Genomic DNA, 56353 nt, shown 5'->3' on the forward strand with positions numbered 1-56353 from the left:
CGAGATCCTCACGTTCCTGCGCAACGTGTCCAAGCCGTACAGCATGCTCTACGACCTGCACGGCGTGGACGAGCGCCTGCGCACCCATCGCCGCGCCATCCCCGGCGCGGGCGACTTCACGGTGTTCTACCACCTGCTGTCGGTCGAGCGTAACAGCGACGTCATGCTCAAGGTGGCCTTGAACGAAGGCGAGCTGAACCTGCCGACCATCACCGGTATCTGGCCCAACGCCAACTGGTACGAGCGTGAAGTCTGGGACATGTTCGGCATCGACTTCGCCGGTCACCCTCACCTGTCGCGCATCATGATGCCGCCGACCTGGGAAGGTCACCCGCTGCGCAAGGACTACCCGGCGCGCGCGACCGAGTTCGACCCCTACAGCCTGACTCTGGCCAAGCAGCAGCTGGAAGAGGAAGCCGCGCGCTTCAAGCCCGAGGACTGGGGCATGAAACGCTCCGGGACCAACGAGGACTACATGTTCCTCAACCTGGGCCCCAACCACCCTTCCGCGCACGGTGCATTCCGCATCATCCTGCAGCTGGACGGCGAAGAGATCGTCGACTGCGTGCCCGACATCGGCTACCACCACCGTGGTGCCGAGAAGATGGCCGAGCGCCAGTCGTGGCACAGCTTCATCCCCTACACCGACCGCATCGACTACCTGGGCGGGGTGATGAACAACCTGCCCTACGTGCTGGCCGTCGAGAAGCTGGCCGGCATCAAGGTGCCGCAGAAGGTCGACACCATCCGCATCATGATGGCCGAGTTCTTCCGCATCACCAGCCACCTGCTGTTCCTGGGTACCTACATCCAGGACGTCGGCGCCATGACCCCGGTGTTCTTCACCTTCACCGACCGCCAGAAGGCCTACACGGTGATCGAAGCCATCACCGGTTTCCGCTTGCACCCGGCCTGGTATCGCATCGGTGGCGTGGCTCACGACCTGCCGCGCGGCTGGGAGAAGCTGGTCAAGGACTTCGTCGAATGGCTGCCCAAGCGCCTCGACGAATACACCAAGGCTGCGCTGCAGAACAGCATCCTCAAGGGCCGTACCATTGGCGTCGCCGCCTACAACACCAAGGAAGCCCTGGAGTGGGGCGTCACCGGTGCCGGGCTGCGCTCCACCGGTTGCGATTTCGACCTGCGCAAGGCGCGTCCGTATTCGGGCTACGAGAACTTCGAGTTCGAAGTGCCGCTCGCGCACAACGGCGATGCCTATGACCGCTGCATGGTTCGCGTCGAAGAGATGCGCCAGAGCATCCGCATCATCGACCAATGCATGCGCAACATGCCCGAAGGCCCGTACAAGGCGGATCACCCGCTGACCACGCCGCCGCCCAAGGAGCGCACGCTGCAGCACATCGAAACCTTGATCACGCATTTCCTACAGGTTTCGTGGGGTCCGGTGATGCCGGCCAACGAATCCTTCCAGATGATCGAAGCGACCAAGGGCATCAACAGCTATTACCTGACGAGCGACGGCGGCACCATGAGCTACCGTACCCGCATACGCACCCCGAGCTACCCGCACCTGCAACAGATCCCTTCGGTGATCAAGGGCAGCATGGTCGCGGATTTGATCGCGTACCTGGGTAGCATCGATTTCGTTATGGCCGACGTGGACCGTTAAGCATGAACAGCACGCTCATCCAGACAGACCGTTTCGCCCTGAGCGAAACCGAGCGCTCGGCCATCGAGCACGAGTTGCACCACTACGAGGACCCGCGCGCGGCGTCCATCGAAGCCCTCAAGATCGTCCAGAAGGAACGCGGCTGGGTGCCTGATGGCGCGCTGTACGCAATCGGCGAACTGCTCGGCATTCCGGCCAGCGACGTCGAAGGCGTGGCCACGTTCTACAGCCAGATTTTCCGCCAGCCGGTGGGCCGCCACATCATTCGCGTCTGCGACTCGATGGTCTGCTACATCGGTGGCCACGAATCGGTGGTCAGCGAAATCCAGAGCAAGCTGGGCATCGGCCTGGGCCAGACCACCGCCGACGGCCGCTTCACCCTGCTGCCGGTGTGCTGCCTGGGCAATTGCGACAAGGCCCCGGCGCTGATGATCGACGACGATACCTTTGGCGATGTCCAGCCCGCTGGCGTGGCCCAACTGCTGGAGGGCTACGTATGAAGCTCACCTCGTTCGGCCCGGCCAACACCATTGCCCGCGCCGCTGAAACCCATCCGCTGACCTGGCGCCTGCGTGACGACGGCGAGCCGATCTGGCTCGACGAGTACCAGGCCAAGGACGGCTACAGCGCCGCGCGCAAGGCATTTGCAGATATGTCGCAGGACGACATCGTGCAGACGGTAAAGGATTCCGGCCTCAAGGGCCGCGGCGGTGCGGGCTTCCCCACCGGTGTCAAATGGGGCCTGATGCCCAAAGACGAATCCATGGACATCCGCTACCTGCTGTGCAACGCGGATGAAATGGAGCCCAACACCTGGAAGGACCGCATGCTGATGGAGCAGCAGCCTCATCTGCTGATCGAAGGCATGCTGATTTCCGCGCGCGCGCTGAAGGCCTACCGTGGCTACATCTTCCTGCGCGGCGAATACACCACAGCCGCCAAGCACCTGAATCGTGCCGTACAGGAAGCGAAAGCCGCCGGCCTGCTGGGCAAGAACATCCTGGGCTCGGGCTTCGACTTCGAACTGTTCGTGCACACCGGTGCCGGCCGCTACATCTGCGGTGAAGAAACCGCGCTGATCAATTCGCTGGAAGGCCGCCGCGCCAACCCGCGGTCCAAGCCGCCCTTCCCCGCCGCCGTGGGCGTGTGGGGCAAGCCGACTTGCGTGAACAACGTCGAAACCCTGTGCAACGTGCCGGCCATCGTCGGCAACGGCATCGACTGGTACAAGGCGCTGGCCATGCCGGGCAGTGAAGACCACGGCACCAAGCTGATGGGCTTCTCCGGCAAGGTCAAGAACCCCGGTCTGTGGGAACTGCCGTTCGGCATCACCGCCCGCGAGTTGTTCGAAGACTATGCCGGCGGCATGCGCGACGGTTTCACGCTCAAGTGCTGGCAGCCAGGCGGCGCCGGTACCGGTTTCCTGCTGCCCGAGCACCTCGACGCGCAGATGTACGCCGGCGGTATCGGCAAGGTCGGCACCCGCATGGGTACGGGCCTGGCCATGGCCGTGGACGACAGCGTCAACATGGTGTCCCTGCTGCGCAACATGGAAGAGTTCTTTTCGCGCGAGTCCTGTGGCTTCTGTACGCCTTGCCGCGACGGCCTGCCGTGGAGCGTCAAGCTGCTGCGCGCCATCGAGACCGGCAACGGCCAGCCGGGGGATATCGAAACCCTGCTGGGCCTGGTCGGCTTTCTCGGCCCCGGCAAGACGTTCTGTGCGCACGCGCCCGGCGCCGTGGAGCCCTTGGGCAGCGCGATCAAATATTTCCGTGCCGAGTTCGAGGCGGGCATCAAGCCCGTCACGCCGGGCAGCCTGACCCAGGTGGCCACACCCACCATGGCCGGCGCCTGACCAACAGCACGCCCGGCGGCCCGTGCCGCCGGTATCGCCCGTTGACGCGCCCTTTCCGGCTGCGCCGGGCGAACGACAAGATTTCCATTAGCCACGCCCGCTGACAACGGGCCAACGAAGAACTTGAACCATGGCCACTATCCACGTAGACGGCAAAGCGCTCGAGGTCGATGGCGCAGACAACCTGTTGCAGGCCTGTCTGTCGCTGGGCCTCGACATCCCGTATTTCTGCTGGCACCCGGCGCTGGGCAGCGTCGGCGCCTGCCGCCAGTGCGCAGTCAAGCAGTACACCGACGAGAACGACACCCGTGGTCGTATCGTCATGTCGTGCATGACCCCTGCCACCGACAACACCTGGATCTCCATCGAAGACGACGAATCCAAGGCATTCCGTGCCAGCGTCGTCGAATGGCTGATGACCAACCACCCGCACGACTGCCCGGTCTGCGAGGAAGGCGGTCACTGCCATCTGCAAGACATGACCGTGATGACCGGTCACAACGAGCGTCGCTATCGTTTCAGCAAGCGCACCCACCAGAATCAGGAACTGGGCCCGTTCATCGCGCATGAGATGAACCGCTGCATCGCCTGCTATCGCTGCGTGCGTTTCTACAAGGACTACGCCGGCGGCACCGACCTGGGCGTGTTCGGCGCCCACGACAACGTCTACTTCGGACGGGTCGAGGACGGCACCCTGGAAAGCGAGTTTTCCGGCAACCTCACCGAGGTCTGCCCGACCGGTGTGTTCACCGACAAGACGCACTCCGAGCGCTATAACCGCAAGTGGGACATGCAGTTTGCCCCGAGCATCTGCCATGGCTGCTCGAGCGGTTGCAACATCAGCCCGGGCGAGCGCTACGGTGAGCTGCGCCGCATCGAGAACCGCTACAACGGTTCGGTGAACCACTATTTCCTGTGCGACCGTGGCCGCTTCGGCTACGGCTACGTCAACCGCACCGACCGCCCACGGCAACCGCTGCTGGCCGAAGGCAACCGCAAGCTGAGCCTCGACGAGGCGCTGGACAAGGCTGCCGAGCTGTTGCGCGGCCGCAACATCGTCGGCATCGGCTCGCCACGGGCCAGCCTGGAAAGCAACTACGCCCTGCTGGAACTGGTCGGTGCCAAGCACTTCTACAGCGGCATCGAAGCCGGCGAGCTGTCGCGCATCCGCCTGGCCTTGCAGGTGCTGCAAAACAGCCCGTTGCCGATCCCGAGCCTGCGCGAGGTCGAAGACCACGACGCGGTGTTCGTGTTGGGCGAAGACTTGACCCAGACCGCCGCGCGCATGGCGCTGGCACTGCGTCAATCGGTGAAGGGCAAGGCGGAGGCGATGGCCGAGGCCATGCGCGTTCAACCTTGGCTCGACGCTGCCGTGAAGAACATCGGTCAGCATGAGCTGCATCCGTTGTTCATCGCCAGCCTGACTGACACCAAGCTGGACGACGTCGCCGAAGAATGCGTGCACGCCGCGCCCGAAGACCTGGCGCGCATCGGCTTCGCCGTGGCCCATGCGATCGACCCGAGCGCACCCGCCGTCAGCGGCCTGGACACCGAAGCCCTCGAGCTGGCCCAGCGCATTGCCGATGCCCTAGTGGCCGCCAAGCGTCCGCTGGTCGTCAGCGGCACTTCGCTGGGCTGCAACGCCCTGATCGAAGCGGCAGGCAACATCGCCAAGGCCTTGAAGGGTCGCGACAAGGCCGGCTCGCTGAGCCTGATCGTGCCGGAAGCCAACAGCATGGGCCTGGCGATGCTCGGTGGCGAGTCGGTGGACGACGCGCTGCAAGCCGTGATCGACGGTCACGCCGACGCACTGGTGATCCTGGAAAACGATTTGTACACCCGTGTCGATGCCGCCAAGGTGGACGCCGCGCTGAACGCTGCCAAGGTGGTCATCGTTGCCGATCACCAGCACACCCGCACCGTCGAGCGCGCCCATCTGGTCTTGCCGGCGGCCAGCTTCGCCGAAGGCGATGGCACCCTGGTCAGCCAGGAAGGCCGTGCCCAGCGGTTCTTCCAGGTGTTCGATCCGGTCTACCTGGATTCCAGCATTCTGATCCACGAAGGCTGGCGCTGGCTGCATGCACTGCGCAGCACGCTGCTGAACCAGCCGGTGGACTGGACCCAGCTCGACCACGTAACCGCTGCCGTGGCCAACAGCGCTGCACCACTGGCGCGCATCGTCGATGCCGCGCCTTCGGCCTCGTTCCGCATCAAGGGCCTGAAGCTGGCCCGTGAGCCGTTGCGCTACAGCGGCCGCACGGCCATGCGCGCCAACATCAGCGTGCACGAGCCACGGACATCGCAGGATACCGATACCGCCTTTTCGTTCTCCATGGAAGGCTACTCGGGCTCGGCCGAGCCGCGTCAGCAGGTGCCATTCGCCTGGTCGCCAGGCTGGAACTCGCCACAGGCCTGGAACAAGTTCCAGGACGAAGTGGGCGGCCATCTGCGTGCCGGTGACCCCGGCACACGCCTGATCGAAAGCCAGGGCGACGGCCTGGGCTGGTTCGCCAGCGTGCCGGCGGCCTTCTCGCCCGCTCGCGGCACCTGGCAGGCAGTGCCGTTCTATCACCTGTTCGGCAGCGAAGAAAACTCTTCCCGCTCCGCACCGGTGCAGGAGCGGATTCCGGCTCCCTACGTCGCGTTGGCCAAATCCGAGGCCGATCGTCTGGGCGTCAACGACGGCGCGCTGCTGAGCCTCACCGTCGCCGGCCGGGCCTTGCGCCTGCCGCTGCGCATCAGTGAAGAACTGGGCGCAGGCCTGGTGGGTCTGCCCGCTGGCCTGGCGGGCATCCCGCCGGCGTTTGCCGGCGCATCCGTCGAAGGCCTGCAGGAGGCAGCACAATGACCTGGTTCACCCCTGAAGTGATCGACATCATCATCGGTGTGGTCAAGGCCCTGGTCATCATGCTGGCGGTGGTCGTCTGCGGCGCGCTGCTCAGCTTCGTCGAGCGTCGCCTGCTGGGCTGGTGGCAGGATCGCTACGGCCCGAACCGGGTCGGTCCGTTCGGCATGTTCCAGATTGCCGCCGACATGCTGAAGATGTTCTTCAAGGAAGACTGGAACCCGCCCTTCGTCGACAAGGTGATCTTCACCCTGGCGCCGGTGGTGGCCATGAGTGCCTTGCTGATCGCCTTCGCGATCATTCCGATCACCCCCACCTGGGGCGTGGCCGACTTGAACATCGGGCTGCTGTTCTTCTTCGCCATGGCCGGCCTGTCGGTGTATGCCGTGCTGTTCGCCGGCTGGGCCAGCAACAACAAGTACGCCCTGCTGGGCAGCTTGCGGGCCTCCGCGCAGACCGTGTCGTACGAAGTGTTCATGGGCCTGTCGCTGATGGGCATCGTGATCCAGGCCGGTTCCTTCAACATGCGCGACATCGTCGAGTACCAGTCGCAGAACCTGTGGTTCATCATTCCGCAGTTCTTCGGCTTCTGTACCTTCTTCGTCGCCGGCGTGGCGGTGACTCACCGTCATCCGTTCGACCAGCCGGAAGCGGAACAGGAACTGGCCGACGGCTACCACATCGAATACGCCGGCATGAAATGGGGCATGTTCTTCGTCGGTGAATACATCGGCATCATCCTGATCTCGGCCTTGCTGGTGACGCTGTTCTTCGGCGGCTGGCACGGTCCGTTCGGAATTCTGCCGCAACTGTCGTTCGTCTGGTTCGCACTGAAAACCGCGTTCTTCATCATGCTGTTCGTACTGCTGCGCGCATCCATCCCGCGCCCTCGCTACGACCAGGTAATGGATTTCAGCTGGAAGTTCTGCCTGCCACTGACCCTGATCAACATGCTGGTGACCGCCGCGATCGTGTTGTTGAACACGCCCGCCGGCACGGTTCAGTGAGGAATTGACCCATGTTCAAATATATCGGTGACATCGTAAAAGGAACGGGCACGCAGCTGCGCAGCCTGATCATGGTGTTCGGCCACGGTTTCCGTAAGCGCGACACCCTGCAATACCCCGAGGAGGCGGTGTACCTGCCGCCGCGCTATCGCGGCCGCATCGTATTGACCCGCGACCCCGACGGCGAGGAACGCTGCGTGGCCTGCAACCTGTGCGCCGTGGCCTGCCCGGTGGGTTGCATCTCGTTGCAGAAGGCAGAAACCGAGGACGGTCGCTGGTACCCGGACTTCTTCCGGATCAACTTCTCGCGCTGCATTTTCTGTGGCCTGTGCGAGGAAGCCTGCCCGACGACCGCGATCCAGCTCACACCGGACTTCGAGATGGCCGAGTTCAAGCGTCAGGATCTGGTCTACGAAAAGGAAGATCTGCTGATCTCCGGCCCCGGCAAGAACCCTGACTACAACTTCTACCGCGTAGCCGGCATGGCCGTAGCCGGCAAGCCCAAGGGCGCCGCGCAGAACGAAGCCCAGCCGATCAACGTGAAGAGCTTGCTCCCTTAAGGAAGAAAGATGGAATTCGCTTTCTATTTCGCGTCGGGTATCGCGGTGGTGTCCACCCTCAGGGTGATCACCAATACCAACCCCGTACACGCCCTGCTCTATCTGATCATCTCGTTGATCGCCGTGGCGATGACCTTCTTCGCCCTGGGTGCGCCGTTCGCCGGCGTGCTCGAAGTGATCGCCTACGCCGGCGCCATCATGGTGCTGTTCGTCTTCGTGGTGATGATGCTCAACCTGGGCCCGGCCTCGGTGCAGCAGGAACGCGTGTGGCTCAAGCCGGGTATCTGGGCTGGCCCGGTATTCCTCGGCGCCTTGTTGCTGCTCGAATTGCTGTACGTGCTGTTCGCCAACCCCAGCGCTGCCGGTATCGGCCAGACCACAGTCGATGCCAAGGCGGTCGGCATCAGTCTGTTCGGCCCCTACCTGCTGGTGGTTGAACTGGCGTCGATGCTGCTGCTGGCTGCAGCCGTGACGGCGTTCCATCTCGGCCGTACGGAAAAGGAGTAAACAGATGCCCGCTATCCCTCTCGAGCATGGCCTGGCTGTCGCCGGCATCCTGTTCACCCTTGGTCTGGTCGGCCTGATGGTCCGCCGTAACATTCTTTTCGTGTTGATGAGTCTGGAAATCATGATGAACGCCTCTGCCCTGGCGTTCATCGTGGCGGGCGCACGCTGGGGTCAGCCCGATGGACAGATCATGTTCATCCTGGTGATCACCCTGGCCGCGGCCGAGGCCTCCATTGGCCTGGCGATCCTGATGCAGCTGTATCGCCGCTTCCACACGCTCGACATCGACGCTGCCAGTGAGATGCGCGGATGAACCTGATCTTTCTGACCTTCGTATTCCCGCTGATCGGCTTCCTGCTGCTGTCGTTCTCGCGCGGGCGCTTCTCGGAAAACCTCTCGGCGCTGATCGGCGTCGGCTCCATCGGCCTGTCGGCGGTGGTTGCCGCCTACGTTATCTGGCAGTTCAACGTCGCGCCGCCCGAGGGTGGCGTGTACACCCAACTGCTGTGGCGCTGGATGGCGGTGGATGGGTTCGAACCCAACTTCACCCTGTACCTGGACGGCTTGTCGATCACCATGCTCGGCGTGGTGGTAGGCGTGGGTTTCCTGATCCACCTGTTCGCCTCCTGGTACATGCGCGGTGAAGAAGGCTACTCGCGCTTCTTCGCCTACACCAACCTGTTCATTGCCAGCATGCTGTTCCTGATCCTGGGCGACAACCTGCTGTTCATCTACTTCGGTTGGGAAGGCGTGGGCCTGTGCTCGTACCTGTTGATCGGTTTCTACTATGGCAACCGCAACAACGGCAACGCAGCGCTCAAGGCGTTCATCGTCACCCGCATCGGCGACGTGTTCATGGCCATCGGCCTGTTCATCCTGTTCCAGCAACTGGGTACCCTGAACATCCAGGAACTGCTGGTGCGGGCGCCGGAACATTTCAAGGTCGGTGACTTCTGGATCGTGCTGGCCACGCTGATGCTGCTTGGCGGCGCCGTGGGCAAGTCCGCGCAGCTGCCCCTGCAGACCTGGCTGGCAGACGCCATGGCCGGCCCTACCCCGGTGTCGGCACTGATCCACGCCGCCACCATGGTAACTGCCGGTGTCTACCTGATCGCCCGGACCCATGGGCTGTTCGCCCTGGCCCCGGACATCCTGCATCTGGTCGGTGTGGTCGGTGGGGTCACGCTGGTCCTGGCCGGCTTCGCTGCGCTGGTGCAGACCGACATCAAGCGTATCCTGGCCTATTCGACCATGAGCCAGATCGGCTACATGTTCCTGGCCCTGGGCGTCGGTGCCTGGGACGGCGCGATCTTCCACCTGATGACCCATGCCTTCTTCAAGGCGCTGCTGTTCCTCGCCTCGGGTGCGGTGATCGTCGCCTGCCATCACGAGCAGAACATCTTCAAGATGGGTGGGCTGTGGAAGAAGCTGCCGTTGGCCTACGCCAGCTTCATCGTCGGCGGCTCTGCCCTCGCGGCCCTCCCGCTGCTGACGGCCGGCTTCTATTCCAAGGACGAGATCCTCTGGGAAGCCTTCGCCAGCGGCAACAACGGCTTGCTGTACGCCGGCCTGGTCGGTGCGTTCATGACCTCGCTGTACACCTTCCGCCTGATCTTCATCACCTTCCATGGCGAAGCCAAGACCGAAGCGCACGCCGGCCACGGCGTTGCCCACTGGCTGCCGCTGGGCGTGCTGATCGTGCTGTCGACCTTTATCGGTGCCTGGATCCATCCGCCATTGGCGGGCGTGCTGCCGCAGAGCGTCGGTCATGCCGGAGGCGAGGCCAAGCACAGCCTGGAGATCGCCTCGGGCGCCATTGCCCTGGCCGGTATCCTGCTGGCAGCCATGCTGTTCCTCGGCAAGCGCCGCGTTGCCACGGCCGTGGCCAACAGCGGCATCGGCCGGATGCTGTCGGCCTGGTGGTTCGCCGCCTGGGGCTTCGACTGGATCTACGACAAGCTGTTCGTCAAACCCTACCTGCTGATCAGCCACCTGTTGCGCAAGGACCCAGTTGACCAGGTGATTGGCTTGATCCCGCGTACGGCCAAGGGCGGCAACAACGCCATGAGCCGTACCGAGACCGGTCAGTTGCGCTGGTATGCCGCTTCGATGGCCGCTGGCGCCGTGCTGGTGCTCGGCGCCGTCGTGCTGGCGGCGGTCTGATATGAATCCTGTGACTTTGCGAAAGGAAACGAGCCCGTCATGATTTTGCCCTGGCTGATCCTGATCCCCTTCATCGGCGGCCTTCTGTGCTGGGTAGCGGAGCGCAGCAGCGCTACCCTGCCCCGCTGGATCGCATTGCTGACCATGTCCCTGGAACTCGCGCTCGGCCTCTGGCTGTGGGCCAATGGCGACTACACCCTGGCGCCTGCACCCGGCGCGGAACCTGTCTGGGCCTATGAGTTCAAGCTCAACTGGATCCAGCGCTTCGGCATCAGCGTGCACCTGGCGCTGGACGGCCTGTCGCTGCTGATGATCCTGCTCACCGGCCTGCTGGGTATTCTCTCGGTCCTGTGCTCGTGGAAAGAGATCCAGCGCCACGTCGGCTTCTTCCACCTCAACCTGATGTGGATCCTGGGCGGTGTGGTCGGTGTGTTCCTGGCGCTGGACCTGTTCCTGTTCTTCTTCTTCTGGGAAATGATGCTGGTGCCGATGTATTTCCTCATCGCGCTCTGGGGTCACAGTTCCTCGGATGGCAAGAAGACCCGGATCTACGCCGCCACCAAGTTCTTCATCTTCACTCAGGCCAGCGGCCTGATCATGCTGGTGGCGATCCTGGGCCTGGTGCTGTTCAACTACAGCAACACCGGTGTGATGACGTTCAACTACAGCGATCTGCTCAAGGCGCAGTTGCCGGAACATGTCGAATACCTGCTGATGCTCGGCTTCTTCATCGCCTTCGCGGTGAAGCTGCCGGTGGTGCCGTTCCACTCCTGGCTGCCCGATGCTCACGCCCAGGCGCCTACCGCAGGTTCCGTGGACCTGGCCGGTATCCTGCTGAAAACCGCCGCCTACGGTATCCTGCGTTTCGCCCTGCCGCTGTTCCCCAATGCCTCGGCAGAGTTCGCACCGATCGCCATGACCCTCGGTCTGGTGGGTATTTTCTACGGCGCCTTCCTGGCGTTCGCGCAAAGCGACATCAAGCGCCTGATCGCCTTCTCCAGCGTCTCGCACATGGGCTTCGTGCTGATCGGTATCTACTCCGGCACCCAGCAGGCCCTGCAAGGCGCGGTGATCCAGATGCTCGCCCACGGGCTGTCGGCAGCGGCGCTGTTCATCCTCAGCGGCCAGTTGTACGAGCGCCTGCACACTCGCGACATGCGTGAAATGGGCGGGCTGTGGTCGCGCATTGCCTACCTGCCGGCCATCAGCCTGTTCTTCGCTGCTGCCTCGCTGGGCCTGCCGGGCACGGGCAACTTCGTCGGTGAGTTCCTGATCCTGCTGGGCAGCTTCACCGTCGCCCCGTGGATCACCGCCATCGCCACCTTCGGGCTGGTGTTTGGTTCGGTGTACTCGCTGATCATGATTCACCGAGCCTACTTCGGCCCCTCCAAGTCGGACGCGGTACTGGCCGGCATGGACAATCGCGAACTGATCATGGTGCTGGGTCTTGCGGGCCTGCTGATTCTGCTTGGCGTCTACCCGCAGCCTTTCCTCGATACCTCCGCCGCCACCATGACCGGTGTGCAGCAGTGGTTCGGCACCGCCTTCACTCAACTCGCTTCGGCCCGGTAAGAGCGCTATGGACCTGACGATTCAACACTTTATTGCGCTTGCGCCGCTGCTGATCACCACCGTCACCGTCGTTGCGGTGATGCTGGCGATCGCCTGGCGGCGCAACCATTCGCAAACCTTCCTGCTCTCGTGTGCGGGCTTGAACCTGGCGCTGCTGTCGATCCTGCCGGTGCTCAAGCTGACGCCCATGACCGTGACGCCGTTGCTGCAGGTGGACAACTTCGCTGCGCTGTACATGGCGCTGATCCTGGTGGCCACGCTGGCCTGCGTGACCCTGGCACACGCTTACCTGGGTGATGGCGCCACCGGCTATCCCGGCAACCGTGAAGAGCTTTACCTGCTGATCCTGATGGCCGCGCTGGGCGGCCTGGTACTGGTCTGCGCGCAGCACCTGGCCGGCTTGTTCATCGGCCTGGAACTGCTCTCGGTACCCACGTACGGACTGATCGCCTACGCCTTCTTCAACAAGCGCTCGCTGGAAGGCGGCATCAAGTACATGGTGCTGTCGGCCGCAGGCTCGGCGTTCCTGCTGTTCGGCATGGCGCTGCTGTACGCCGATGCCGGCAGCCTGAGCTTCTCGGGCATCGGCCTGGCCCTGGCCGCCACCGGCGTGCCGAGTGCGCTGGCGCAACTGGGCCTGGCGATGATGCTGGTGGGCCTGGCGTTCAAGCTGTCGCTGGTGCCCTTCCACTTGTGGACACCCGACGTGTACGAAGGCGCCCCGGCGCCTGTCGCTGCGTTCCTGGCCACTGCCAGCAAGGTCGCGGTGTTTGCCGTGGTGGTGCGCTTGTTCCAGCTGTCGCCGGCAGCCAGCAGCGGTGTGCTCAGCGATGTGCTGGCGGTGATTGCGGTGGCGTCGATCCTGATCGGCAACCTGCTGGCGGTGACCCAGAGCAACCTCAAGCGCCTGCTGGGTTATTCGTCCATCGCCCACTTCGGTTACCTGCTGATCGCGTTGGTAGCGAGCAAGGGCCTGGCCCTGGAAGCCATCGGCGTCTACCTGGTGACCTACGTGATCACCAGCCTGGGTGCGTTTGGCGTGATCACCCTGATGTCGTCGCCGTACAACGGCCGCGACGCCGATGCACTGTACGAGTACCGTGGCCTGTTCTGGCGCCGTCCGTACCTGACGGCGGTGCTGACCGTGATGATGCTGTCGCTGGCGGGCATTCCGCTGACCGCCGGTTTCATCGGCAAGTTCTACATCATCGCCACGGGCGTCGAATCGCAACTGTGGTGGCTGACCGGTGCGCTGGTGATCGGTAGCGCCATCGGCGTCTTCTACTACCTGCGCGTGATGGTGACCTTGTTCCTGATGGAAAAGAACCTGCGTCGCACCGATGCCCCGCTCAAGTGGGAACAGCGCACTGGTGGCGTGATGCTGCTGGCCATCGCCGCCCTCGCCTTCCTCCTGGGCGTGTACCCACAACCGCTGCTGGAGCTGGTGCAGCATGCCGGGTTCCAGTTGGGTTCGGTGGTTGTGAAAGGCTGAAGATCGGCTGCATGAAAAAACCCGCTTCGGCGGGTTTTTTTATGTATCCGTGGCGGCCTCTTCGCGGGCAGAGCCCGCTCCCACATAGCCGAAAACTAAACCGCCCACCATCGCGGAAACAGGCTCTTGACCCGCGCCTCGGCAAAGCGGTCGTCGATAAGAACTACCACCCCCCTGTCGTCCTGACCACGGATCACCCGTCCTGCCGCCTGCACTACCTTGCATAAACCGGGATACAGGTAGGTGTAGTCGTACCCCGAACCGAACAGGGTATTCATGCGTCCCTTGATCTGCTCGTTGACCGGGTTGAACTGGGCCAATCCAAGGGTAGCGATAAAGGCGCCGATCAAGCGCTTGCCGGGCAAATCGATGCCCTCGCCAAACGCACCGCCAAGCACCGCAAAACCGACGCCCTGACTGGTCGAGGTGAAGCGGGCAAGAAAGTCACGCCGTGCGCCTTCATCCATCTTACGTGCCTGTGCCCACTGCTCGATGTTCGGGTAGCGCTCGGCCAACAGTGCCTCGACCTGCTGCAGGTAATCGAAACTGCTGAAGAACGCTAGGTAGTTGCCCGGCTGTGCCAGATACTGCTTGGCAATCAGTTCCACGATGGGCCCCAGCGACGCCTGTCGATGGTTGAAGCGCGTGGAGATGTCATCGACGATGCGCACCTCCAACTGCTCGGCACTGAACGGCGACTGCACGTCGATCCACGCATGGTCCTTGGGCAGCCCGAGCAGGTCGGCATAGTAGCGTCGCGGGCTGAGCGTGGCGGAAAACAGAATGGCACTGCGCGCTGCGGCGATGCGCGGCCCCAGCAAGGGCGCCGGGACGATATTGCGCAGGCACAGCTGCGACTGCACACGCTTGCCCGAACTGTCGCGGCGAGTCACGTCGAATACATAGTGCTCGTCGAACAGCTCCGCCACGCGGGTGAACTGCAACGCCTGGAAATAGAAGTCCAGCAGTTGCGGATCGATGCCCTGGGGCTGCGCATTCATCTCGTCGCCAATCAGACTGATGCAGCGCAGCAGCGCCAGGATCAACTTGTCCGGCAGACGCGCGTGGGCCTGGTATGGCCCCGATTGCTCGGCATGCAGCGCGTTCCACTCCCGATTCACACGTTGCAGCGGACTCTTGAGCTTGCTTGGCGGCGCCGCGCGCACCGCCTGCAGCGTGCGCTGGTCGAGGGTGGCGCTGTACATGCCGCGCGCGCGGTCGACCAGGTTGTGCGACTCGTCGACCAACACCGCCACACGCCACTGGCGCTCCTGCGCCAGACCGAACAGCAGGGCATTGAGGTCGAAATAATAGTTGTAGTCGCCGATGACCACGTCCGCCCAACGGGCCAGTTCCTGGCTCAGGTAATAGGGGCAGATCCGGTGCGCCAGGGCGGTCTGGCGCACCTGTGCCTGATCCAGGATCTGCAAGCGCACGGCGTCTTCGCGAGCTGCCGGCAGGCGGTCGTAGAAGCCCTTGGCCAACGGGCAGGATTCACCGTGACAGGCCTTGTCCGGGTGCTCACAGGCCTTGTCCCGCGCGACCATTTCCAATGTACGAAGCGGCAGCCCCGGCTGGCGATGCAATTGCGCCACGGCCTCCAGCGCCAGGGCACGACCGGGGCTTTTGGCGCTGAGAAAGAAAATCTTGTCCAGTTGCTGCGGGACCATCGCCTTGAGCAACGGAAACAGCGTCGCCAGGGTCTTGCCGATACCGGTGGTGGCCTGGGCCATCAGGCAGCGCCCGGTGCTGACCGCCTTATAGACGGTTTCCGCCAACTCGCGCTGACCGACGCGAAAGGCCGCATGGGGAAAGGTCAGTGCACGCAGCGCCGCATCGCGTTCGGCGCTACGGGCCAGTTCCTGACGCGCCCATTGCAGGAAGCGCGAACACAGCCGTTCGAAATGTGCTTCCAGATCCTGCGCCTGGCACTGCTGGCTGAACACCGTCTGCTTGTCGTAATCGACATCGAAATACACCAAGGCAACGTCCATGCGCGTCAGCTGCAGTTGCTGACACATCAGCCAGGCATAGACCTTGGCCTGGGCCCAGTGCAATTGGCGATGATTGTCGGGCTGCAGATCGAGGTCGCCGCGGTGGGTCTTGATCTCTTCCAGGCGGTTCAGCGCCGGGTCATAGCCGTCGGCGCGGCCGCGCACCTGCAACTCATGGTATTGACCGCTGAGGGTGACTTCGCTCTGGTAGCCGGCCTCGCGGCCCTGGGTCACCCGGCGATGGCCGAGCATGCCCTCCTGAGCCGACGGCGAAGGTGTGAAGCGCAGGTCGAGGTCACCCACCTTGGCCGTGAACTCGCACAAGGCCCGTACGGCCACGGTGTAGCTCACGCGGGCTGTCCTGCCCACTCCACGTAGCAGACCTGCACCGGCAGTGCATGGCGGGCACAGAACTCCAGCCAGCGCAGTTGGTTATCCTGCAAGCGGTCGCCGGGCCCCTTGACCTCGATCATCAGGTAGCGACCTTCGGCGGGCCAGAACTGGATGAGGTCGGGCATACCGGTGCGGTTGGCCTTGACGTCTTCCAGCACCCGGTCGAAACAGTGTTTGAGGTGCTGCGCGGGAATACAGCCCAATGCGAGTTCGAGCAAGGTTTCGTCGAGCATGCCCCAGTGCACGAAAGGCGATTGCAGGCCGCGTTTTTCCTGCCAGGTCTGGCGGATGGTGTGCTTGTAGCGGCCGTCGTCCAGCTCGCCCAGGCATGCGTCGAACAGCGCACTGCGACGCTGGCGGAAGTCGGGCTGATGCAAGTCGGCCGGACCGTTCTGGAACGGGTGGAAAAATGCCCCGGGCAACGGTGCGAAAATCGCCTTCCAGCACAGCAGGCCGAACAAGGCGTTGAACAAGGTGTTCTCGACATAATGCACCGGCGCATCTTCACTGTGCAGCGACGCGGCGACCCGCCGCTCGACGCTCAGGCGCTGTTCGCAGAGCACCAGAGTCAGGTCCAGGCGCGCGACTTTTGCGGCCTGGCGCTTGGGTTGCGCAGGCAAACCCAAGTGCCGACGCAGGCGCGGCAGCATGCGCGGCAGTTGCTGCGCTTCGGCCGGATTGAGCGGGGCAAGGCTGGCCTGCTCGGCCAACTCCAGCGCCTGGCTGTATTCACCGCGCAACTCGAGGACGCGAATGATCCGCGCACGGGCCTGGGCAAACGCGCAGCTGCGGTACACCACCAGGGCCTGATGCAGATCCTGCTGACGCTCGCAGGCATAGCCCAGGCGGAACAGCAGCTTCTGCCGACGGCTCTGCAACCAGGATTTGTCCGTGGTCACCGCCAGCAGTTGACGGTGAATGTCTTCGCACGGCAGCCCGGCTTCGATCGCTTCGCTGCATGCATGCAGCGCCAGCCCGGCCGCCACGTCGTCGCGATGGGTCAGCCCCCGTGACTCGGGCGCCAGCTGCACCGCCTCGTAGCGATACACCCCCAGGTCGGCCAGCACGAACTCGGTCCAGCCTTGATGCAGATTGCCGAAGAACAGCAACCGCAGACGGTCACAGAGTGCTTGCACCGTCAGGCAGTAGAGCGTGTCGGCCAACGTTGGACACCAGCCCCGAAACGGCTGCACGGGCCAGTCGTGTTCGGCAAGGGCCAGCAGCAGTTGCGGCTTGGGCAACGATGGCTTGGCGAGGTGGGTCGCGAAACAGCTGACGATTTCCGGCTTGAGCAGCACCTCGCCCACCTGCTGCAGCGTCAGCGGGGCTTGATCGGTGAGATAACCGCTGGCCAGCAGCGGTCGCGCTGCTTCGTCTGGACAACCGATCTCGGCGTACTCGAGGCGACTGGCGCGGAACATCTCGCCCTTGCGCATGATCATGCGCACCAACAGCGCCTGGGACGGCTGCGGCAGCGCGTCGAAACGCTGGATGAAGCTCAGCTCCTCGGTATCCAGCACGTCCAGGTAGCGTTGCTCCAGCCACGCCAGTACGCGACGGAAATTGGCCAAGTAATAGAAAGGGTCTTCGAGCGCTGCAAATGCCACGTTTTCGCCAAACCAGTGTCATGAAAGCCACTGTTTATACATACAGAAAAAAGCCAAGGCAATCGGAAATGGACCGATGGTGGACTACACCTCGTGCACTTTCAGGGCCACTGCCAGCGCTGCGGCGCAGCGCTCCCACTGCACCGCCGAGTGCCCGCAACCATTGAGGCGCAGGTGTTGATGACAATGGCCCTGCAGGCTGAAGATGTCACCCGGGGCGATCAGCAGACGCTGCCTGCGCAGGTCCTCGTGGACGCCGCGCATGTCCACCGGGTAGCGCGCCCGCGCCCACACGCAGGCGCCACCGGCGCTGCGTGTCAGTTGCAATCGTTCGTTCAGCCGCGTGTGCAGGAGCGTGGTGAAGGCTGTCACCTGTTGCTGCAGGGCTTCACGTTGCAGGTTCAAGTGAGCGTCGTAGGCACCGCTGCCGATGAACCGAGCGAGCGCCTTGTGGCGCAAGGGTGGCGCCGCAGTCACGCGTTGCAGGCAGTACTGCTGCAGGCGGCTTGGCCAATGCCGCGACAGCAGGTAGGCGAAAGGCGCCTCGGCACCCATGACGGGTTGCAGCGAGCCGAAGATCAGCAAGCGCTGCGGCACTACCAGCTCGCGAAAACGCAGCACCGCTTCGAAGCACAGGTCGCCCTCTGTGTCGTCCTCGGCCACCCACACCCCGTGCCGCTCCAGCAGGCTGGCGATCGTGCGCTTGTCGGCGTCACCGATGCAGGTGCCGTGCGGGCCATGAAAAGAGGCGCCCAGCACCATCAGGCGCACCTGGCGCCTGGCAAGCACTTCGCGCAGGCGCTGCATCGGCACCCGGCCGCGCTCATCGAGCGCCAGCTCGACCACCCGCGCCCCGGCCTGCTGCAAGGTGCGCAGAATGCGCCAGCCGCACGGCACCAATACCACCACCACCGCGCCTTGCAGCTGCATGGCGGTCCAGGTCATGTGCAGCACACTGAGCAGGTCACCGCCGATGTAGACATCGTCGGCGCACCAGTGGTGGTCCAGGCAGCGGGTGTAGCGCGCCGCCAGCGCATGGCGCAGCTCCAGTTCACCACACGGCTGGGCGATGCTCCCCAGCCCTGCCGGGTAGCGCCTGGCCAGTTCGACTTCCAACCTGAGCAGGGTCTTCAGGGCATCGGTACGCGGCGGTGGTGCTGCGCCACTGAATACGTCCACACTGGACTGGCAGGCGCCGGCGAGTACCTGCTGGAGCAGATCGGGGCTGACCAGCGCCGGCCCGAAGGCTGTGGAGCCCCGTGCGTAGTAACCGGACTTGGCGATCGGCTCGATTCGCCCTTCGGCTTCGAGCAGCCCGTAGGCGGCCTGCACGGTCGAAACCGAAACATCCAGGGTTCGCCCCAGCGCTCGCAGGGATGGCAGCTTGACACGCAACCCTGGCTCGATCCCGTCGATCAGACGCAATAGGTAGCGGTACACACCTTGATAAGCGAACGCGCCGGCCTTGTCCCTGGCAGCGCCGTTCATGGCAATCTGGGTCGCTGGTAGAGCCCTTGCAGAATTGGCAAAGACAGCCCGCTGACCGATTCCAGCCACTGCGAGACCTGCGCTGCAACCCTGGAACCACGCAGCGCGCGGTGCAGGTGGGGCAGAGCCACCTGCATGCCCGGATGGCACGCTGTCAGGAATGCCTCCAGGCGTGCCCCACGATCGCTGAACGGGGCGTACACCGCACAGTTCAGCTCCGCTGGAGTCATCCCGTACCACGTGGTCAAGCGGGCCTGCATCTGCTCGGCGGCGTCTTGCACAAGTGCTCTGGGCAGGTGCGTAGCAGGCCGGACCTGGTTCGCCGCCGTTCGGCCCACGGTGTTGCGGAAGGCCTCCAACCCCTGCTCGAAGCTACCCCCGTGCAAGCACTGGCTGCGCAGGCCGTGCAGGTAAGCCAGCCAGGCCAGTTGCGGATGGCGGATTTCGTGTGGATCGAATAGCGGGCGCACGGGTTGGCAGCCCAGAAACTGCCACATGGCGTCATCGGACGCCGACGGATCGCCGAGCAGATCATGCATACCCAGCAATCGCGCCCTGTCGAGAGGATCGACGCGCTGGCAGCGTGGCATACCCACGACACCAGCACCCAGCCCCTGCAGACAGCCACTGCCCTGCCAATGCTCGCGAGTCGCGGGCGATGCGCCCGCCCGGCGTCGCTCACGCATTGCCCAGGCAACGAAACGTCGCCGCTGCAACACCGGTTGGTCGAGCACGATGGCATCGGCCGGGGCCGAGTAGCCCAGCAGTCGCTGATAAACCCGCGCGATCGTTCGATAGCCCCGATGCTGCAGCTCGGCGGATCCAGAGGGGGCGAATTCGTGGGCAGCATTCAACAATTCGCTGCGACAACTCGAGCGCTGGGCGTCGACGCCTGCAAGGCGATACTCGTACGGCCGCAAGGCATCGTCGGCGAACGTCAACAGTTCGATGCGCGGATCGTCGTGCAGAAACAGCGCATTGCAGGCCCGCTGCACATTGCCGTTGCGGACATCGTCGAGCAGGGCCTGGCTGCTCACCGCCGCACGGATGAAAAACGTCGGTTGATGACGGGCAGCCAAGGTCAGTTGCGCTGCCCGCAGCAATGCCAGACCGGCATGGCCGGCCGTGCTGCCGCAGAGCCTGTAGACGACTCGATAGCCGCCCAGCCGCTGGGCGCCGCCGGCGGCGCTCATCAAGCGCTGGATCAGTGGCTGTACCGCCACCCGCCGCGCTGGCGAAAAGGAACCGAGCAAACGCGACAGCACCTGCTGGTAGACGCGATTCATGGCTTGCTGGTGCATTGCGCTCATGGCTGCTTTCCGAGTACTGGCCGAGAACCCGCCGGACGACTGCCACACTTCGAAACGTGCTTGCAAAGCCCCGGAGACGGGCATGGAGCGCGCATTATGAAGGGCCGTTTTCCGATTAAAAGATACAGAAAGCAGGCAACGGACAATGCAGATTGGCGGGCGTACGGCGAATCCGCACGAGCACCATGAGGCGCCCATGCCGACGCCGGGCGCAATCGGACAGGTCTGAGAAAAGAGTGGAAAGGTCTTACAAATCTGCGCGAATCAGCGATGCAGATGCTTTGAAAACCAGGCGTCCCGCGCAGGAACGCCTGGTCTGCCGTGTCGGCCGGTTACAGCTGCAGCGCGATGCGACCACCGCAGGGGCATTCGTCCATGGCCTTGTGCGCCTCGACGAACTGGTCAAAGGGATACACCTTGGCGATCTGCGGCACCAGCACGCGGTCTGCCGTCATCTGGTTGATATCACGCAGCGCGCGTTGCAAGGCCTCGGCATCCTGGACGATCCCCAGTTCCGGCTTGCCCAGAAAGTTGCCCAGGCAATGCACATGGAACTGGATGTTCTTCTGGAACGCGGCACACGCGGGAAACGGCGTCTGGTTGCCGCCCTGCAGGCCATACAGGATCAAACTGCCACGCGGTGCCAGGACGTCGCCGAGTACCGACATCTGCGGCCCGCCCAGCCCATCCAGAACCATGTCCACGCCGCGATTGCCGGTGAACTTGTCGATCTGCATGAGCAGGTCCTGCTCCTCGGTCACCACGACTTTCTCGGCGCCCAGCGACAGCAGGTAATCGCGCTCGGCCGGATTGCGCGTGGCGGCGACCACCTTCAGGCCCAACGCCTTGCCCAACTGCACGAACGAAGGTCCCGCGCAGTGGCTGGCGTCGGTTACCAACGCAGTCTGCCCTGGCTTGGCACGGGCCAGCTCGGCATAGGCGAAGTAGGCGATCAGTAACGGCGTGTAGTGCACCGCTGCCTCTAGCGGCGAGAGAATGTCGGGATAGCGCGTAAGGGCCGTGGCCGGCAGCAGAATCATTTCGCCGTAGACCGGGTACTCGTTGGGGCTTTCTGCGGGAAAGCTGGCGACCTTGTCGCCCACCGCGAAACCCTCGACCCCTTCACCCAGCGCCGTGACCACGCCGGCCATTTCCTGACCGAGGCCCGCCGGCAGGCGTGCTTGCGAGGGCGCCAGGTTCTGCCGCCAGAGCACGTCGTACCAGCTGATACCGATCGCCTCGACACGTACCTGAACTTCGCCCGGAGCGGGCGATGCCACTGCATGCTCTTCGCACGTCAAGACCTGCGCCGGACCAAATTTATGAAAACGGATCGTGCGGGACATCGCAAACCTCGCCTTGTAAACCTCTAATGCCATGAACTTTATCTGGGCATTCGCGCTTAAGCTATCAGCGCCTGTTAATAGTCGACATGCTTGCCATTGATTCGACCCTGCGGCCGCTCTGCGGGGCAGGCACGCGGATGACGCAAACCGAAATTTTCCGGTGCAGGGTAGCAGCCTTTGCCCTTAAGATTCACGCCTGCACCTCTTCTTCATGTTCCAGCGGGCCCATAGATGAACCGTAACGACCTGCGTCGCGTCGACCTGAACCTGTTGATCGTGTTCGAAACCTTGATGCATGAACGCAGCGTCACCCGCGCGGCCGAGAAGCTCTTTCTCGGCCAGCCGGCCATCAGTGCCGCCCTTTCACGCCTGCGCGGCCTGTTCGACGACCCGCTGTTCGTGCGCACCGGGCGCAGCATGGAACCGTCGGCGCGGGCCATGGAGATCTTCGCCCTGCTGTCGCCGGCGCTGGACTCCATCTCCACCGCCGTCAGCCGCGCCGCCGACTTCGACCCAGCCACCAGCAACGCGGTATTTCGCATCGGCTTGTCCGACGACGTCGAATTCGCCCTGCTGCCCATGCTGCTCAAGCGCATCCGCGCCGAAGCACCCGGCATCGTGCTGGTGATCCGTCGCGCCAACTACATCCTCATGCCCGCCCTGCTCGCCTCCGGGGAAATCTCCATCGGCGTCAGCTACACCGATGACCTGCCAGCCAACGCCAAGCGCAAGGTGCTGCGACGCAACCGCCCTATGCTGCTGCGCGCCGACACCAAGCCGGGCAACCTGACCCTCGACGAGTTCTGCGCCCGCCCCCATGCGCTGGTGTCGTTCGCCGGCGACCTGAGCGGCTTCATTGACGAAGAGTTGAAGAAGCACGGCCGCACACGGCACGTGGTGCTCGCCGTGCCCCAGTTCAACGGCCTCAGCACCCTGCTCGCCGGCACCGACATCGTCGCCACCGTGCCCGACTACACCGCCGATTCGCTCACCGCTGCCGGCGGCGTGCGCGCCGAGCCGCTGCCGCTGGACACGCCTTCGTTCGAGTTGCACCTGGCTTGGCGGGGGTCACAGGATAATGATCCTGGGGAGCGTTGGTTGAGGTCGCGGATACAGATGTTTTTTGGGGATCCGGAGAGTCTTTAATGGAATTCCACTGAATTCCATAAAGTCCTTTTATAACAACTCCTTATTGAGATTTTTAGCCCACTGCCGCCTGTCTAAATCCAATGGATTCTACGACTTATGAGGGCATAATTGGGGGCAAATTTCGGTTCCTTAAAAAGCATGCCCCCACCGATGCCCCCATATAATGGGGTTGTTTTCAGACGAAAACTCAGCGATGCCTTTGTTAACTACGCAAGCAGCTGCCCGGGTGATGGAAGCCGGTTCAGCCATAGTCAATATCAGTTCAGGAATGGCCCACAGCCCTTACCCCCAAGTCCATGTGTATTACGCCACCAAAGGCGCGGTCAACACCCTGACCCGCTCACTGGCAATGGAACTGGGCCCCCGTGGCATTCGCGTGATAGGCATCGCGCCGGGCTTCGTTCACACCGAAGGTAATGCAGAATCCGCACAAGGAATGGATGAGTTTTTCATCGCCAAAACGCCGCTGGGGCGTGTCGGCAAACCTGCAGACATTGCCGGTGCCGTGGCGTTCGCGGTTTCCAACGATTCCGCCTGGGTGACGGGCAGCACGCTGGATGTGGCAGGCGGGATGATTTTCTAAGCATGCCTCGCAATGCCGGTTGTGCAAAAGGGCAAGGCACCCGCTGTGGACAAGTGAGTGCTGGTGGTGAGTGCTGAGTTGCAGCCTCATCAGAGCTAGCACTTCAACGTCCGCTGCTGGCCGATTCTGTTGAAAAGGTAGCTCCCCTATCTGGCCTGCGGCAAGAGGCCCATTTGAACCTGGCGTATCGCTGGCTCTCGGGGCAGCGATCTCTTTCGCTGGCTGTTCAACGAGGTGCTGCATCGTTGCATGGACGCTGGGTTGGTCAAGGGCGAAGGCTTTGAAACCTGGCGCCTCGGTCAGTCTCGCCCCGTTCACTGATGCTTGGCGCCTGGTCGAGCAGCCGGATCAGGTGGCGAGTCTGTCGATCGATGAGCTGGACGATGAGGTGGTAACCAGTCACGAAGACCAGCGCGATGTTCTCGGCGAACTGGAAATCACTGCCCGCCTGATGATCACCGGCGGCGAGGCCAAAGAAGAGGCGCGCCTGAGTCGAGCCGATCGCAGCTTGATCCGCGAGTGCATTCTCGATGCGGCGCAGAACAGATGTCCATCAGCCACATCAGCTTGATGAACCCGTGAACAACCTCGCCGAGCGCGACCAGTACCTGTGCCGACCGATCATCATGGTCACCGACGAGGGTCATATCATCACCAAGAACCCGTTGCTGGCGCTGTTCGTGGTCAAGGGGACGAAGATGTGGCGCAAGCTCGGCGCTTGGTTCTGGCTGGCGACGCAGAACCTTGCTGATTTTCCCACGGCTGCGCAGACCATGCTCAACATGATCGAATGGTGGATTTGTTTGAATATGCCGCCCGCGGAAATCGAAGAAATCGCACGGTTCAAGAAGCTTTCACCTGCGCAGAAAGCCCTGTTGCTCTCCGCCAGCAAAGAGCCGGGGAAATACACCGAGGGGGTGGTGCTGTCGAAAAAGCTCGAGACGCTGTTTCGAGCCGTGCCACCCAGTCTTTACCTCGCCTTGGCCATGACAGAGCCCGAGGAAAAAGCCGAACGCTGGACACTGATGCAGGAGAATGGCTGTTCGGAGTTGGAAACGGCTTACCGGGTAGCTGAACGGATTGATAGCGCACGAGGAATAGAGCCCATATAAGGGAGGTGTGGCGCTCCCAGCTTTGGCCAATCCGGCAGCTAGCCGTTGGAGACCTTTTCAACATAGGCATCCATGAACCAGTCAGGGACCTCATCAACCTTGAACTCAAGGTCCGTCCCATCCGTAACTTCGGCCAGCAGCACCAGATCGGCACCGGAGTTATCGAAGATGTAGGCCCGGTCCGAAGCAGCAATAGCCACAGGCAGCAGGCTGAGGCAACGGCCGTAGCGCTGTACAATTTTTTCTGTGGGAACTGGGTGCCCACCTGCCGCGACACGGTTCCTGACCCTGTTGATATTGATGTCAGGGTCTTCAGTTGCCACAAAGTACAGGTAGGTTCGGTATCCAGACTCTCTTGCCTTGAGCATAAAGGCGATTTTGTCGTCGCTAGACATCACCGTTTCGAAGGTGAAAGACAACTGGTCTTCGAGGAGCTTGTTCCGGATGAAGTCAGAGAGCACGGAGGCAAAATAGGAGTTCATCGCGACCGTCTGGAAATTCAGGCCGTTGCTGCTAAAGCCTATGTTGGTCGCCTCCTCATCGAGACGGGCAGACCTGACCAGCCGATGCTCCCTAATGAAACCGAGAACCTCATCACCCTCAACTTCCAGTTGAAAATCACTGAACTCCAGACGACCGCTGTCTTTGGCAGCCTTCTCGATTTCATCCGGGTTAATGTAGATACCGATCAGATGGGAAGGGATGGCACTTTTCATCGTGCTCTTGCCGGAGCCGTTGGGTCCAGCAAAGACCCTCAACCGAGGGACAGTCATGAGCAACGGCGCACCTTGATGACGCCACCCAGAGTCACTTTGTGCTTGGGCTTGGCCACCCGAATGACTTTGTGCTTACCGTCAGCAGTCGTTTCAACAAGCATGCCGTTCATGACTTCCATCACACTGCGGCCGGCAGCCAGGGCGTTGATATAGGCGGTATTGATGGCGCCTTCAGCCATGACCGGGATCTTATCCTCCAGTCGACTCACCAGATCGTCACTCAACACTCGTTTGGCTTTCATATCGCGCTCCACGTTCTCAGAGCGTGCAGAATCTGCACTTAATCAGAATCTTAGCTACGTGAACCTGTTTGTGACAGGGCGAAAGCTACTTCTGCCAGCCTCCATTCTAGAGGAATGGCGTCTGGAACCATACCTTTCAAGAGATTTTCACGTTCGATGCATGACCGGTGGCATTTGAAGCAAGTACCGCCCTTGGTGCAGCGCCCAAATAAGGGAAGCACTGCCGTTCTAGAACCCTGTCAAAATGTTTTTTGGGGATCCGGACAGTCTTTAGGTGTCGTCGGGCAGGCTGTTTATCTGATGATTTTTTTGCTTTCCACAAACCATGGCACTGCAATCCTGGTAGATAGCCACATGAGGCACATCTGGAGGCCATGGTTCGGATGACTGCGCACTTGTCCCATACTGTGGTGCTGACCTGATCGAGCACTATGTCCGCCAAGCTGACCCGATCGGCCACCGAGTGTTCAGCAGCTTCTGCAAGAAGAACATGGGGCTGTTGAAGCATATTTTCGGCCTGCTTGGCGATAGCGACGACAACGTACAGAGAGTAATGCTGTCCTGGTTGAACAGGCGATCGAAAGTACCGGCCTGGCCAGGAACACTACGAAGAATTGTGGATTGAGTAGGATCAGCCTACTGCCAATGACAGGTATCACCCTTGCCCCCTACGCCACCCTTTTTTGAGGTCGTGCGCATGAAGCAACGCGTGACTTCATACGTCGCAGCTCGTCAGTTCCAAACCTCAAGCCATGTGTTCGCAAGAAGAATGGCATAATATGCCAATGAGCGGAAAAAACTTCTTATCGAAAGCTGGAGCTCATCATGGCGACGCGAAACGTTGTGCTCACCCCTCACCAGGAACAGGTTATCCATGACCTGGTGCAGTCCGGCCGTTATCAGAATGCCAGCGAAGTGGTGCGAGAAGGTTTGCGTCTATTGGAACAGCGCGTCGCCGAAGACACCGCCAAAATCGAGGCCCTGCGTCAGGCGACTTCGATCGGCATCATGGACCTTGAGCACGGTCGCTCCACTCAGGTGAACGAAGGGGAACTGGATCACTACCTCGAGGACTTGAGCCTGGAGGCCACCCTCCCCGCGCGTGAGAAACGCTGAGCATGCCGCAGTATCGAATTTCCAACGCGGCGCGCGCCGACATTGTCGACATCCTCAGGCTCTCCCAGACGCAGTTCGGCGATCAAGCACGCCAGCGTTACCAAGCGCTGATCCTCGCGGCGCTGCAAGCGCTTGCCGACACGCCTCATCGCATTGGCAGCCGCGACCGCGACCGCAACCGCAACCGCGATGAGCTTGCACCGGGCCTTCGAAGCTATCACCTCATCTATTCGCGTCAGCAGGCCAAACAAACCCACGGAACGGTGAAAAGCCCTCGCCATATCGTGTTCTATCGTGTGGCAAACGACCATGTGATCGAGGTCGTCAGACTCCTTCATGACGCCATGGAAGTGCAGTTGCATTTGCTGGACGACTGATCAGAATCACAGATGCAGCGCAGACTCCCGCTGGCCAACCCCGCGGCGAGAAGGAACGCGCACCCGCAGCGCAATCAGCAGCGCAGCCAGCAGCATCACCACAGCCGCCGCTACGAATACGCCTGAGCTGCCGCCGAGGCTGAACATCGCACCGCCAGCGGCGGCGCCGGTGGCGATGGCTGATTGCACGGAAGCCACGACCATGCCTCCGGCGCTTTCCGCCTGGTCAGGGACCGCGCTGGCGACCCAGTTCGACCACGCTACCGGCACACCACCGAAGGCCAAGCCCCAGATTGCCAGCAGTACCGCCTGCCCCGGCACCGAGGCTGGCAACAACACCAATGCTAGTGCTGCAAGGCCGACCAGTGCGGGCATCAGCACCAGGGTGGCCAGCGGGTTTCGTTCCAGCAGCTTGCCGGCCAACAACGTGCCGACGAAGTTCGCCGCACCGAAGCCCAGCAGCATCAGCGACAGCCCTTGAGCGCCGATGCCGGTCGTGCCTTCAAGGAACGGCCGAACATAGGTGAACATCGCGAAGTGGCCGCTGTGCACCAGCACGCAACCGAACATCCCCATGGCAATGCCCGGACGCTGCAACACCTCTAAAATGGTACGCAGTCTTGCCGGCCGCCGCGGCGCCAGCCGCGGCAAAGTGAACGACTGGAAAGCCAGGGTCACCATGCCCACCGCCGCCGCTGCAAAGAACGCGCTGCGCCAGCCATACAGCCCGCCCAGATAGCTGCCCAGCGGCACCGCAACGACCGTGCCGATAGCGATGCCGCTGAAAATGATCGACAGCGCCCGGGGCAACAAGGCAGTCGGCACCAGGCGCATCGCTACCGCCGCTGCCATGCTCCAGAACCCGCCCAGGGCGACGCCCAACAGAATGCGCATCGACAACAGCACCGCGAAGCTGGAGGACACGGCGACCAGTAGATTGGAGGCGACCATCAAGGTAGAAAAACCCAGCAATACCCAGCGCCGGTCGATGCTGCGGGTCAGACCTGGCACCAGCAAGCCAGCGAACAGTGCCACCACTGCGGTCACTGTTACTGCCTGGCCAGCCAGCGCTTCGGATACGCCCAGGTCGGTAGCCATCAGCGTCAGCAAACTGGCCGGAAGGTACTCGGCGGTCAGCAATCCGAACACCCCCATCGCCAACGAGAAGACGGCCATCCACGCCGGCGTCGCAGGCTCTACGTCCGCATCGATACCGCCATGGCGGTCGGATACGGTGTTGCATACACCTTCAGTCATTGCTCAGATCTCCCAATCTTGATTACGAGCGGAAGTCTAGGCGCCGAGAGCTGGATGATCTATGATCTGGAATCTCTAGTTTTTGACCGAAACACCTGAACGATGTCTGCAGATCAGTTTGCTCTTTCCTCGGATCTCATCAACGAACTGTTGCGCGGCATGCGATTGCGTGGCGTCGAGTACCGGCGTATCCAGGCGGGCCCCACCTTCGGTTTGGGTTTCGCGGAAAAGTCCGGGCACGCCTGGTTCCACTTCATCGCCGTCGGCGATGCGGTGCTGCAAATGGAAGATGGCAGCACCTACGCGCTATCTGCCGGCAATGCCGTGTTCATCTCCCAAGGCGCAGCCCACCAGCTGTTTTCTCATCCGCACGCGCCTGTTCAAGACATCGACCGTCTGGACAGCGCACCGCTCGGTGACACCGTCAGCGAAGTGGATACCGGAACCGATGCCAGCGCCACGCCAAGCACAATATTGTTCAGCGCTTGCATGGAGTTTGAACTGGGCAGCCTCCATGGCCTTGGCCGGCTGATGCCGGGCCTGATGCTGATCGATGCCGGCGGCCAGCGTTACCCGGGGCTGGTGCCGATTCTGGCCACCATGGAGCGCGAGGTCAGCGCTGCCCGTATCGGTTTCGCCGGTATCCTTGCGCGGTTGGCCGACGTGGTAGCTGCCATGGTCGTTCGAGGCTGGGTCGAGTGCGCCTGCGGCAATGCCTCTGGGCTCGTCGCGGCCTTGCGCGACCCACGCCTGGCCGGTGCACTGCTGGCGCTTCATCAACAACCGGGTCGGGACTGGACCGTCGCGCAGTTGGCCGAGCACTGCAATACCTCGCGTTCAGCCTTCGCGGAGCGCTTCCAGGTGACGGTTGGCATGACGCCGCTGCGCTACGTGACCGAGCTGCGAATGCGCCTTGCAAGCCAGTGGCTAACCTTGGACAGGCTGCCGATCGAAGAGGTGGCGCAGCGCTTGGGATACACCTCCCAGGCCGCGTTCAGCCGCGCATTCAAACGCATTACCGGCAAAACGCCTGGGCTGAGCCGTAAGGTGAGGCAAGCCGAACGCAGGTAGTGGAAGCAACAGAAGTAGCCACTCGCGAACGCTGGTACACCCGTTGAAAGCGAGGGACGAAACTGGGAGCAACAGGGTGTTTTTCAGGCTGTAATCGCCGACCAGAAGTAAAGTGCTTTTCGAGGATCCGGACAGCTTCTGGATATCCCGTCATTGCGCACCTATCCGTCAACACACCAAGGCACCCCATGATCCGAGAACTGAAGACCTTCATCTGCGTAGCCCAGCGAGGCACCTTTGCCGCCGCCGGCCAGCAGGTCGGGCTGACCCAGTCCGCCGTCAGCGCGCAGATCAAAGGTCTCGAGGAAACACTCGGCGTCAAGCTGTTCGACCGCACAGGCCGTTCGGCCACCCTCAATTCGGCAGGCCAACGCGCCATACCAATGGCCGAAGAAATCCTGCGCCTCTTCGAGCAAATGGGCGCGGCCGACAGTGCCAATGGTTTCCAGGGCTCGTTGCGCATCGGCGCCATCGGCACGGTTCAGACCGGGATCCTGCCGCAGGCATTGGTGGCCTTGAAAGCCCAGGCGCCGTTCATTGAAACCCACCTGGTGCCAGGCGTTTCGTTGAATCTGCTCAGTCAGGTGGATGCAGGTGAGCTGGACCTGGCCATCATGATCAAACCGCCCTTCTCGCTACCCAAGGATCTGCAAGCCGAAGTGATTGCGCGCGAGGCGTTCGTGCTGATCACCGCCAAGTATGTAGCAGGCGATGATCCGCTCAAGCTTCTCGCAGAACAGCCCTTCGTGCGGTATGACCGCGGATCGTTCGGCGGCCGCCTGGTCACCCAGTTTCTCAAGGAGCAAAAGATCCACGTTCGCCAAACTCTGGAACTGGATGAGCTGGATGCAATTGTAAAGATGGTGCGCAGTGGGCTGGGTGTTTCATTGGTACCCAAAGCGGGTCTATGGCTCGAACATTCGGAAGACGTGAAAGTATTGGAGCTGCACGACCTCACGTTTTTCAGAGAAATCGTGCTGGTATCCAAGTACCGACAAAAGCATTCACCGCTGTTCAATCTGTTTCGAGACTGCGTGTTACAGGCGGTATGAGGCTTACTGAACGTATGATTCATCAGAATAATTGGAGCTCGGAACCGAAGATTTGCGCTTTTACTTGAGGTATTTCCGGATAAGAATTGATAAAAATCAAAACCAGTCCAAAGGAAATCACCGTGAGCCTTTCGCCCTTCCACCTTGCAATCCCCGTGTACGACCTAGCCGCCACCCGTCACTTCTACGGTGAGGTGTTCGGTCTTGCCGAAGGCCGCTCGAGCGCACAGTGGGTAGACTTCGATTTCTACGGCCATCAATTGGTCATCCATGAGCACCCCAAGACGGCTTCGCAGGAAAGTGTGCACAGCAACGCGGTGGACGGCCACAACGTACCGGTCCCGCACTTCGGCATCATTCTGGAATGGGCGCAGTGGGAGGCCCTGGCAGAGCGCTTGAGGGCGCGCGGAACCGAGTTCGTGATCGAACCCTACATCCGCTTCCAGGGCCAGGTCGGCGAGCAGGCCACCATGTTCCTGTTCGACCCCTGTGGCAATGCGCTGGAGTTCAAGGCCTTCAAGGACATGAGCCAGCTGTTTGCCAAGTGATTCAGCTGACTGTTGCTCGCAGCCGAGCAACGTTCTCATCAATACGGTTCTGGATCATGCGCAAGGTGTCTTGAGTAATGAGCTGCGGATACAGGTCCTGAGCAATAGTCGCGAACCGGCTGGCCACATCACAAATACCCTCGATCATTTTGCTTGCGGCAGCCGGGGCGAGCTCTGCTTCCTCGGCAAGCCGCAGCATTTGCTTACGTGAAATCGCCAGCGCCTCACCCATCACATCCATCTGGTGGTATCCGCCTGGTCCTTCGCAGAACGTCACGTCGTAGGCCGGCGACAATCGCCACTGACCGTCGCGCGTCATGATGTAGGCAAAGTTCTTCGGGTGATCGTCCCGGTTGTTAAACGCGACATTGAAGACCGCACGCTCGAACGCCGTTGCCATCGCTCGCACGTCGTTGGTACACATATGCGTCGCCCGCAGGAAGTTGACGTAGTCCAATACGCCCGGTGATCTATAGTCGGCCCCGGTAAAGGCTGCGAGGCTTTGCATCGGGATGCGCAGGCCACCCCGGCGGTCAAAACGCTTGCTGGCAAACGCAGCCAACCCGCCCGGCAGACCGAAGTACTGGGTCTCGGGCGTTTCGATCCCGCACATGCGCAGGCACTCGGCATAGACCATTTCAATGGCGCACACCTCCGCATGTTCGTCCTTGGCTGGAAACTTCACCAGCCAGGCCTCGAAACCCGGCATCACCGCCGTGGTGAATCCGCCCGTTGCCGGGTCGCGATGAACAAGCGCTTTGGGCCTCGCACCCTGAGGCGAGCCGCCCACCAGAAGCAGGGTCTGCAAGAACTCACCGCCGTCTCCCTGGAGCACTTCCTGCACTTCGGTTGCAAGTTGTTCCAAAGGAATATGAACATCGGACTCCTGCCCCTCGGGTACCACCGGCTCGAACGTCATGGCGCCCATCGCATTGCTACCGATGTAGGCCAGCCGTTGCAGCGTACCGATTCGCGCCGTGCCGAGCCCACGACGCCTGAACATGCGATCCATCAGCAACATGCCCCAGCCGTCTGGTAACGCGTCGTAGACGGGTCCTGGCAGATGCCATTGGTGGTCTGGAAAATCCCGTCGCAATCGAGCACCTTTCAACGGCAGCCTGTAAGACGACAGCTCAAAGCCCTTTTCCCTGGCTTCATTGCTGTACTCGAACACGATCACCGGACGACCCGTCAGGGCAGTGGTAGACACCAGCGTGCCCCACTGCCATCGCTCGCCCCAGCCCTCGTAAAAAACGTTCACCTGCTCAGGCATTGCCAGTCTTCCTTTTAGAGCGAAGACGTTTGGCACTGTTTTCATAGCGCTGGATGTCATCGATGCTTTCCAGCCTGGGCATGAACAAGCCATCGAGCTCTTGGGCTCGACCCAATGCCATCGCCACCCTGACCAGGTTCTCGAACCCGACATTGCGTCCGGCTTCAAGGTTGGAAACGGTGTTGGTGCCTATGCCGGCGCGGGCCGCCAGATCGGCCTGGGTCATGTTCAGTGCCAGCCGCTCGGTGCGCAAGCGCCCGCAAAGGCGCTTGGCGATCTCGGCTGGCTTGTTGAAATATAAATCCAACATTGCGAAACCTCGGGGACTGTCTGGCGTAGTGACCCACATTATAGGATGGGCATGCATCCAAGGTAAAATTTAAATCCCTTATGCTGTTGGTTATGTCAATTTTATCGACTTATGCCACAACTTATTGGATTTATGATTTTTCAGGTCACATACAGTCCACATGACCTCGCCTCGCACCAGCACCCTGAGCGGACCTGAGCACGTCTGTGAAACGCATTTTCTACAGCATCAGGTCGCTCCGGCATGGGCCTGGTCTCCAATGATGGCACCGTTGAACCTTCACAATCGCTTCCGAGTCGGACCATAGGGGCCAAAGTGCCCCTGTCGTCCCCTCAGGAGCTTCAGAATGACCACCCCCAATCCTCAGCCGTTACCCCAGGACGCTGTGGCGGTAACTTCCCTGCATGTTCTGACGGTCAATACCCACAAGGGCTTCAGCCCGCTGAACCGGCGCTTCGTGCTCCCCGAGTTGCGCGAGGCTGTACGCACGCTGGGCGCCGACGTGGTGTTCCTGCAGGAAGTGCTCGGGATGCATCGCTCCCATGGCCAGCGCTACGACAACTGGTCGGACGTTCCCCAATACGAATTCCTCGCCGACAGCATGTGGCCGGTGTACGCCTACGGCCGCAATGCGGTGTACCCGGACGGCGACCATGGCAACGCGCTGCTGTCCAAGTTTCCCATCGTGCGCCACGAAAACCTCGACGTCAGCGTCAATGGCACGGAGGAGCGCGGCCTGCTGCATTCGGTGCTGGCAGTACCGGGGCACGGAGAAGTGCACACCGTCTGCGTGCACCTGGGGCTGAGCGAAAGCCAGCGTCAGCAGCAACTGAAGTTGCTGTGTCGGCTGCTCGACAGCCTGGATCCGAAGGCTGCCGTCATCGTCGCCGGCGACTTCAATGACTGGCGCCTGCGCGCCGATGAGGCCTTGGCCGACTGCAACATGACCGAGGTATTCGTCGAAGCCTTCGGCAGGCATGCCAAGACGTTCCCGGCCCGCCTGCCGCTGCTCAGGCTCGACCGTATCTACATTCGCAACGCGACTGCGCACCTGCCCAAGGTGCTGTCGCGCAAACCCTGGTCCCATCTTTCCGATCATGTGCCCCTCGCGGTGGAGGTTCGCCTATGAGCGAGCAATGGCGTGACAACAATGAAATACAGCTGCTGATCAATGGCGAGGAGTTCTTCCCGGCGGTGTTCGAGGCTATCGGCCAGGCCCGCGAGGAAGTGTTGATCGAAACCTTCATCATTTACGAAGACGAAGTGGGCAAGGATCTGCAGCGCGTGCTGATCGAAGCGGCGCAACGTGGCGTGCGTGTGGAAGTGCTGGTGGACGGTTACGGCACGGCGGAGCTGAGCACGCAGTTCCTGCGCGAACTGTCCGATGCGGGCGTGAAACTGCTGGCCTTCGACCCGCAGCCGCGGGTAATGGGCGTACGCACCAACCTGTTTCGTCGGCTGCACCGCAAGATTGCGGTCATCGACGGCGAAATCGGTTTCGTCGGTGGCATCAACTACAGTTCCGACCACTTGGCCGACTCCGGCGACCCAATGGCCAAGCAGGACTATGCCGTGCGTGTACGAGGCCCCATCGTGGCCGACCTGCACCGAGCCACCCTGGCACTGCTCGACCGCACCAGCAAGGTCGTGCGCGACCGTGCGCCATGGCGCTCGCGCAGCCCGTCGCCCGATGCCGACAGTGCCAGCGCGCGGCTGCTGCTGACCATTCGCGACAACAACGAACACACCACCGATATCGAGGACCACTACCTCAAGGCCATTCGCGGTGCGCGTGAACGGATCATCATCGCCAACGCCTACTTCTTCCCCGGCTACCGTTTTCTGCGCGAACTGCGCAACGCGGCTCGGCGCGGCGTCGACGTGACCCTGATTCTGCAGGGCATGCCCGACATGCCGCTGGTGCGCCTGTGCTCGCGCCTGCTCTACAACTATCTGCTGCGTGACGGCGTGGTCATCCGCGAGTACTGCCAGCGTCCGCTGCATGGCAAGGTCGCGGTGGTGGACCGGGAATGGTCGACCGTGGGTTCCAGCAACCTCGACCCGCTGAGCCTGTCGCTCAACCTGGAAGGCAACCTGATCATCAAGGACCGCCGTTTCAACCAGCGGCTGCACGATCACCTGCAGGAACTGGCCGAAAGCACCTGCAAGTCGATCAGCCTGCAACGGGTTCTGCGTGGGTACTGGTGGCGCGCGCCGATCATCTTCCTCACCTTCCACTTCCTGCGCCACTTTCCGGCCATGGTGGGGTTCATTCCAGCGCACTCGCCCAAGCTGGTACCGCTGATCGACGTTGAGCCGCAGCATTGCCAGGCGCCGTCGCTGGATCACAAGGAGACGGTATGACGACTTCATCGCAGAGCGCGCCGAAGGCCTCGCCGAAATCCAGCAAGTGGGTATGGGCCAAGCGCATCATGACCGTGCTGTGCTTCATCCTGGTCCCGGTGCTGGTGTTCATGCTGGTGAAAAACCTCGACTGGCAGGAGGTCAAGCATGCGCTGAGCTCCTACAAGATGAGTACCTTGTTGATCGGTGCCGGCATCGTCGCAGCCAGCTACCTGACGTTCGCCAGCTATGACTTGCTGGCCAAGCGTTATATCGGCCACGAAGTGCCCAGTCGGCAGGTGCTGCCATTGGCCTTCGTGTGCTATGCGTTCAACCTCAACCTGGGCTCGTGGGTCGGCGGGATTGCCCTGCGTTATCGCCTGTACTCCAAGCTGGGTCTGGATGTGCCGGCCATTACCAAGATTCTCAGCCTGTGTCTGATCACCAACTGGCTGGGCTACCTGTTCGTGGCCGGTACGCTGTTCGCCATGGGCCTGCCGGCGCTTCCCGAAGGTTTCAAGATCGGCAGTACCGGGCTGCAGATCATCGGCGTGGTGATCATCTTGCTTGGGTTGGCGTACCTGGCGGCCTGCCGATTCTCGAAGAAACGCACCTGGACGATACGCAAGCAGGAGATCCTCCTGCCGTCGTTCAAGATGGCGCTGACCCAAGCTTGTCTGGGCGCGTTGAACTGGAGCCTGATGGGCTTGCTGGTGTGGTCTTTGCTGCCCGAGAAGGTCGGCTACCCGACCATTCTGGCGATCCTGCTGATCAGCAGCATTGCCGGTGTGATCACCCATATCCCAGCCGGCCTGGGTGTGCTGGAGACCATCTTCATCACCCTGCTGCAAGGGCAATACTCCAAAGGTGCGCTGCTGGCCGCATTGATCGCCTACCGGGCGCTGTATTTCCTGCTGCCGCTGGCGATTGCCTGCGTGGTGTACCTGGTGCTGGAGAAACGCACCCGAACCATCGAGAAAGACCGCGAATCGGGCGCCAGCAGCGGCGCCGGATAGCGGTGTGAGCTAACGCCTGACCAACATCGAGCGCACGGTGAGGGTCAGGTGGTCCAGGCTGAACGGCTTGGTCAGCACATGAGCAACAGCTTCGGGCAACTCGTCCATGGCTGCGGTCTGATCCACATAGCCGGTAATGAACAGTACCTTCAGACCCGGCTCCATCGCCCAGGCAGCATCCGCCACCTGGCGACCATCGAGCCCACCCGGCAAGCCGATGTCGGTGATCAACAGGTCGGCCTTCAGGCCGCCTTGCACCAGTGACAGGCCCTCTACGCCATTGGCCGCTTCCAGCACTCGATAGCCCTTCTCCCGCAACGCCTCGCCCACCATCTGCCGCAACGTTCCTTCGTCGTCGATCAAAACGATGGTTTCACCGGTGGCTTCGGTGTCTATCAGGGCTCCGGTCAGTACCGGCAGCGTCGCACCGATCTCGCCGGTGTGTCGCGGCAGGAACAGGTGCATTGCGGTGCCCTGCCCCAGTGAGGAATCGACGCGAATCTGCCCGCCCGACTGGCGTACGAAGCCGTACACCATCGACAGGCCCAGGCCGGTGCCTTGACCCAATGGCTTGGTGGTGAAGAACGGATCGAATACCCGTGCGATGGTCTGTGGATCCATGCCGGTGCCGCTGTCGGTCACACTCAGGCACACGTACTGGCCCGGCTGCAGATCGTTCTCGGTGCGGGCTCGGGCGAACTGATGGTGATTGCGCGCGCGCAACCACAGGCTGCCGCCCCCCGGCATTGCATCACGGGCGTTGATGCAGAGGTTGAGCAATGCGCTTTCCAACTGGTTGGCGTCCACGCGCACCCACCAGACATCGTCGTCACTCTGGGCACTGAACTCGATGCTCGGGCCCAGCGTCTGGCGTACCAGGTCTTCGAGGTCGGCGATCAGGGCCTTGGGCTCGACAGCCCGTGGCGCCAGGGTTTGACGACGCGAGAACGCCAGCAGCCGATGAGTCAGGGTGGCGGCCCGGGCCGAGGCCCCCTGTGCAGCGTCGATGTAACGTTTGAGCTCGCCGATGCGGCCCTGCTCGACACGTTGACGCAGCAGTTCCAGGCTGGCACTGATGCCGGTCAGCAGGTTGTTGAAGTCGTGGGCAAGCCCGCCGGTCAACTGCCCGACCGCTTCCATCTTGAGGCTGTGGCGCAGTTGCTCTTCGACCTGCTGCAGCAGCAGCGCACGCTCGCGCTCTTCGGTCACGTCGCGGCCTACGGAGTGCAACGAGTCTTCGGCAGGCACCGCTGCCCAAGCGATCCAACGGTAGCTGCCGTCGCGGTGGCGCAGGCGGCAGGTCATGTCATGCAGGCGTTCGCCGCGATACAGCGGCACCATCGCGACCGCTACCGCTTCATGGTCGTCGGGGTGGATCAGGTCGATGGCGTGCCGGCCAACCAGGTCCTCGGCGCTCCAGCCCAGCACCCGCGACCAGGCCGGATTGATGGCTGTGATTTCGAGCCTGCGGCTGGCCACCAGCATGATGTCGGATGAAAGGTCCCAGAAACGGTTGCGTTCAGCCGTGCGCGCCATGGCTTCACGCTCGAAGCCTTCGGCTGCCTGCTCGGCCTTGTCCCTGGCCTGCAATGTTGCAGTGGTTTCGATGACCGTGTCGAGCATGCCCACGATGGTGCCATGTTCGTCGCGTACCGGGCTGTAGCAGAACGTGAAATACGCCTGCTCGGCTCTGCCGTTGCGCTGGATGACCAGCGGGAAGTCCTCGATGAAGGTCGCTTCGCCCTCGAAGGCGCGCGTCACGATCGGCTCGATGTCGTCCCAGACCTCGTTCCAGACAGTGCTGAGCGGCAAGCCCAGTGCTTGTGGCTTGCCTTGCAGCAGAGGTTCGAACGCATCGTTGTAGAACATGATGCGCTCGGCTCCCCAGGCAAGGCAGCCGGGGAACCGCGATGCCAGCAGCATATCGACGGCAATGCGCAACACGGCAGGCCAACTGTGGATCGGCCCCAGCGGCGTCGCGGCCCAGTCGTGGCAGCGTACTTTCTCGCTCATGCCCTCTCGGGAAAAGGGAAACGGGTGGGTCATGTTCAACTCGGGCAGTGGATCGCCCAGCAACGATAGCATCCGCGCGATTCTTCGGCGACCCACCTGCGCCCAGCGCTGTCAGGCAAAACCGGTCACCACGTGTGGCACGTAGGGGCCTTCGAGCCGCGCCGTTTCCTCTTCGCTCAACGACAGTTGCAGTGCAGCCAGGGCATCGTCCAACTGCACGGCCTTGGAAGCACCGACGATGGGCGCCGACACGCCGCGCTTGTTCAACACCCACGCCAGCGCCACCTGCGCCATGGGCACGCCGCGTTCCTTGGCGATCTGCTCGACCACGTCGATCACCTTGCCATCCTCGACCTCGGTGGCAGCATAGAACGACTGCCCGGAAATGTCGGTGCGGGTGCGTTCGGTCTGCATGCCGTGCGGGCGGGTCAGCCGGCCGCGGGCCATCGGGCTCCAGGGCATCAGGCCCACGCCCTGATCCAGGCACAGGGGAATCATTTCGCGCTCTTCTTCGCGATAGATGAGGTTGAGGTAGTTCTGCATCGAGACGAACCGGCTCCAACCATGGCTGGCCGCGACCTGTTGGGCCTTGGCGAACTGCCAGGCGTACATCGACGAGGCCCCGATGTAACGAGCCTTGCCCGCTTTCACCACGTCGTGCAGGGCTTCCATGGTTTCTTCGATGGGCGTGTGATAGTCCCAGCGATGGATCTGATAGAGATCGACGTAGTCGGTGCCCAGCCGCTGCAGGCTGGCATCGATGCTGGCCATGATCGCCTTGCGCGACAGACCTTGCTCATTGGGCTTTTTCGAGCCTTCCCACATGTTGGCCGGGAAGAACACCTTGGTGGCGATCACGGTTTCCTCGCGACGGGTGAACTCCTTGAGCAATTTGCCGACGATGACTTCGGAAGTGCCGGCCGAGTAACTGTTGGCCGTGTCGAAGAAGTTGATGCCCTGCTCCACCGCATGCTTGATGATCGGCCGACTGGCATCCTCGCCCAAGGTCCAGGGGTGGGTGCCGGCATCGGGCTCGCCGAAGGTCATGCAGCCCAGGCACAGGCGGGAGATGTCCAGGCCGGTGTTGCCCAGCTTGACGTAGTTCATGGAGAGGCTCCTGCGGAGGACCGCGCGACATGCCGGTCCGATGCCTTTACCTTAGCGCCCACTCCTATCGGACATAACCCCCAGGCATCGCACCTGAGCTATGCAGAAATTCACAAGCGTGGCAGCACTGCCATGCAGTGCCGCACGAATTCGCTGACCGCCTGGATGCGTGGCGTTGCGCGCACGTCTTCGTGGAACGCCATCCAGACCTCGATGTTCAAGGTGGCCCCTTCAGGGTCGACCCGTTGCAGGCCATGTTCGGCGGCAATGAACGCCGGCAGGCAGTAGTCATCTCTGGAGCACCGCGCCGCCCTGTAGCAGCGGCGCAAGCCGCGTCGGCGGCACTTGCGATGCCGAAGGATTCCGGTGACTCCGGACGCGGCTCGCGCCGCTGCTACAGGACCGTGACATCGCTTGATAAAAAACACTTGCCGAAGCTCGTTCTTGGTATACCATAATACCAGATACACACCCTCCAAGAAGGAAACAGGCATGAGCTTCGAGATCCGCAAAATCGTCACCTACTCCGAAGAGACCCTCATCGAAGGCGGCAAGGCCACCGACAGCCCCGTGACCATGGTCGGCCTGGCGGTGGTCATGAAGAACCCGTGGCTGGGCCGCGGCTTCGTCGATGACCTGAAACCGGAGATCAAGGCCAGCTGTTCGGACCTCGGCGCCCTGATGGTCGAGCGCCTGGTAGCCAGCATCGGTGGTGCGGACAAGATCGAGGCCTACGGCAAGGCGGCAGTGGTCGGTGCCGACGGCGAAATCGAGCACGCCTCGGCCGTCATCCACACCCTGCGTTTCGGCAACCACTACCGCGAGGCGGTGCAAGCCAAGAGCTACCTGAGCTTCACCAACAAGCGCGGCGGCCCTGGCACCTCGATCCAGATCCCTATGATGCACAAGGACGACGAAGGCCTGCGCTCCCACTACGTCACCCTGGAAATGCAGATCGAGGATTCGCCGCGCGCCGACGAGATCGTCGTCGTCCTGGGCTGCGCCAACGGCGGGCGCCTGCACCCGCGAATCGGCAACCGTTACATCGACCTGGAAGAGCTGGCTGCCGAAAAGGCCCAGTGACCCACTTGACTCAGGAGCGCTCCATGATTCGGCTTACCGCTGAACGCACTGCGGCCGGTACCAGTTACCTGGCCGCGGGTGACGGCCCGCCCGTGGTGTTCATCCATGGAGTGGGCTTGAACAAGGAAATGTGGGGAGGCCAGTTCGTCGGGCTGCTGCCGCACTATCGGGTCATCGCCTACGACATGCTCGGACATGGCGCCAGTGCGTTGCCTGCGCCTGGCACGGCGCTGCTCGGTTATGCCGACCAATTGCTCGAACTGCTGGACCACTTGCAGGTGCCCGCAGCGACGGTCATCGGTTTTTCCATGGGCGGGCTGGTGGCACGGGCGTTCGTCCTGCACTACCCCGAACGCCTGCAGGCCCTGGTGGTGCTCAACAGCGTGTTCAACCGCAGTGCGGAACAGCGCGCGGGAGTGATAGCACGCACCGGGCAGGCTGCCGAGCATGGCCCGAACGCGAACGCCGAGGCGGCGTTGTCGCGCTGGTTCAGCCGCGAGTATCAGGCGGCCAACCCGGCGCAGATCGCCGCGCTGCGCGAGACCCTGGCCAGCAATGATCCTCAGGGCTACTTGACCACCTATGAGCTGTTCGCCACCCAGGACATGTACCGCGCCGATGACCTCGGCAGCATCGCGGCGCCGGCGCTGATCGCCACGGGTGAGCTCGACCCGGGCTCCACACCACAGATGGCCCGGGAAATGGCCGAGCGCATTCCCCACGCCGAGGTAGCGATACTCCACGAGCAAAGGCATATGATGCCGGTGGAATCACCCCGGCTGGTCAACCAGATGTTGTTGGATTTTCTCACCCGGGCCCAGCGCCTGGACAACCAGGCACAGGGGATCGTCGCATGACCCTTTCACGCTTTCAGATGTGCATCGACGGCCAGTGGGTCGATGCGCTGTCCGGCAAGACCTTCGAGAGTCACAACCCGGCCCTGGCCCAACCCTGGGCGCTGTTGCCCGACGCCGACGAGGCCGACGTCGACCGCGCCGTGCAGGCCGCACAGCGGGCGTTCGAGGCGCCGGCATGGCGCGGGCTTACCGCCACCGCCCGGGGCAAGCTGCTGCGCCGACTGGGCGACCTGATCGGCGAGAACAAGGAAGCGCTGGCTCAGCTCGAAAGCCGTGACAACGGCAAGCTGATCCGCGAAACCCGCGGCCAGGTGGGCTACCTGCCCGAATTTTTCCACTACACCGCAGGCCTGGCAGACAAACTGGAGGGCGGCACACTGCCGCTCGACAAGCCCGACCTGTTCGCCTACACGGTGCACGAACCGATCGGCGTGGTTGCCGGGATCATTCCCTGGAACAGCCCGCTGTACCTGACGGCGATCAAGCTGGCGCCGGCCCTGGCGGCCGGCAACACCGTCGTTCTCAAGCCCTCCGAGCATGCCAGCGCCACCTTGCTGGAATTGGCGCGCCTGGCTCTGGAAGCCGGCATTCCGCCGGGCGTGGTCAACGTCGTCACCGGCTACGGCCCGAGCACCGGCGCTGCCCTCACCCGCCATCCGTTGGTGCGCAAGATCGCCTTCACCGGCGGTGCCGCCACCGCGCGCCATGTGGTACGCAGCAGCGCCGAAAACTTCGCCAAACTGTCCCTGGAGCTGGGCGGCAAGTCGCCGAACATCATTTTCGCCGATGCCGACCTGGACAGCGCCATCAACGGCGTGGTGGCCGGCATCTACGCCGCCTCGGGGCAGAGCTGCGTGGCCGGCTCGCGCCTGCTGGTGCAGGACGAGATCTACGACGAGTTCGTCGAGCGTCTGGTCGAGCGCGCCAAGCGCATCAAGATCGGCAACCCCCAGGACGAAGCCAGCGAAATGGGCCCTATGGCCACCGCCCAGCAATTGGCCGTGGTCGAAAGCCTGGTCGCGCAGGCGCTGGAAGAAGGCGCTACCCTGCGCATGGGCGGTCAGCGCGCACAGACCGACAGCGACGGTTGGTACTACCAGCCGACCCTGTTCGAATGCGACAACCACTCCATGAAGATCATGCAGGAGGAAGTCTTCGGTCCGGTGGCGTCGGTCATCCGCTTCTCCACCGAAGCAGAAGCGCTGGCCATGGCCAACGACTCCCAGTTCGGCCTCGCCGCCGGCATCTGGACCCGCGACCTGGGCCGTGCCCACCGCCTGGCCCGTGACGTGCGTTCCGGTATCATCTGGGTCAACACCTACCGCGCGGTATCGGCCATGGCGCCGATCGGCGGCTTCAAGAACAGTGGCTATGGCCGCGAGAGCGGCATCGATTCGGTACTGGCCTACACAGAACTCAAGACGGTATGGATCAACCTGTCCCAGGCCCCCATGCCCGACCCATTCGTGATGCGTTGAGGTAATTTGAAATGATCGAACCCGGCATCTACAAAGAAGTGATGGCTTCGTTCCCATCCGGCGTGACGGTCGTCACCACGCTGGACCCGGAAGGCGGCATCGTCGGCATCACTGCCAGTGCATTCAGTGCGCTGTCGATCGACCCGGCGCTGGTATTGTTCTGCCCCAACTACGAGTCGGACACCTACCCTATCCTGCGTGACAGCAAGCGCTTCGCGATTCACTTGCTGTCCGCAGACCAGCAGGCGGAGGCCTACGCCTTTGCCAGCAAGGGCAAGGACAAGGCGCGGGCCATCGCCTGGCACCTCAGCGAGCTGGGCAACCCGCTGCTGGAGAAAGCCACGGCCATCATCGAGTGCGAACTGTGGCGCGAGTACGACGGTGGCGATCACGCGATCATCGTCGGTGCAGTGAAGAACCTGATCCTGCCCAGCGAGCCGTTGACGCCCATGCTTTACCACCGCGGCAAACTGGGCGCATTGCCGACCCTGGGATGATCGACCTGCGCTGACCCACCTGGCCAGCCGCACCTGGGCACCTGGCCTGTCGCCGTTGGGCAGCAAGGCCGGGGGCGTGCTAGACTCGCCGCTGTTTTTTTGCCTTTTCAACAGAGCGGACCCGATGAAACGCCTGCCCCTCGACGACAGCTTCAAGGTCAATCGCAACCCCGTCACCCTGCGCGAAATCGTGCTCGACAAGTTGCGCAGCGCCATCATGAACTTCCAGCTCCTGCCGGGCGATCGCCTGGTCGAGCGTGATCTGTGCGAGCGCCTGGGCGTGAGCCGTACCTCGGTGCGCGAGGCGCTGCGACACCTGGAATCCGAAGGCCTGGTGGAATTCGCCGATGCCAAGGGTCCACGCGTGGCCATCATCACCCTGGAAGACGCTCGCGACATCTATGAGCTGCGTTGCGTGCTCGAAGGCCTGATCGTCCAGCTGTTCACCCTCAATGCCAAGGCCCGGGACATCCGTGCCCTGGAAAAAGCGTTGGCGGTCAACCGCAAGGCGCTCGAAGAGCGTGCATTGTCCGACGTCCTGAGCTCGGTCCAGGGTTTCTACGACGTGCTCTTCGAAGGCTCGGGCAATCAGGTCGCCGCTACCCAGTTGCGCCAGTTGCAGGCCCGCATCAGCTACCTGCGCGCCACCTCGGTGTCGCAGGAAAACCGCCGCGGCGTCAGTAGCGACGAAATGGAACGTATCGTCACCGCGATCAAGAGCGGCGATCCGATGGCGGCGCACCAAGCGTCCGTCGATCACGTCCGCGCCGCTGCGAAGGTGGCCCTGGAATCATTGCGTCAGCAGCGCAACGACGACCACAAGGTGCGCGACATCGCCGCGCCCATAGCCCTCAACGAACCGCGCATCGGACGCTGACCGCCATGGCCACTCCACGGTTTTGCCCCCAATGCGGTGCCTGCGGCCTGAGCCTCGGAATCCCTGCGGGCGATACCCATGAGCGGACCTTTTGCTCCGGTTGCGGCCACATCCATTACGTCAATCCGAAGGTCATCACCGGCTGCATCGTCGAAACCGACGGCAAGTACCTGCTGTGCCAGCGCGCGATCCCGCCGCGCCCCGGCACCTGGACGCTGCCCGCAGGCTTCATGGAAAGCGGAGAAACCACCGAGGAAGGCGCCCTGCGCGAGCTGTGGGAAGAAGCCGGAGTGCGCGCCGAAATCCTCTCGCCGTACTCGATCTTCAGCGTCCCGCGGATCAGCGAGGTGTACATCATCTTTCGCGCGATGGCACTGGAGATCACCGACGAGTTCGGCCCGGAAACTGCCGCACGGCAGTTCTTCGCGCCGCAGGACATTCCCTGGGACAGTATCTACTACCCCGCCATCCGGCAGATCCTGGAGCGCTACATCCAGGAGCGTGCGACCGGTACCTACGGCATCTACATGGGCAACGACGATACCGGCCGCATCCACTTCATGCGCTAGCCGGCGACCGCCTCGCAACCTTCGACGATGATCACTTCGGCCTTCGCGGCGCCCGCACGCAGGGCGGCTGCTTCCTGGTATTCCCTGGACTCGTAACAGGCTTGCGCCTGGGCGTACGAATCGAACTCGATCACCACGCTGCGCTGCGGCGTGGCCCTGCCTTCCATGGCTTGCGAACGCCCCCCACGGGCCAGCAGGCGCCCCCCGAACTGGGCGAAAACCGCCGGCGCGCGCTGGGTGTAAAGCACGTACTGCGCAGGATCGGTAACGTCTACATGAGCAATCCAATAAGCCTTCATTTTCACCTCGACAGGGGGTAATGTACGTATTATGGTATACCACGATTAGGCCAGTTATCCCAGACCAGTCATCCCAGAGAGTGCAGGCATGGCGTTCAACAGCATCGAAGAAATCATCGAGGACTTTCGTCAAGGCAAGATGGTCTTGCTGGTGGACGACGAAGACCGCGAAAACGAAGGTGACCTGCTGCTCGCCGCCGACCGCTGCACGGCCGAGGCCATCAGTTTCATGGCCCGCGAAGCACGCGGATTGATCTGCCTCACCCTCACCGAGGAACGCTGCCAGCGGCTGGGGCTGGAGCAGATGGTACCCAGCAACGGCAGCGGGTTCGGCACCGCGTTCACGGTTTCCATCGAAGCCGCCAGCGGGGTCACCACCGGTATCTCCGCCGCCGATCGGGCGCGCACCGTTGCCGCCGCAGTGGCGCCTCAGGCGGTTGCCGCCGACCTGGTGCAACCGGGCCACATCTTTCCCCTGCGCGCCCGCGAAGGCGGTGTGCTGACCCGCGCCGGGCATACCGAAGCCGGCTGCGACCTGGCGCGGCTGGCCGGCTTCACCCCTGCCGCGGTGATCGTCGAAGTCATGAAAGACGACGGCACCATGGCGCGTCGTCCGGATCTGGAGCTGTTCGCTGCCCGTCACGGCATCAAGATCGGCAGCATCGCCGACCTCATCCACTACCGCTTGAGCACCGAGCACACGGTGACGCGCATGGGCGAGCGCGAGCTGCCTACCGTGCACGGCACGTTCCGCCTGGTCAGCTATGAAGACCGCATCCAGGGCGGCGTGCACATGGCCATGGTCATGGGCGACATCCGCCGCGAAGATCCGACTCTTGTGCGGGTGCACGTCATCGACCCGCTGCGCGACCTGGTCGGCGCCGAGTACACAGGTCCCGCCAACTGGACGCTGTGGGCGGCGCTGCAGAAAGTCGCCGAGCACGGTGCGGGCGTGGTGGTGGTGCTGGCCAATCACGAGTCTTCTCAGGCCCTGCTCGAGCGCGTACCGCACCTGACCCAGCCGGTGCGCCCTTATTCGCGTACGCAGACACGCATCTATTCGGAAGTCGGTACCGGCGCGCAGATCCTCCAGGATCTGGGCGTCGGCAAACTGCGTCACCTGGGCCCGCCGCTCAAGTACGCAGGTCTCACGGGCTACGACCTCGAAGTGGTCGAAAGCATCGCATTCCAGGCACCCGGACCGGATGCATCCGCCATGGACGGCAACGGCATCTGAAACAAACGATCGTCCAGGTCGCCACGACCTGACTGCTCCCGATACGCGGGTGTGGAAACAGCCCGCTCAAACAATGACAAATGAGGGCGTACAAGATGGTATTCAAAAAACGTGCGATAGCGGCGTTGGCCGCAGCGACCCTGGCGTTCACGGCAGGCACTGCCGTGGCAGCCGAGACGCTGAGCTTCGTCAGCTGGGGCGGCACCACCCAGGACGCGCAGAAGTCGTCGTGGGCCGATCCGTTCAGCAAGAGCAGCGGCACCGCGGTGGTCATGGATGGACCCACCGACTACGGCAAGCTCAAGGCCATGGTCGAGAGCGGCAACGTGCAGTGGGACGTGGTCGACGTGGAAGCCGATTTTGCCTTGCGTGCGGCCAGCGAAGGCCTGCTCGAACCCATGGACTTCAAGGTCATCGACCGCACCAAGCTGGACCCGCGCTTCGTCTCCGACTACGGCGTGGGCTCGTTCTACTTCTCCTTCGTGCTGGGCTTCAACGAAGGCAAGGTCGGCCCCGGCGAACCCCAGGACTGGACTGCACTGTTCGACACCAAGGCCTATCCCGGCAAACGCGCACTGTACAAGTGGCCCAGCCCAGGCGTGTTGGAGATCGCCCTGCTGGCCGACGGCGTCGCTGCCGACAAGCTCTATCCACTGGACCTCGACCGCGCTTTCAAGAAGCTCGATTCGATCAAGAAGGACATCGTCTGGTGGGGCGGCGGCGCCCAGTCCCAGCAGCTGCTGGCCTCGGGCGAAGTCACCATGGGTCAGTTCTGGAACGGTCGGGTCTACGCCCTGCAACAGGATGGCGCTCCGGTGGGCGTGAGCTGGAAGCAGAACCTGGCGATGGCCGACTTCCTCGTCGTGCCCAAGGGCTCGAAAAACAAGGAGGCAGCCATGCGCTTCGTGGCCAACGCCACCGGTGCCAAGGGCCAGGCCGATTTCTCCAATCTGACGGCCTACGCCCCGGTCAACACTGAAAGCGTGCAGCGCCTGGACTCGGTTCTGGCGCCCAACCTGTCGACCGCGCACGTTGACGACCAGATCACTCTGGACTTCGCCTACTGGGCCAAGAATGGCCCCTCTATCGCGACACGGTGGAACGAATGGCTGGTCAAGTGAAGCTGTCCTCGCCCTCCGCCCTCGGCCGCACCGGGGGCGCCGCCGGCGGCCCTGGTGCGCTGCACGCCGCCCAGCCGCGCCCGAGCCTGATCCAGCGCTGGCGCGGGTCGAGCAACCTGATCCCGGCGCTGGTGTTCCTCGGCCTGTTCTTCTTCGCCCCGCTCATTGGCCTGCTGCTGCGCGGCGTGCTGGAGCCGACACCGGGGCTGGACAACTACCGCGAACTGTTCGCCAACTCGGCCTATGCGCGGGTGTTGTTCAACACCTTTTCGGTGGCCGGGCTGGTGACCCTGTTCAGCGTATTGCTGGGCTTTCCACTGGCTTGGGTGATCACCCTGGTGCCACGGGGCTGGGGCCGCTGGATCTTCAGTATCGTGCTGCTGTCGATGTGGACCAGCCTGCTGGCGCGCACCTACTCCTGGCTGGTACTGCTGCAGGCGTCGGGGGTGGTCAACAAGCTGCTCATGGCCCTGGGCATCATCGACCAGCCATTGGAGATGGTGCACAACCTGACCGGGGTGGTGATCGGCATGAGCTACATCATGATTCCGTTCATCGTTCTGCCGCTGCAGGCCACCATGCAGGCCATCGACCCGATGGTGCTGCAGGCCGGCGCCATCTGCGGCGCCAGTCCGTGGACCAACTTCTTCCGGGTATTCCTGCCCCTGTGCCGCTCGGGACTGTTCTCCGGTGCCTTGATGGTGTTCGTCATGTCGCTGGGCTATTACGTGACTCCGGCGCTGTTGGGTGGCGCGCAGAACATGATGCTGCCCGAGTTCATCGTGCAACAGGTGCAATCCTTCCTCAACTGGGGTCTGGCGAGCGCTGCTGCCGCACTGTTGGTGCTGATCACCCTGGTGCTGTTCTATTTCTATCTGAAGCTGCAACCGGAATCCCCGGTCGGCTCCAGCAATTCGAGGTAAGTCATCATGCTTCTTACCCCCAATGCCATGAGTCGACGCCTGCGCGTAGGCCTGTACCTCACCACGGGGTCGATCGGCCTGTTCCTGCTGTTGCCGATCGTCTTCATCGTGCTGCTGTCGTTCGGCTCATCCCAGTGGCTGGTGTTTCCACCACCGGGCTGGACCACCAAGTGGTACCTGCAGTTCTTCGCCAACCCCGAGTGGATGGCGGCGGCCTGGTCGAGCTTGAAAGTCGCTGCGCTGACCACCGTGTTCGCGGTACTGCTGGGCCTGCCGACGGCCTTCGCGCTGGTGCGTGGCAAGTTTCCGGGCCGCGAGTTGCTGTATGCCTTATTCACCCTGCCGATGATCGTGCCAGTGGTGATCATCGCGGTGGCCGTGTATGCGCTGTTCCTCAAGCTGGGCTACACCGGCACGGTGTTCTCGTTCGTGGTCAGCCACGTGATCGTCGCCCTGCCCTTCACCATCATTTCGATCATCAACTCGCTGAAGCTGTTCGACCAGTCCATCGAGGACGCTGCGGTGATCTGTGGTGCGTCCCGCCTGCAGGCAATCTTCAAGGTCACGTTCCCGGCCATTCGTCCGGGCATGGTCGCCGGCGGCCTGTTCGCGTTCCTGGTTTCCTGGGATGAAGTGGTCCTCAGCGTGATGATGGCCAGCCCCACCCTGCAGACCCTTCCCGTGAAAATGTGGACCACCCTGCGCCAGGACCTGACGCCGGTGATCGCCGTCGCCTCGACGCTGCTGATCGCCCTGTCGGTGCTGGTCATGGTGGCTGCCGAAATCATTCGTCGCCGTAACCCCGTCAACGCCTAGGAGCTGGACATGAGTGCTGTGATCAAACAACAGGCCGTGCAGGCCGGCGACACCCTGGTCAGCCTCCGCGGTCTGAACCGTCATTACGGCGACTTCGCTGCGGTCGACAATATCGACCTGGACATCAAGAACGGCGAGTTCCTGACCTTCCTCGGTTCCAGTGGCTCGGGCAAGAGCACCACCCTGTCGATGCTGGCAGGCTTCGAGACACCCAGTTCCGGCGAGATCCTGGTCAGCGGCCAGTCGCTGGTCAACGTGCCGCCGCACAAGCGCGGTATCGGCATGGTGTTCCAGCGTTATTCGCTGTTTCCGCACCTGTCGGTGCGCGACAACATTGCCTTCCCCCTGGACATCCGCAAGCTGGGCCGCGCCGAGCGTGATCGCAAGGTCGATGCAATGCTCAAGCTGGTGCAGCTCGAGGCCTTCGCACACCGTCGCCCTTCGCAGCTGTCCGGTGGTCAGCAGCAGCGTGTTGCCATCGCTCGCGCGCTGGTCTACGAGCCGCGCATTCTGCTCATGGACGAGCCGTTGGGCGCACTGGACAAGAAGCTGCGCGAAGACCTGCAGGATGAGCTGCGCCAGTTGCACCGGCGCCTGGGCATCACCATCGTCTACGTGACCCACGACCAGGAAGAGGCCATGCGCCTGTCGCAGCGCATCGCCATTTTCAGCCACGGCAAGATCGTCGGACTGGGCAGCGGCTACGACCTCTACCAGAACCCGCCCAATGCGTTCGTGGCCTCGTTTCTGGGCAACTCCAACTTCCTCAAGCTGACCACCACCAGCAACGGTTCCGGCAGCTTCGAAGGCGCCAGCCTGGGCATGCGCCTGACACCAGGCGCCAATACGGGCCAGCAGGTACTGCTGATGGTACGTCCCGAGAAAGCCCAGGCATTGAGCGCCGCGCAGGCTGCAGAGCAACCGCTGCTGCCGGGCTGGAACCAGATCGCCGCCACGGTCACCGAGACGCTGTTTCTCGGCGAGAGCCAGACCTGCAGCGTCGTGACCCAGGGTGGCACGCCGATGACGGTCAAGGCCTTGTCTGCAGCCGGCATGCCCTTGCAGGCCGGTGAGCAGGTCCAGGTGCGCTGGGCAGCGGCGGATGCCTGCGTGTACACCCAGTGGGAAGACGCTGACCTCAACAAGGCGGCTGGCGCGCACTGAGCCTGCAACGCGCCTTCTACCCCGCAACGCAAAAGGCCCCGAGTGATCGGGGCCTTTTTGCAGGTGCTGTTTCTGTCGGTTCGAACTACTTGGCGTATCCGGCGCGTACCCGCTCTGCGCGCTGTTGCTTGCGCGTGGCCAGGCAGTAGAACAGTGGGCAGGTCACCACGATGCCGACCAGCCAGGAGAGGTCGGCACCTTCGACCAGGTGGGCGTAGGGGCCGACATACAAGGCGGTGTTGGCGAACGGCAGCTGCACGGCAATGCCACAGGCGTAGGCGATGATCGCGTGCCAGTTGAAGCGCCCGTACTGCCCGCCGTCGGCGGCGAAGATCGACTCGATGTCGTAGTTGCCGTATTTGATCAGGTAGAAGTCGATCAGGTTGATGGAGGCCCAGGGTACCAACACCAGCAGCAGTGCCAGGATCAAGCCGATGAAGTCCTGGATGAAGTCACCCGAGGCGCCCACCGCCACCAGACAGCAGCCACTCAACACCAGCGCCGACAGCACGATGCGTACTTTCACGCTGGGCGTCCAGTGGGCCACGAACGTCTGCACGGCGGTGACGATGGCCAGAACCGCGCCGTACAGGTTCAGGGCGTTGTGGCTGATGATGTTGAGCAGGAACAGCAGCATCAGCAGCGGGCCCAGCGCCCCGGTGGCCTGCGCCACAGCAGTCATCGCTTCGGTGCCCGGCGGCGTTGCGAGCACCACCACCGCGCCGAAACTGAACGACAGGATGGTCCCCAGGGTGGCACCGGCATAGGTGGCCCAGAACGGTTTGGCGATGCCGATATCGGTCGGCAGATAGCGCGAGTAATCCGACACGTAGGGCGAGAAGCTGACCTGCCAGATCACTCCCAACGACACCGTGGCGATGAACCCCGCCAGGGTGAAACCACCACGGGTAAGGAAGTCGACCGGCAACGGCTGGCTGAACACATAGGCGAATCCGGCGAGCAGTGCGCCGCCCATCACCCAGGTACCGATCTTGTTCAAGGTATGGATGAACCGGTAGCCCAGCACACCAATGGCGGTGGCGGCCAAGGCGCCGATCACGCTGCCTACGGGCAGGGAGATCGGCTCGACCATCGAGTGGATCGACTTGCCGGCCAGCACGATGTTGGAGATGAAGAAGCCGACATAGATCAATGCGGCGAAAAACACGATCAGCAGCGCGCCGAAGCGGCCGAACTGTCCGCGGCTCTGGACCATCTGCGGAATGCCCAGCCGCGGCCCCTGGGCCGAAGACAAGGCGATGACCAGCCCACCCAGGCAGTGCCCGAGCACGATGGCCAGCAACCCCCAGGCGAGGTTGAGGTTGAACACCTGTACCACCATGGCGCCGGTCACGATCGGCAGGGGCGCAATGTTGGTGCTGAACCACAGTGTGAACAGGTCCCGAGCCCGCCCATGGCGCTCGGTGGAAGGGACCTGCTCGACGGTGTAGCTCTCGATCAATGGGTCTTGCGATGAACGCTCGGACATAGTCTTTCACTCGAGTCTGTTGTTGTTCTTGTAGGAATCCGGATCGATACAACGACCCGCTTCTGATAGACAGACCATATTACGGTATACCAAGAAAACGCAAGTGGATCGCTCGGTCCCGCCACCCCCAAGCCGTTGCCAGTTGTGTATCTCGCGACTGAAATTCAGGGTTGCACAAACATTTCTTTGGTATACCATCAGACCAACAAATATTCGAATAAACGAGAGGTGCCTTTGATGATCGATGCCGAAATCTACAAACAAGTCATGGGCTCGTTTCCCTCTGGCGTGACCGTGATCACCACGCTGGACGACGAAGGCCAACTGGTCGGCATGACCGCCAGTGCCTTCAGCTCGCTGTCGATCGATCCGGCCCTCGTGCTGTTCTGCCCCAACTACAAAGCCGACTCCTACCCCCACTTGATTCGCAGCAAGCGCTTCGCCATCCATCTGCTTTCCAGCGACCAGCAGGCCGAAGCCTACGCCTTCGCCAGCAAAGGCAAGAACAAGGCCGACGGGATCGAGTGGAGCATGAGCGCTCTGGGTAATCCGGTACTCAAGAATGCCATTGCGGTCATCGAGTGCGAACTGTGGCGCGAGTACGAGGGTGGTGACCACGCAATCATGGTTGGCGCGGTGAAGAATCTGCTGGTACCCAGCGCCCCGCAAAGCCCGTTGGTCTACTGCCGCGGCAAAATGGGCGCCCTTCCCGCGTTCGCCTGACACTCCCATACCCAGGCTGCGGCAAGCCCCCGGCCGGGAAGAATCACCGCCAACAGATCCGAGGTAGGCAAGATGAAATTTTCGCTGTTCGTGCACATGGAGCGCTGGGACGACAAGACCAGCCACCGGCAACTGTTCGAAGACCTGACCGAACTGACCCTGATGGCCGAAAAAGGCGGGTTCAGCACGGTATGGATCGGCGAGCACCACGCCATGGAGTACACCATCTCCCCGAGCCCCATGCCGCTGCTGGCGTATCTGGCCGGCAAGACCACCACCATCCACCTGGGCGCAGGCACCATCATCGCGCCGTTCTGGCACCCGCTGCGTGTTGCAGGCGAATGCGCACTGCTGGATGTGATCAGTAACGGGCGCATGGAAGTCGGCCTGGCTCGCGGCGCCTACCAGGTCGAATTCGACCGCATGGCCGGTGGCATGCCGGCCAGCAGCGGCGGCAACGCCCTGCGCGAAATGGTGCCGGTGGTGCGCAAACTGTGGGAAGGCGACTACGCCCATGATGGCGAGATCTGGAAGTTTCCCACCTCCACCAGCGTGCCGAAGCCGATCAAGACGCCGCCAATGTGGATCGCCGCGCGCGACCCCGACTCGCACAACTTCGCCGTCGCCAACGGCTGCAACGTCATGGTCACGCCGTTGATGAAGGGCGACGAGGAAGTGGTCGATCTCAAGAACAAGTTCGAAACGGCGTTGGCGAACAACCCTGACGTACCTCGCCCGCAACTGATGGTGCTGCGTCACACTCACGTTCACGCCAGTGACGACCCCGACGGCTGGAAGGTCGGCGCCACGGCGATCTCGCGCTTCTACCGCACGTTCGACGCCTGGTTCGGCAACAAGACCACTCCGGTCAACGGCTTCCTGGAACCCAGCCCGGAATCCAAGTTCGCCGAGCGCCCCGAGTTCGAACTGGAGAACATCCGCAAGAACACCATGATCGGCACGCCCGAACAAATCATCGCGCGCATCAAGTACTACCAGGAACTGGGCGTCGACGAGTTCAGCTTCTGGTGCGACAACAGCCTGCCCCATGCAGAAAAGAAGAAGTCGTTGGAGCTGTTCATCAATGAGGTGGTGCCAGCGTTTCGATAAGCTTGAAGCGTCAGTGAAAGAACCGGGCACTAGCCCGGTTTTTTCATGAATGACTGAAGCAAGAGGCCGCCTGCATTTCTTCGACAAGGGCCTGAACGAGCCTTTGCGCAGGCAGCTCCCTGGCCAGCGGTGCGCCCTGACCCGCCCACTGGGCTGCAAAATCGTGGCATCCCTTGGCGCTGGCCGCTGCATGCAGGGCTTTGGCAACATCGTAGGCCAACGGGTACTCGGCTGGCATGGGGACGCTGTCGGTTCCGGACTCCAGGTACAGACGATTCGGAATCCCGCGGGCCGGTCGGCCCGATACATAGCTGGTAACCCGTGTTTGACTCGCCTTCGCGCTTTTCAGCGCCTGCCGGTGCTCTGGGGTTGCACACGACTCCGGACACAAAATGAAAGCCGTTCCCAGCTGACAAGCACTTGCGCCGAGCATCAGCGCTGCATTTATCCCGGCACCATCCATGATCCCGCCGGCGGCAATGACCGGCAGATCCACGGTTTCAACGATGATGCGCAACAGCGCGAACAGGCCCATCTGCTGGTCTTGTCCGAACCCATCATCGAACACCCCCCGATGCCCGCCGGCTTCGTACCCTTGGGCAATGATGGCCTGAACGCCTGCGCGCTCCAGCTGCTGTGCTTCGGCCAACGTCGTTGCGCAACCGATGACGCAGATACCCGCCGACTTGAGCTCATCGATCCACTGCACAGGCGGCGCGCCGAAATGAAAGCTGACGACCGACGGTTTTTCTTCGACGAGCATCTCGAGCATGGCTCGATCATCGACGAAGCTTTTGTAGATTTCTTTCAAGACCGGCGGAGGTGCAGCGTCGAACGCGGGAAAGAAACTTGAAAGATACTGCAGCCACGCATCGTTTCTGGCGTGGTCGAACGCAGCCGGGCGATGGCAGAACATGTTGACGTTGAAGGGCCTCTGGGTGAGCGCCTTGGTCTGCCGGATCAACTCACGCCCCTGCTCTGGCGTACTGGCCCCCAGACCGATGGAGCCCAATGCCCCAGCGTTGGAAACAGCCGCTGCCAATGCCGGCGTCGAGACACCTACCATGGGCGCTTGAACGATCGGATGCGTGATTCCCCATTCGGACAGCATGTCGGGTTTCGGCATTTCTCATCCCTCCTCTCGATTGGTCGTGCCGGTTAGCGATCCGACCTGACCAGTGCTAGACCAACGCTTCTGCAGGTCCGAAAAACTCATAATGCGCCTGGCCGTCCGGTACGCCCATTTCATGCAGGCTTCGCTTAATGAACGCCATGAACGGCTTGGGGCCGAGAAAGTAGGCATCCACGTTGCGGTCGGCGGGCAACCATTGCTGCAGCTGCTCTATCGAGGGCATGCCGACGGCATCAGGCTGCGCCCCTGCATCGGTACTGGCCTCGTTGTAAACGATGTATGCCCTGAACTGTGGGAAACGCTGCTGCCATTCACGAAGCTGGTCTCTGAACGCTTGAGCCTGGGCATTTTTTGCATAGTGGATGAATACCACAGGACGATCACCTGCCTGCAGCGCAGTTTCACCCATAGCGATCGTCGGCGTGATACCCACCCCGCCACTGATCAGCACCAATGGCTTGGTACCTTCTGCCAGCGTGAAGTTGCCGGAAGGTGGAAAGAGCTCAAGCACTGCTCCGGCGACGATCTGGTGGTGCAGATAGTTGGAAGCCACACCATCGGGCTCGCGCTTCACACTGATGCGCAGCCCCACCCCCGAGGATGGCGCCGACAGCGAGTAACTGCGACGGTGCTCGGCCCCATCGATGTTCAGACGCAGGCTGATGTACTGGCCCGGTTTATGGGCAATGACGGCTTCGCCATCGACGGGTTCCAGGTAGAACGAGGTGATCTCGCTGCTTTCAGGCACTTTGCCGGCGACCCGGAACATGCGCCCGCCGCGCCAACCACCGGGTGCTGCGGCGACGCTTTCGTACACCTGTTCTTCGGCATCGATCAGCAGGTCGGCGAGCTGTTGATAGGCTGCCGCCCACGCGGCTATCACTTCATCGGTGGCGATTTCTTCACCCAGCACTTCACGAATCGCGCGCAACAGGCAAGCACCCACGATCGGGTAGTGCTCGGGAAGGATCTGCAGCGCAACGTGCTTGTTGACGATCTGGCTTGCCAGCGGCCCCAGGTTTTCCAGACGATCGATGTTGCGGGCATACATCAGCACACCGTTCGCGAGCGCCCGAGGTTGCGAGCCGTTTGCCTGATGCGCCTGATTGAACAACGGCCTGACCTCTGGATGGCCATCCAGCATGATGTTATAGAAATGCGTAGCCAGTGCCTCACCCCCCGTTTCCAGCAGGGGGATGGTCGCTTTGATGATGTCGCGCTGAGATTGAGTGAGCATGTAAACTCCGGATGCAGATGGGTGATATCTTCATAGCAACCGCCATGCCACACAAAAAACCCAATAAAATCAGTCCTTCATCTATTTTAAAGAGTCTTTTCGACTCGGTTAAAAAGACTCAAACATGAAAGACAAGGTCATTTCGACTCAGTCATCACGGGCTCTTCAAGCGCTTCTTCCGCTGCTGAGCGACCTTACGGCCGAGATCAGCGCAGAACACCGTTATCAGCGTGTGCTCGATGCGCTTCGCGAATTGGTACCCACCGATGCCGTTGCCATCCTGCGCCTCGAAAATCATGTGCTGATACCCGAAGCCGCCCATGGGCTGGCGGTGGATGCCATGGCGCGACGGTACCCGATGGACAGCCATCCGCGCTTGAAAGCGATCGTCGAGGCACCGGGAGCGATATTGTTTGCGCCCGACTGTCCTTATCCGGACCCCTATGACGGCCTGATCGGCGCCAGCGCGTTGCCTGTGCACGACTGCATGGGCTGCGCCCTGCGCATCAACGAGAGAATCTGGGGTGTTCTGACCCTGGACGCGCTGAAGGTGGGTCAATTTTCCGAGGACGATCTGCAGACGGTGGAAACCTTCGCGCGCCTGGCTGCCGCTACGGTAGTGGCCGC

General features: G+C 62.3%; 52 protein-coding genes and 2 pseudogenes (2 of these 54 cut by a window edge). 37 read left to right on the forward strand and 17 right to left on the reverse strand.

Annotated elements, in window-relative coordinates; genetic code table 11:
- The 11 genes from nuoC to nuoN form a co-directional block, all read left to right on the forward strand.
- A protein-coding gene (nuoC, locus tag ONG87_RS11590) for an NADH-quinone oxidoreductase subunit C/D (RefSeq protein ID WP_264381283.1) crosses the window boundary here: on the forward strand, positions 1 to 1630 show its 3' portion. Its footprint begins 158 nt before the window's first position; only the last 1630 of its 1788 coding nucleotides appear in the window; its start codon lies off the left edge, out of view; the stop codon is at positions 1628 to 1630.
- Positions 1631 to 1632: 2 nt separating this feature from the next.
- On the forward strand, positions 1633 to 2130 hold the full coding sequence (gene nuoE / locus ONG87_RS11595; protein WP_122477746.1) for an NADH-quinone oxidoreductase subunit NuoE: 498 nt from the start codon (positions 1633 to 1635) through the stop codon (positions 2128 to 2130).
- Entirely contained in the window at positions 2127 to 3485 is a 1359-nt protein-coding gene (gene nuoF, locus ONG87_RS11600; protein ID WP_122477744.1) for an NADH-quinone oxidoreductase subunit NuoF, read from the forward strand. The genes nuoE and nuoF overlap by 4 nt, the downstream gene beginning before the upstream one ends.
- A 130-nt stretch (positions 3486 to 3615) precedes the next feature.
- Entirely contained in the window at positions 3616 to 6333 is a 2718-nt protein-coding gene (gene nuoG / locus ONG87_RS11605; RefSeq protein WP_264381284.1) for an NADH-quinone oxidoreductase subunit NuoG, read from the forward strand.
- A complete protein-coding gene (nuoH, locus tag ONG87_RS11610) occupies positions 6330 to 7337 on the forward strand; it encodes an NADH-quinone oxidoreductase subunit NuoH (protein WP_264381285.1) in 1008 nt (335 codons plus the stop codon). Before nuoG ends, nuoH begins: the two co-directional genes overlap by 4 nt.
- A gap of 11 nt (positions 7338 to 7348) precedes the next feature.
- Positions 7349 to 7897, forward strand: a complete 549-nt coding sequence (gene nuoI, locus ONG87_RS11615; protein ID WP_122477739.1) for an NADH-quinone oxidoreductase subunit NuoI — start codon at positions 7349 to 7351, stop codon at positions 7895 to 7897.
- A 9-nt stretch (positions 7898 to 7906) separates the two neighbouring features.
- Entirely contained in the window at positions 7907 to 8404 is a 498-nt protein-coding gene (gene nuoJ / locus ONG87_RS11620) for an NADH-quinone oxidoreductase subunit J (RefSeq protein ID WP_049860090.1), read from the forward strand.
- Between the two features lie 4 nt (positions 8405 to 8408).
- Complete coding sequence (gene nuoK / locus ONG87_RS11625) at positions 8409 to 8717, forward strand: NADH-quinone oxidoreductase subunit NuoK (protein WP_043190115.1); 309 nt, start codon at positions 8409 to 8411, stop codon at positions 8715 to 8717.
- Positions 8714 to 10567: an NADH-quinone oxidoreductase subunit L gene (nuoL, locus tag ONG87_RS11630; RefSeq protein ID WP_122477737.1), complete on the forward strand. Its 1854-nt coding sequence runs from the start codon at positions 8714 to 8716 to the stop codon at positions 10565 to 10567. Before nuoK ends, nuoL begins: the two co-directional genes overlap by 4 nt.
- Before the next feature lie 39 nt (positions 10568 to 10606).
- Entirely contained in the window at positions 10607 to 12139 is a 1533-nt protein-coding gene (gene nuoM, locus ONG87_RS11635; RefSeq protein ID WP_264381286.1) for an NADH-quinone oxidoreductase subunit M, read from the forward strand.
- A gap of 7 nt (positions 12140 to 12146) precedes the next feature.
- Complete coding sequence (nuoN, locus tag ONG87_RS11640; RefSeq protein ID WP_122477733.1) at positions 12147 to 13631, forward strand: NADH-quinone oxidoreductase subunit NuoN; 1485 nt, start codon at positions 12147 to 12149, stop codon at positions 13629 to 13631.
- 95 nt (positions 13632 to 13726) lie between these two features.
- Here nuoN and ONG87_RS11645 read toward each other — a convergent pair whose 3' ends face one another.
- The 5 genes from ONG87_RS11645 to ONG87_RS11665 all read right to left on the reverse strand — a co-directional run bounded on the left by ONG87_RS11645 (position 13727) and on the right by ONG87_RS11665 (position 21769).
- The gene (locus tag ONG87_RS11645) at positions 13727 to 15976 is read right to left on the reverse strand and encodes an ATP-dependent DNA helicase (RefSeq protein WP_264381287.1); all 2250 of its coding nucleotides are present in this window, start codon (positions 15974 to 15976) and stop codon (positions 13727 to 13729) included.
- A complete protein-coding gene (locus ONG87_RS11650; protein ID WP_264381288.1) occupies positions 15973 to 17625 on the reverse strand; it encodes a VRR-NUC domain-containing protein in 1653 nt (550 codons plus the stop codon). Before ONG87_RS11650 ends, ONG87_RS11645 begins: the two co-directional genes overlap by 4 nt.
- Positions 17626 to 17709: 84 nt before the next feature.
- The gene (locus ONG87_RS11655; RefSeq protein ID WP_264381289.1) at positions 17710 to 19113 is read right to left on the reverse strand and encodes a PLP-dependent aminotransferase family protein; all 1404 of its coding nucleotides are present in this window, start codon (positions 19111 to 19113) and stop codon (positions 17710 to 17712) included.
- Positions 19110 to 20423, reverse strand: a complete 1314-nt coding sequence (locus ONG87_RS11660; protein ID WP_264381290.1) for a hypothetical protein — start codon at positions 20421 to 20423, stop codon at positions 19110 to 19112. The genes ONG87_RS11655 and ONG87_RS11660 overlap by 4 nt, the downstream gene beginning before the upstream one ends.
- 332 nt (positions 20424 to 20755) lie before the next feature.
- The gene (locus ONG87_RS11665) at positions 20756 to 21769 is read right to left on the reverse strand and encodes a zinc-dependent alcohol dehydrogenase family protein (protein ID WP_122715562.1); all 1014 of its coding nucleotides are present in this window, start codon (positions 21767 to 21769) and stop codon (positions 20756 to 20758) included.
- A 231-nt stretch (positions 21770 to 22000) separates the two neighbouring features.
- Here ONG87_RS11665 and ONG87_RS11670 point away from each other — a divergent pair, with 231 nt between their 5' ends.
- From ONG87_RS11670 to ONG87_RS11685, 3 genes and pseudogenes are all read left to right on the forward strand, one after another.
- Positions 22001 to 22915, forward strand: a complete 915-nt coding sequence (locus ONG87_RS11670; protein WP_264381291.1) for a LysR family transcriptional regulator — start codon at positions 22001 to 22003, stop codon at positions 22913 to 22915.
- A 196-nt stretch (positions 22916 to 23111) separates the two neighbouring features.
- On the forward strand, positions 23112 to 23501 hold the full coding sequence (locus ONG87_RS11675) for an SDR family NAD(P)-dependent oxidoreductase (protein WP_264381292.1): 390 nt from the start codon (positions 23112 to 23114) through the stop codon (positions 23499 to 23501).
- Positions 23502 to 23781: 280 nt separating this feature from the next.
- Positions 23782 to 24613, forward strand: a pseudogene (locus ONG87_RS11685) (hypothetical protein); the annotation flags it as partial.
- A gap of 38 nt (positions 24614 to 24651) precedes the next feature.
- Here the strand turns inward: ONG87_RS11685 and ONG87_RS11690 are convergent.
- Both ONG87_RS11690 and ONG87_RS11695 read right to left on the reverse strand, forming a co-directional pair.
- Positions 24652 to 25386 (reverse strand): zeta toxin family protein, encoded by a 735-nt coding sequence (locus tag ONG87_RS11690; RefSeq protein ID WP_020300911.1) that lies wholly within the window; start codon positions 25384 to 25386, stop codon positions 24652 to 24654.
- Positions 25383 to 25631 carry a hypothetical protein gene (locus ONG87_RS11695; RefSeq protein ID WP_020300912.1) on the reverse strand — a complete coding sequence of 83 codons (249 nt, stop codon included), beginning with the start codon at positions 25629 to 25631 and terminating at the stop codon, positions 25383 to 25385. Before ONG87_RS11695 ends, ONG87_RS11690 begins: the two co-directional genes overlap by 4 nt.
- 385 nt (positions 25632 to 26016) lie before the next feature.
- Between ONG87_RS11695 and ONG87_RS11700 the strand changes: the two are divergent.
- From ONG87_RS11700 to ONG87_RS11710, 3 genes and pseudogenes are all read left to right on the forward strand, one after another.
- A pseudogene (locus ONG87_RS11700) lies at positions 26017 to 26256 on the forward strand (hypothetical protein); the annotation flags it as partial.
- 200 nt (positions 26257 to 26456) lie between these two features.
- Entirely contained in the window at positions 26457 to 26747 is a 291-nt protein-coding gene (locus ONG87_RS11705) for a type II toxin-antitoxin system ParD family antitoxin (protein ID WP_264381293.1), read from the forward strand.
- 2 nt (positions 26748 to 26749) lie between these two features.
- Complete coding sequence (locus tag ONG87_RS11710; RefSeq protein WP_264381294.1) at positions 26750 to 27124, forward strand: type II toxin-antitoxin system RelE/ParE family toxin; 375 nt, start codon at positions 26750 to 26752, stop codon at positions 27122 to 27124.
- Positions 27125 to 27130: 6 nt separating this feature from the next.
- Here ONG87_RS11710 and ONG87_RS11715 read toward each other — a convergent pair whose 3' ends face one another.
- Complete coding sequence (locus ONG87_RS11715) at positions 27131 to 28381, reverse strand: MFS transporter (RefSeq protein WP_264381295.1); 1251 nt, start codon at positions 28379 to 28381, stop codon at positions 27131 to 27133.
- Between the two features lie 102 nt (positions 28382 to 28483).
- Here ONG87_RS11715 and ONG87_RS11720 point away from each other — a divergent pair, with 102 nt between their 5' ends.
- From ONG87_RS11720 to ONG87_RS11730, 3 genes are all read left to right on the forward strand, one after another.
- The gene (locus ONG87_RS11720; protein WP_264381296.1) at positions 28484 to 29452 is read left to right on the forward strand and encodes an AraC family transcriptional regulator; all 969 of its coding nucleotides are present in this window, start codon (positions 28484 to 28486) and stop codon (positions 29450 to 29452) included.
- Between the two features lie 188 nt (positions 29453 to 29640).
- Positions 29641 to 30504, forward strand: a complete 864-nt coding sequence (locus ONG87_RS11725) for a LysR family transcriptional regulator (RefSeq protein ID WP_264381297.1) — start codon at positions 29641 to 29643, stop codon at positions 30502 to 30504.
- A 122-nt stretch (positions 30505 to 30626) separates the two neighbouring features.
- Complete coding sequence (locus tag ONG87_RS11730; protein WP_122477711.1) at positions 30627 to 31052, forward strand: VOC family protein; 426 nt, start codon at positions 30627 to 30629, stop codon at positions 31050 to 31052.
- Position 31053: 1 nt separating this feature from the next.
- Here ONG87_RS11730 and ONG87_RS11735 read toward each other — a convergent pair whose 3' ends face one another.
- Together ONG87_RS11735 and ONG87_RS11740 are read right to left on the reverse strand one after the other, a co-directional pair.
- Positions 31054 to 32325 carry a type II toxin-antitoxin system HipA family toxin gene (locus ONG87_RS11735; RefSeq protein ID WP_264381298.1) on the reverse strand — a complete coding sequence of 424 codons (1272 nt, stop codon included), beginning with the start codon at positions 32323 to 32325 and terminating at the stop codon, positions 31054 to 31056.
- Entirely contained in the window at positions 32318 to 32635 is a 318-nt protein-coding gene (locus ONG87_RS11740; RefSeq protein ID WP_122477707.1) for a helix-turn-helix domain-containing protein, read from the reverse strand. The genes ONG87_RS11735 and ONG87_RS11740 overlap by 8 nt, the downstream gene beginning before the upstream one ends.
- A gap of 346 nt (positions 32636 to 32981) precedes the next feature.
- On the opposite strand from ONG87_RS11740, the gene ONG87_RS11745 reads away from it, so the two are divergent.
- Genes ONG87_RS11745 through ONG87_RS11755 form a run of 3 tightly spaced genes read left to right on the forward strand, consistent with a single transcriptional unit; the run spans position 32982 to position 35994 of the window.
- Positions 32982 to 33764, forward strand: coding sequence for an endonuclease/exonuclease/phosphatase family protein (locus ONG87_RS11745; RefSeq protein WP_122715572.1), 783 nt, complete (start codon positions 32982 to 32984; stop codon positions 33762 to 33764).
- On the forward strand, positions 33761 to 34999 hold the full coding sequence (clsB, locus tag ONG87_RS11750; RefSeq protein ID WP_122477704.1) for a cardiolipin synthase ClsB: 1239 nt from the start codon (positions 33761 to 33763) through the stop codon (positions 34997 to 34999). Before ONG87_RS11745 ends, clsB begins: the two co-directional genes overlap by 4 nt.
- Positions 34996 to 35994 (forward strand): lysylphosphatidylglycerol synthase domain-containing protein, encoded by a 999-nt coding sequence (locus tag ONG87_RS11755; RefSeq protein ID WP_185793189.1) that lies wholly within the window; start codon positions 34996 to 34998, stop codon positions 35992 to 35994. Before clsB ends, ONG87_RS11755 begins: the two co-directional genes overlap by 4 nt.
- Positions 35995 to 36003: 9 nt before the next feature.
- Here ONG87_RS11755 and ONG87_RS11760 read toward each other — a convergent pair whose 3' ends face one another.
- From ONG87_RS11760 to ONG87_RS11770, 3 genes are all read right to left on the reverse strand, one after another.
- On the reverse strand, positions 36004 to 38079 hold the full coding sequence (locus ONG87_RS11760; RefSeq protein WP_264381299.1) for a PAS domain-containing sensor histidine kinase: 2076 nt from the start codon (positions 38077 to 38079) through the stop codon (positions 36004 to 36006).
- Positions 38080 to 38118: 39 nt separating this feature from the next.
- Complete coding sequence (locus ONG87_RS11765; protein ID WP_264381300.1) at positions 38119 to 39114, reverse strand: aldo/keto reductase; 996 nt, start codon at positions 39112 to 39114, stop codon at positions 38119 to 38121.
- 110 nt (positions 39115 to 39224) lie between these two features.
- Positions 39225 to 39443: a hypothetical protein gene (locus ONG87_RS11770; protein ID WP_264381301.1), complete on the reverse strand. Its 219-nt coding sequence runs from the start codon at positions 39441 to 39443 to the stop codon at positions 39225 to 39227.
- A gap of 163 nt (positions 39444 to 39606) precedes the next feature.
- On the opposite strand from ONG87_RS11770, the gene ONG87_RS11775 reads away from it, so the two are divergent.
- The 6 genes from ONG87_RS11775 to ONG87_RS11800 all read left to right on the forward strand — a co-directional run bounded on the left by ONG87_RS11775 (position 39607) and on the right by ONG87_RS11800 (position 44475).
- A complete protein-coding gene (locus ONG87_RS11775) occupies positions 39607 to 40197 on the forward strand; it encodes an amino acid synthesis family protein (protein WP_122715581.1) in 591 nt (196 codons plus the stop codon).
- A 23-nt stretch (positions 40198 to 40220) separates the two neighbouring features.
- On the forward strand, positions 40221 to 41054 hold the full coding sequence (locus ONG87_RS11780; protein ID WP_264381302.1) for an alpha/beta hydrolase: 834 nt from the start codon (positions 40221 to 40223) through the stop codon (positions 41052 to 41054).
- On the forward strand, positions 41051 to 42532 hold the full coding sequence (locus ONG87_RS11785; protein ID WP_264381303.1) for an aldehyde dehydrogenase: 1482 nt from the start codon (positions 41051 to 41053) through the stop codon (positions 42530 to 42532). The genes ONG87_RS11780 and ONG87_RS11785 overlap by 4 nt, the downstream gene beginning before the upstream one ends.
- Before the next feature lie 11 nt (positions 42533 to 42543).
- On the forward strand, positions 42544 to 43029 hold the full coding sequence (locus tag ONG87_RS11790) for a flavin reductase family protein (protein WP_185793181.1): 486 nt from the start codon (positions 42544 to 42546) through the stop codon (positions 43027 to 43029).
- A 124-nt stretch (positions 43030 to 43153) separates the two neighbouring features.
- Complete coding sequence (locus ONG87_RS11795) at positions 43154 to 43906, forward strand: GntR family transcriptional regulator (protein ID WP_122477690.1); 753 nt, start codon at positions 43154 to 43156, stop codon at positions 43904 to 43906.
- Between the two features lie 5 nt (positions 43907 to 43911).
- Positions 43912 to 44475: an NUDIX hydrolase gene (locus tag ONG87_RS11800; RefSeq protein ID WP_192055357.1), complete on the forward strand. Its 564-nt coding sequence runs from the start codon at positions 43912 to 43914 to the stop codon at positions 44473 to 44475.
- On the opposite strand, the gene ONG87_RS11805 is transcribed toward ONG87_RS11800, so the two are convergent.
- Entirely contained in the window at positions 44472 to 44774 is a 303-nt protein-coding gene (locus ONG87_RS11805) for a DUF1330 domain-containing protein (RefSeq protein WP_122477686.1), read from the reverse strand. The genes ONG87_RS11800 and ONG87_RS11805 overlap by 4 nt on opposite strands.
- 88 nt (positions 44775 to 44862) lie before the next feature.
- On the opposite strand from ONG87_RS11805, the gene ribBA reads away from it, so the two are divergent.
- The 5 genes from ribBA (at position 44863) to ONG87_RS11830 (ending at position 50035) form a co-directional block, all read left to right on the forward strand.
- Entirely contained in the window at positions 44863 to 46011 is a 1149-nt protein-coding gene (ribBA, locus tag ONG87_RS11810) for a bifunctional 3,4-dihydroxy-2-butanone-4-phosphate synthase/GTP cyclohydrolase II (RefSeq protein WP_264381304.1), read from the forward strand.
- 95 nt (positions 46012 to 46106) lie between these two features.
- The gene (locus ONG87_RS11815; protein WP_264381305.1) at positions 46107 to 47132 is read left to right on the forward strand and encodes an ABC transporter substrate-binding protein; all 1026 of its coding nucleotides are present in this window, start codon (positions 46107 to 46109) and stop codon (positions 47130 to 47132) included.
- Positions 47117 to 48055, forward strand: coding sequence for an ABC transporter permease (locus ONG87_RS11820; RefSeq protein ID WP_264381306.1), 939 nt, complete (start codon positions 47117 to 47119; stop codon positions 48053 to 48055). Before ONG87_RS11815 ends, ONG87_RS11820 begins: the two co-directional genes overlap by 16 nt.
- A gap of 6 nt (positions 48056 to 48061) precedes the next feature.
- Complete coding sequence (locus tag ONG87_RS11825) at positions 48062 to 48871, forward strand: ABC transporter permease (RefSeq protein ID WP_122477679.1); 810 nt, start codon at positions 48062 to 48064, stop codon at positions 48869 to 48871.
- A gap of 9 nt (positions 48872 to 48880) precedes the next feature.
- A complete protein-coding gene (locus ONG87_RS11830) occupies positions 48881 to 50035 on the forward strand; it encodes an ABC transporter ATP-binding protein (protein ID WP_192055362.1) in 1155 nt (384 codons plus the stop codon).
- Between the two features lie 85 nt (positions 50036 to 50120).
- On the opposite strand, the gene ONG87_RS11835 is transcribed toward ONG87_RS11830, so the two are convergent.
- Entirely contained in the window at positions 50121 to 51524 is a 1404-nt protein-coding gene (locus ONG87_RS11835) for a cytosine permease (RefSeq protein ID WP_122477675.1), read from the reverse strand.
- A gap of 237 nt (positions 51525 to 51761) precedes the next feature.
- On the opposite strand from ONG87_RS11835, the gene ONG87_RS11840 reads away from it, so the two are divergent.
- A complete protein-coding gene (locus ONG87_RS11840; RefSeq protein ID WP_122477673.1) occupies positions 51762 to 52247 on the forward strand; it encodes a flavin reductase family protein in 486 nt (161 codons plus the stop codon).
- 72 nt (positions 52248 to 52319) lie between these two features.
- Positions 52320 to 53357 (forward strand): LLM class flavin-dependent oxidoreductase, encoded by a 1038-nt coding sequence (locus ONG87_RS11845; protein WP_122477671.1) that lies wholly within the window; start codon positions 52320 to 52322, stop codon positions 53355 to 53357.
- A 43-nt stretch (positions 53358 to 53400) separates the two neighbouring features.
- On the opposite strand, the gene ONG87_RS11850 is transcribed toward ONG87_RS11845, so the two are convergent.
- A complete protein-coding gene (locus tag ONG87_RS11850) occupies positions 53401 to 54483 on the reverse strand; it encodes a nitronate monooxygenase family protein (protein WP_264381307.1) in 1083 nt (360 codons plus the stop codon).
- A gap of 55 nt (positions 54484 to 54538) precedes the next feature.
- Positions 54539 to 55726 (reverse strand): NO-inducible flavohemoprotein, encoded by a 1188-nt coding sequence (hmpA, locus tag ONG87_RS11855; RefSeq protein WP_264381308.1) that lies wholly within the window; start codon positions 55724 to 55726, stop codon positions 54539 to 54541.
- 124 nt (positions 55727 to 55850) lie between these two features.
- On the opposite strand from hmpA, the gene norR reads away from it, so the two are divergent.
- Positions 55851 to 56353 carry the 5' end (the start) of a nitric oxide reductase transcriptional regulator NorR gene (norR, locus tag ONG87_RS11860; RefSeq protein WP_264381309.1) on the forward strand. Its footprint extends 1084 nt past the window's final position, so only the first 503 of its 1587 coding nucleotides appear in the window; the start codon lies at positions 55851 to 55853; its stop codon lies off the right edge, out of view.

Source organism: Pseudomonas sp. MM227, from assembly GCF_947090715.1.
GTDB lineage: Bacteria > Pseudomonadota > Gammaproteobacteria > Pseudomonadales > Pseudomonadaceae > Aquipseudomonas > Aquipseudomonas baltica.

What these genes read in the sequence shown, in the direction of transcription:
- nuoE (WP_122477746.1), top strand. Translation starts at nt 1,633, where the DNA reads ATGAACAGCACGCTCATCCAGACAGACCGTTTCGCCCTGAGCGAAACC.
- nuoF (WP_122477744.1), top strand. Translation starts at nt 2,127, where the DNA reads ATGAAGCTCACCTCGTTCGGCCCGGCCAACACCATTGCCCGCGCCGCT.
- nuoG (WP_264381284.1), top strand. Translation starts at nt 3,616, where the DNA reads ATGGCCACTATCCACGTAGACGGCAAAGCGCTCGAGGTCGATGGCGCA.
- nuoH (WP_264381285.1), top strand. Translation starts at nt 6,330, where the DNA reads ATGACCTGGTTCACCCCTGAAGTGATCGACATCATCATCGGTGTGGTC.
- nuoI (WP_122477739.1), top strand. Translation starts at nt 7,349, where the DNA reads ATGTTCAAATATATCGGTGACATCGTAAAAGGAACGGGCACGCAGCTG.
- nuoJ (WP_049860090.1), top strand. Translation starts at nt 7,907, where the DNA reads ATGGAATTCGCTTTCTATTTCGCGTCGGGTATCGCGGTGGTGTCCACC.
- nuoK (WP_043190115.1), top strand. Translation starts at nt 8,409, where the DNA reads ATGCCCGCTATCCCTCTCGAGCATGGCCTGGCTGTCGCCGGCATCCTG.
- nuoL (WP_122477737.1), top strand. Translation starts at nt 8,714, where the DNA reads ATGAACCTGATCTTTCTGACCTTCGTATTCCCGCTGATCGGCTTCCTG.
- nuoM (WP_264381286.1), top strand. Translation starts at nt 10,607, where the DNA reads ATGATTTTGCCCTGGCTGATCCTGATCCCCTTCATCGGCGGCCTTCTG.
- nuoN (WP_122477733.1), top strand. Translation starts at nt 12,147, where the DNA reads ATGGACCTGACGATTCAACACTTTATTGCGCTTGCGCCGCTGCTGATC.
- ONG87_RS11655 (WP_264381289.1), bottom strand. Translation starts at nt 19,113, where the DNA reads ATGAACGGCGCTGCCAGGGACAAGGCCGGCGCGTTCGCTTATCAAGGT.
- ONG87_RS11660 (WP_264381290.1), bottom strand. Translation starts at nt 20,423, where the DNA reads ATGAGCGCAATGCACCAGCAAGCCATGAATCGCGTCTACCAGCAGGTG.
- ONG87_RS11665 (WP_122715562.1), bottom strand. Translation starts at nt 21,769, where the DNA reads ATGTCCCGCACGATCCGTTTTCATAAATTTGGTCCGGCGCAGGTCTTG.
- ONG87_RS11670 (WP_264381291.1), top strand. Translation starts at nt 22,001, where the DNA reads ATGAACCGTAACGACCTGCGTCGCGTCGACCTGAACCTGTTGATCGTG.
- ONG87_RS11675 (WP_264381292.1), top strand. Translation starts at nt 23,112, where the DNA reads ATGCCTTTGTTAACTACGCAAGCAGCTGCCCGGGTGATGGAAGCCGGT.
- ONG87_RS11690 (WP_020300911.1), bottom strand. Translation starts at nt 25,386, where the DNA reads ATGACTGTCCCTCGGTTGAGGGTCTTTGCTGGACCCAACGGCTCCGGC.
- ONG87_RS11695 (WP_020300912.1), bottom strand. Translation starts at nt 25,631, where the DNA reads ATGAAAGCCAAACGAGTGTTGAGTGACGATCTGGTGAGTCGACTGGAG.
- ONG87_RS11705 (WP_264381293.1), top strand. Translation starts at nt 26,457, where the DNA reads ATGGCGACGCGAAACGTTGTGCTCACCCCTCACCAGGAACAGGTTATC.
- ONG87_RS11710 (WP_264381294.1), top strand. Translation starts at nt 26,750, where the DNA reads ATGCCGCAGTATCGAATTTCCAACGCGGCGCGCGCCGACATTGTCGAC.
- ONG87_RS11715 (WP_264381295.1), bottom strand. Translation starts at nt 28,381, where the DNA reads ATGACTGAAGGTGTATGCAACACCGTATCCGACCGCCATGGCGGTATC.
- ONG87_RS11720 (WP_264381296.1), top strand. Translation starts at nt 28,484, where the DNA reads ATGTCTGCAGATCAGTTTGCTCTTTCCTCGGATCTCATCAACGAACTG.
- ONG87_RS11725 (WP_264381297.1), top strand. Translation starts at nt 29,641, where the DNA reads ATGATCCGAGAACTGAAGACCTTCATCTGCGTAGCCCAGCGAGGCACC.
- ONG87_RS11735 (WP_264381298.1), bottom strand. Translation starts at nt 32,325, where the DNA reads ATGCCTGAGCAGGTGAACGTTTTTTACGAGGGCTGGGGCGAGCGATGG.
- ONG87_RS11740 (WP_122477707.1), bottom strand. Translation starts at nt 32,635, where the DNA reads ATGTTGGATTTATATTTCAACAAGCCAGCCGAGATCGCCAAGCGCCTT.
- ONG87_RS11745 (WP_122715572.1), top strand. Translation starts at nt 32,982, where the DNA reads ATGACCACCCCCAATCCTCAGCCGTTACCCCAGGACGCTGTGGCGGTA.
- clsB (WP_122477704.1), top strand. Translation starts at nt 33,761, where the DNA reads ATGAGCGAGCAATGGCGTGACAACAATGAAATACAGCTGCTGATCAAT.
- ONG87_RS11755 (WP_185793189.1), top strand. Translation starts at nt 34,996, where the DNA reads ATGACGACTTCATCGCAGAGCGCGCCGAAGGCCTCGCCGAAATCCAGC.
- ONG87_RS11760 (WP_264381299.1), bottom strand. Translation starts at nt 38,079, where the DNA reads ATGCTATCGTTGCTGGGCGATCCACTGCCCGAGTTGAACATGACCCAC.
- ONG87_RS11765 (WP_264381300.1), bottom strand. Translation starts at nt 39,114, where the DNA reads ATGAACTACGTCAAGCTGGGCAACACCGGCCTGGACATCTCCCGCCTG.
- ONG87_RS11775 (WP_122715581.1), top strand. Translation starts at nt 39,607, where the DNA reads ATGAGCTTCGAGATCCGCAAAATCGTCACCTACTCCGAAGAGACCCTC.
- ONG87_RS11780 (WP_264381302.1), top strand. Translation starts at nt 40,221, where the DNA reads ATGATTCGGCTTACCGCTGAACGCACTGCGGCCGGTACCAGTTACCTG.
- ONG87_RS11785 (WP_264381303.1), top strand. Translation starts at nt 41,051, where the DNA reads ATGACCCTTTCACGCTTTCAGATGTGCATCGACGGCCAGTGGGTCGAT.
- ONG87_RS11790 (WP_185793181.1), top strand. Translation starts at nt 42,544, where the DNA reads ATGATCGAACCCGGCATCTACAAAGAAGTGATGGCTTCGTTCCCATCC.
- ONG87_RS11795 (WP_122477690.1), top strand. Translation starts at nt 43,154, where the DNA reads ATGAAACGCCTGCCCCTCGACGACAGCTTCAAGGTCAATCGCAACCCC.
- ONG87_RS11800 (WP_192055357.1), top strand. Translation starts at nt 43,912, where the DNA reads ATGGCCACTCCACGGTTTTGCCCCCAATGCGGTGCCTGCGGCCTGAGC.
- ONG87_RS11805 (WP_122477686.1), bottom strand. Translation starts at nt 44,774, where the DNA reads ATGAAGGCTTATTGGATTGCTCATGTAGACGTTACCGATCCTGCGCAG.
- ribBA (WP_264381304.1), top strand. Translation starts at nt 44,863, where the DNA reads ATGGCGTTCAACAGCATCGAAGAAATCATCGAGGACTTTCGTCAAGGC.
- ONG87_RS11815 (WP_264381305.1), top strand. Translation starts at nt 46,107, where the DNA reads ATGGTATTCAAAAAACGTGCGATAGCGGCGTTGGCCGCAGCGACCCTG.
- ONG87_RS11820 (WP_264381306.1), top strand. Translation starts at nt 47,117, where the DNA reads ATGGCTGGTCAAGTGAAGCTGTCCTCGCCCTCCGCCCTCGGCCGCACC.
- ONG87_RS11825 (WP_122477679.1), top strand. Translation starts at nt 48,062, where the DNA reads ATGCTTCTTACCCCCAATGCCATGAGTCGACGCCTGCGCGTAGGCCTG.
- ONG87_RS11830 (WP_192055362.1), top strand. Translation starts at nt 48,881, where the DNA reads ATGAGTGCTGTGATCAAACAACAGGCCGTGCAGGCCGGCGACACCCTG.
- ONG87_RS11835 (WP_122477675.1), bottom strand. Translation starts at nt 51,524, where the DNA reads ATGTCCGAGCGTTCATCGCAAGACCCATTGATCGAGAGCTACACCGTC.
- ONG87_RS11840 (WP_122477673.1), top strand. Translation starts at nt 51,762, where the DNA reads ATGATCGATGCCGAAATCTACAAACAAGTCATGGGCTCGTTTCCCTCT.
- ONG87_RS11845 (WP_122477671.1), top strand. Translation starts at nt 52,320, where the DNA reads ATGAAATTTTCGCTGTTCGTGCACATGGAGCGCTGGGACGACAAGACC.
- ONG87_RS11850 (WP_264381307.1), bottom strand. Translation starts at nt 54,483, where the DNA reads ATGCCGAAACCCGACATGCTGTCCGAATGGGGAATCACGCATCCGATC.
- hmpA (WP_264381308.1), bottom strand. Translation starts at nt 55,726, where the DNA reads ATGCTCACTCAATCTCAGCGCGACATCATCAAAGCGACCATCCCCCTG.